49 protein-coding genes (2 of these 49 running past the window's edge) are annotated in these 56,304 nt (G+C 65.3%); 29 read left to right on the plus strand and 20 right to left on the minus strand.

The window, feature by feature from the left end; translation table 11 throughout:
• Together CTATCC11996_RS06285 and CTATCC11996_RS06290 are read left to right on the plus strand one after the other, a co-directional pair.
• Positions 1-419, plus strand: partial view of an adenosylcobinamide-GDP ribazoletransferase gene (locus CTATCC11996_RS06285; RefSeq protein WP_003058800.1) — the 3' portion only. It extends 415 nt beyond the left edge of the window; the window shows 419 of its 834 coding nt (coding positions 416-834); its start codon lies off the left edge, out of view; it ends in the stop codon at positions 417-419.
• Entirely contained in the window at positions 416-979 is a 564-nt protein-coding gene (locus CTATCC11996_RS06290) for a histidine phosphatase family protein (protein ID WP_003074197.1), read from the plus strand. The genes CTATCC11996_RS06285 and CTATCC11996_RS06290 overlap by 4 nt, the downstream gene beginning before the upstream one ends.
• Here CTATCC11996_RS06290 and CTATCC11996_RS06295 read toward each other — a convergent pair.
• The gene (locus CTATCC11996_RS06295; RefSeq protein ID WP_003074199.1) at positions 972-1,442 is read right to left on the minus strand and encodes a hypothetical protein; all 471 of its coding nucleotides are present in this window, start codon (positions 1,440-1,442) and stop codon (positions 972-974) included. The two genes, CTATCC11996_RS06290 and CTATCC11996_RS06295, sit on opposite strands and share 8 nt — an antisense overlap.
• Positions 1,443-1,512: 70 nt before the next feature.
• On the opposite strand from CTATCC11996_RS06295, the gene gspG reads away from it, so the two are divergent.
• The 10 genes from gspG (at position 1,513) to CTATCC11996_RS06345 (ending at position 11,087) form a co-directional block, all read left to right on the plus strand.
• Entirely contained in the window at positions 1,513-1,941 is a 429-nt protein-coding gene (gene gspG / locus CTATCC11996_RS06300) for a type II secretion system major pseudopilin GspG (protein ID WP_003058806.1), read from the plus strand.
• 170 nt (positions 1,942-2,111) lie between these two features.
• Positions 2,112-2,552, plus strand: a complete 441-nt coding sequence (locus tag CTATCC11996_RS06305) for a prepilin-type N-terminal cleavage/methylation domain-containing protein (RefSeq protein ID WP_003058808.1) — start codon at positions 2,112-2,114, stop codon at positions 2,550-2,552.
• Positions 2,549-2,914, plus strand: coding sequence for a type II secretion system minor pseudopilin GspI (gspI, locus tag CTATCC11996_RS06310; protein ID WP_003058812.1), 366 nt, complete (start codon positions 2,549-2,551; stop codon positions 2,912-2,914). The genes CTATCC11996_RS06305 and gspI overlap by 4 nt, the downstream gene beginning before the upstream one ends.
• A 3-nt stretch (positions 2,915-2,917) precedes the next feature.
• A complete protein-coding gene (locus CTATCC11996_RS06315; RefSeq protein ID WP_003058814.1) occupies positions 2,918-3,610 on the plus strand; it encodes a PulJ/GspJ family protein in 693 nt (230 codons plus the stop codon).
• Positions 3,607-4,677 carry a type II secretion system minor pseudopilin GspK gene (gene gspK, locus CTATCC11996_RS06320; RefSeq protein WP_003058816.1) on the plus strand — a complete coding sequence of 357 codons (1,071 nt, stop codon included), beginning with the start codon at positions 3,607-3,609 and terminating at the stop codon, positions 4,675-4,677. The genes CTATCC11996_RS06315 and gspK overlap by 4 nt, the downstream gene beginning before the upstream one ends.
• Before the next feature lie 45 nt (positions 4,678-4,722).
• On the plus strand, positions 4,723-5,949 hold the full coding sequence (gspL, locus tag CTATCC11996_RS06325) for a type II secretion system protein GspL (protein ID WP_003074205.1): 1,227 nt from the start codon (positions 4,723-4,725) through the stop codon (positions 5,947-5,949).
• Positions 5,946-6,488, plus strand: a complete 543-nt coding sequence (gene gspM, locus CTATCC11996_RS06330; RefSeq protein ID WP_003074207.1) for a type II secretion system protein GspM — start codon at positions 5,946-5,948, stop codon at positions 6,486-6,488. Before gspL ends, gspM begins: the two co-directional genes overlap by 4 nt.
• An 8-nt stretch (positions 6,489-6,496) precedes the next feature.
• Positions 6,497-7,327, plus strand: coding sequence for a type II secretion system protein N (gspN, locus tag CTATCC11996_RS06335; RefSeq protein ID WP_003058819.1), 831 nt, complete (start codon positions 6,497-6,499; stop codon positions 7,325-7,327).
• Between the two features lie 3 nt (positions 7,328-7,330).
• Complete coding sequence (gspD, locus tag CTATCC11996_RS06340; RefSeq protein WP_034348288.1) at positions 7,331-9,712, plus strand: type II secretion system secretin GspD; 2,382 nt, start codon at positions 7,331-7,333, stop codon at positions 9,710-9,712.
• A gap of 13 nt (positions 9,713-9,725) precedes the next feature.
• The gene (locus CTATCC11996_RS06345) at positions 9,726-11,087 is read left to right on the plus strand and encodes a GspE/PulE family protein (protein WP_003058821.1); all 1,362 of its coding nucleotides are present in this window, start codon (positions 9,726-9,728) and stop codon (positions 11,085-11,087) included.
• A gap of 12 nt (positions 11,088-11,099) precedes the next feature.
• Here CTATCC11996_RS06345 and CTATCC11996_RS06350 read toward each other — a convergent pair whose 3' ends face one another.
• Complete coding sequence (locus tag CTATCC11996_RS06350) at positions 11,100-12,278, minus strand: helix-turn-helix transcriptional regulator (RefSeq protein ID WP_003074212.1); 1,179 nt, start codon at positions 12,276-12,278, stop codon at positions 11,100-11,102.
• A 172-nt stretch (positions 12,279-12,450) separates the two neighbouring features.
• Between CTATCC11996_RS06350 and CTATCC11996_RS06355 the strand changes: the two genes are divergently transcribed.
• The 5 genes from CTATCC11996_RS06355 (at position 12,451) to CTATCC11996_RS06375 (ending at position 17,408) form a co-directional block, all read left to right on the plus strand.
• Entirely contained in the window at positions 12,451-14,409 is a 1,959-nt protein-coding gene (locus CTATCC11996_RS06355; RefSeq protein ID WP_003074214.1) for a hypothetical protein, read from the plus strand.
• Between the two features lie 96 nt (positions 14,410-14,505).
• The gene (locus CTATCC11996_RS06360; protein ID WP_003074216.1) at positions 14,506-14,790 is read left to right on the plus strand and encodes a hypothetical protein; all 285 of its coding nucleotides are present in this window, start codon (positions 14,506-14,508) and stop codon (positions 14,788-14,790) included.
• Between the two features lie 45 nt (positions 14,791-14,835).
• On the plus strand, positions 14,836-15,843 hold the full coding sequence (locus tag CTATCC11996_RS06365) for an LLM class flavin-dependent oxidoreductase (RefSeq protein ID WP_003074218.1): 1,008 nt from the start codon (positions 14,836-14,838) through the stop codon (positions 15,841-15,843).
• A gap of 125 nt (positions 15,844-15,968) precedes the next feature.
• On the plus strand, positions 15,969-16,658 hold the full coding sequence (locus tag CTATCC11996_RS06370; protein ID WP_003058826.1) for a helix-turn-helix transcriptional regulator: 690 nt from the start codon (positions 15,969-15,971) through the stop codon (positions 16,656-16,658).
• 93 nt (positions 16,659-16,751) lie between these two features.
• On the plus strand, positions 16,752-17,408 hold the full coding sequence (locus CTATCC11996_RS06375) for a glutathione S-transferase family protein (protein ID WP_003058827.1): 657 nt from the start codon (positions 16,752-16,754) through the stop codon (positions 17,406-17,408).
• 72 nt (positions 17,409-17,480) lie between these two features.
• Here CTATCC11996_RS06375 and CTATCC11996_RS06380 read toward each other — a convergent pair whose 3' ends face one another.
• Positions 17,481-18,230, minus strand: coding sequence for an SDR family NAD(P)-dependent oxidoreductase (locus CTATCC11996_RS06380; RefSeq protein WP_003074221.1), 750 nt, complete (start codon positions 18,228-18,230; stop codon positions 17,481-17,483).
• Positions 18,231-18,405: 175 nt separating this feature from the next.
• Here CTATCC11996_RS06380 and gspF point away from each other — a divergent pair, with 175 nt between their 5' ends.
• The 4 genes from gspF to CTATCC11996_RS06400 all read left to right on the plus strand — a co-directional run bounded on the left by gspF (position 18,406) and on the right by CTATCC11996_RS06400 (position 22,481).
• Positions 18,406-19,629 carry a type II secretion system inner membrane protein GspF gene (gene gspF, locus CTATCC11996_RS06385; RefSeq protein WP_003058830.1) on the plus strand — a complete coding sequence of 408 codons (1,224 nt, stop codon included), beginning with the start codon at positions 18,406-18,408 and terminating at the stop codon, positions 19,627-19,629.
• A gap of 131 nt (positions 19,630-19,760) precedes the next feature.
• Complete coding sequence (locus CTATCC11996_RS06390) at positions 19,761-20,963, plus strand: ammonium transporter (protein WP_003058831.1); 1,203 nt, start codon at positions 19,761-19,763, stop codon at positions 20,961-20,963.
• A gap of 61 nt (positions 20,964-21,024) precedes the next feature.
• The gene (locus tag CTATCC11996_RS06395) at positions 21,025-21,942 is read left to right on the plus strand and encodes a 5'-nucleotidase (RefSeq protein ID WP_003074223.1); all 918 of its coding nucleotides are present in this window, start codon (positions 21,025-21,027) and stop codon (positions 21,940-21,942) included.
• Between the two features lie 71 nt (positions 21,943-22,013).
• Complete coding sequence (locus tag CTATCC11996_RS06400) at positions 22,014-22,481, plus strand: EF-hand domain-containing protein (protein WP_003074225.1); 468 nt, start codon at positions 22,014-22,016, stop codon at positions 22,479-22,481.
• A 66-nt stretch (positions 22,482-22,547) separates the two neighbouring features.
• Here CTATCC11996_RS06400 and CTATCC11996_RS06405 read toward each other — a convergent pair whose 3' ends face one another.
• The 3 genes from CTATCC11996_RS06405 to CTATCC11996_RS06415 all read right to left on the minus strand — a co-directional run bounded on the left by CTATCC11996_RS06405 (position 22,548) and on the right by CTATCC11996_RS06415 (position 25,977).
• On the minus strand, positions 22,548-22,985 hold the full coding sequence (locus CTATCC11996_RS06405) for a hypothetical protein (RefSeq protein ID WP_003058834.1): 438 nt from the start codon (positions 22,983-22,985) through the stop codon (positions 22,548-22,550).
• A 206-nt stretch (positions 22,986-23,191) separates the two neighbouring features.
• Positions 23,192-23,683, minus strand: a complete 492-nt coding sequence (locus tag CTATCC11996_RS06410; protein ID WP_003074229.1) for a cyanophycin metabolism-associated DUF1854 family protein — start codon at positions 23,681-23,683, stop codon at positions 23,192-23,194.
• Positions 23,680-25,977 carry a cyanophycin metabolism-associated ABC transporter gene (locus tag CTATCC11996_RS06415; protein ID WP_034348289.1) on the minus strand — a complete coding sequence of 766 codons (2,298 nt, stop codon included), beginning with the start codon at positions 25,975-25,977 and terminating at the stop codon, positions 23,680-23,682. The genes CTATCC11996_RS06410 and CTATCC11996_RS06415 overlap by 4 nt, the downstream gene beginning before the upstream one ends.
• A 224-nt stretch (positions 25,978-26,201) precedes the next feature.
• Here CTATCC11996_RS06415 and CTATCC11996_RS06420 point away from each other — a divergent pair, with 224 nt between their 5' ends.
• The 4 genes from CTATCC11996_RS06420 (at position 26,202) to CTATCC11996_RS06435 (ending at position 34,118) form a co-directional block, all read left to right on the plus strand.
• Positions 26,202-28,382: a cyanophycin synthetase gene (locus CTATCC11996_RS06420; RefSeq protein WP_003074234.1), complete on the plus strand. Its 2,181-nt coding sequence runs from the start codon at positions 26,202-26,204 to the stop codon at positions 28,380-28,382.
• A gap of 95 nt (positions 28,383-28,477) precedes the next feature.
• Positions 28,478-31,048, plus strand: a complete 2,571-nt coding sequence (gene cphA, locus CTATCC11996_RS06425; RefSeq protein ID WP_003074236.1) for a cyanophycin synthetase — start codon at positions 28,478-28,480, stop codon at positions 31,046-31,048.
• A gap of 295 nt (positions 31,049-31,343) precedes the next feature.
• Positions 31,344-31,718: a DUF2946 family protein gene (locus tag CTATCC11996_RS06430; protein ID WP_034348315.1), complete on the plus strand. Its 375-nt coding sequence runs from the start codon at positions 31,344-31,346 to the stop codon at positions 31,716-31,718.
• An 84-nt stretch (positions 31,719-31,802) separates the two neighbouring features.
• A complete protein-coding gene (locus CTATCC11996_RS06435; protein ID WP_003074239.1) occupies positions 31,803-34,118 on the plus strand; it encodes a TonB-dependent receptor in 2,316 nt (771 codons plus the stop codon).
• 12 nt (positions 34,119-34,130) lie between these two features.
• On the opposite strand, the gene CTATCC11996_RS06440 is transcribed toward CTATCC11996_RS06435, so the two are convergent.
• On the minus strand, positions 34,131-35,330 hold the full coding sequence (locus tag CTATCC11996_RS06440; RefSeq protein ID WP_003074241.1) for an MFS transporter: 1,200 nt from the start codon (positions 35,328-35,330) through the stop codon (positions 34,131-34,133).
• A gap of 273 nt (positions 35,331-35,603) precedes the next feature.
• Between CTATCC11996_RS06440 and CTATCC11996_RS06445 the strand changes: the two genes are divergently transcribed.
• Positions 35,604-36,104, plus strand: coding sequence for a CreA family protein (locus CTATCC11996_RS06445; protein WP_003058846.1), 501 nt, complete (start codon positions 35,604-35,606; stop codon positions 36,102-36,104).
• 69 nt (positions 36,105-36,173) lie between these two features.
• On the opposite strand, the gene CTATCC11996_RS06450 is transcribed toward CTATCC11996_RS06445, so the two are convergent.
• Both CTATCC11996_RS06450 and CTATCC11996_RS06455 read right to left on the minus strand, forming a co-directional pair.
• Entirely contained in the window at positions 36,174-36,395 is a 222-nt protein-coding gene (locus CTATCC11996_RS06450) for a hypothetical protein (RefSeq protein ID WP_003058848.1), read from the minus strand.
• A 139-nt stretch (positions 36,396-36,534) separates the two neighbouring features.
• Positions 36,535-37,479: a LysR family transcriptional regulator gene (locus CTATCC11996_RS06455; protein ID WP_003074243.1), complete on the minus strand. Its 945-nt coding sequence runs from the start codon at positions 37,477-37,479 to the stop codon at positions 36,535-36,537.
• Between the two features lie 265 nt (positions 37,480-37,744).
• Here CTATCC11996_RS06455 and CTATCC11996_RS06460 point away from each other — a divergent pair, with 265 nt between their 5' ends.
• From CTATCC11996_RS06460 to CTATCC11996_RS06470, 3 genes are all read left to right on the plus strand, one after another.
• Complete coding sequence (locus tag CTATCC11996_RS06460; protein ID WP_034348290.1) at positions 37,745-38,833, plus strand: YeiH family protein; 1,089 nt, start codon at positions 37,745-37,747, stop codon at positions 38,831-38,833.
• A gap of 181 nt (positions 38,834-39,014) precedes the next feature.
• Positions 39,015-39,506, plus strand: coding sequence for a MarR family winged helix-turn-helix transcriptional regulator (locus tag CTATCC11996_RS06465; RefSeq protein WP_003074246.1), 492 nt, complete (start codon positions 39,015-39,017; stop codon positions 39,504-39,506).
• Positions 39,503-41,497, plus strand: a complete 1,995-nt coding sequence (locus tag CTATCC11996_RS06470; RefSeq protein ID WP_003074248.1) for an FUSC family protein — start codon at positions 39,503-39,505, stop codon at positions 41,495-41,497. The genes CTATCC11996_RS06465 and CTATCC11996_RS06470 overlap by 4 nt, the downstream gene beginning before the upstream one ends.
• Positions 41,498-41,502: 5 nt before the next feature.
• On the opposite strand, the gene CTATCC11996_RS06475 is transcribed toward CTATCC11996_RS06470, so the two are convergent.
• The 11 genes from CTATCC11996_RS06475 to nirB form a co-directional block, all read right to left on the minus strand.
• A complete protein-coding gene (locus CTATCC11996_RS06475; RefSeq protein ID WP_003074250.1) occupies positions 41,503-42,258 on the minus strand; it encodes an ABC transporter ATP-binding protein in 756 nt (251 codons plus the stop codon).
• The gene (locus CTATCC11996_RS06480) at positions 42,258-43,298 is read right to left on the minus strand and encodes a FecCD family ABC transporter permease (RefSeq protein WP_042437498.1); all 1,041 of its coding nucleotides are present in this window, start codon (positions 43,296-43,298) and stop codon (positions 42,258-42,260) included. Before CTATCC11996_RS06480 ends, CTATCC11996_RS06475 begins: the two co-directional genes overlap by 1 nt.
• A gap of 78 nt (positions 43,299-43,376) precedes the next feature.
• A complete protein-coding gene (locus CTATCC11996_RS06485) occupies positions 43,377-44,429 on the minus strand; it encodes an iron ABC transporter substrate-binding protein (protein WP_003074253.1) in 1,053 nt (350 codons plus the stop codon).
• The gene (locus CTATCC11996_RS06490; protein ID WP_034348291.1) at positions 44,423-44,971 is read right to left on the minus strand and encodes a DUF2478 domain-containing protein; all 549 of its coding nucleotides are present in this window, start codon (positions 44,969-44,971) and stop codon (positions 44,423-44,425) included. Before CTATCC11996_RS06490 ends, CTATCC11996_RS06485 begins: the two co-directional genes overlap by 7 nt.
• A 13-nt stretch (positions 44,972-44,984) precedes the next feature.
• Entirely contained in the window at positions 44,985-45,881 is an 897-nt protein-coding gene (locus CTATCC11996_RS06495) for a substrate-binding domain-containing protein (RefSeq protein ID WP_034348318.1), read from the minus strand.
• Positions 45,882-45,886: 5 nt separating this feature from the next.
• A complete protein-coding gene (locus tag CTATCC11996_RS06500; RefSeq protein ID WP_370511087.1) occupies positions 45,887-47,941 on the minus strand; it encodes a TonB-dependent receptor plug domain-containing protein in 2,055 nt (684 codons plus the stop codon).
• A 165-nt stretch (positions 47,942-48,106) separates the two neighbouring features.
• Positions 48,107-49,549 carry an NAD-dependent succinate-semialdehyde dehydrogenase gene (locus tag CTATCC11996_RS06505; protein ID WP_003074262.1) on the minus strand — a complete coding sequence of 481 codons (1,443 nt, stop codon included), beginning with the start codon at positions 49,547-49,549 and terminating at the stop codon, positions 48,107-48,109.
• Between the two features lie 146 nt (positions 49,550-49,695).
• A complete protein-coding gene (cobA, locus tag CTATCC11996_RS06510; RefSeq protein ID WP_003074264.1) occupies positions 49,696-50,520 on the minus strand; it encodes a uroporphyrinogen-III C-methyltransferase in 825 nt (274 codons plus the stop codon).
• 36 nt (positions 50,521-50,556) lie between these two features.
• Positions 50,557-53,418: a nitrate reductase gene (locus CTATCC11996_RS06515; protein ID WP_003074267.1), complete on the minus strand. Its 2,862-nt coding sequence runs from the start codon at positions 53,416-53,418 to the stop codon at positions 50,557-50,559.
• A gap of 204 nt (positions 53,419-53,622) precedes the next feature.
• A complete protein-coding gene (gene nirD / locus CTATCC11996_RS06520; RefSeq protein WP_003074269.1) occupies positions 53,623-54,021 on the minus strand; it encodes a nitrite reductase small subunit NirD in 399 nt (132 codons plus the stop codon).
• A gap of 177 nt (positions 54,022-54,198) precedes the next feature.
• On the minus strand, positions 54,199-56,304 hold the 3' portion of the coding sequence (nirB, locus tag CTATCC11996_RS06525; RefSeq protein WP_034348292.1) for a nitrite reductase large subunit NirB. 369 nt of this gene lie beyond the right edge of the window; only the last 2,106 of its 2,475 coding nucleotides appear in the window; the start codon falls outside the window, past its right edge; it ends in the stop codon at positions 54,199-54,201.

Below are 56,304 nucleotides of genomic sequence, written 5' to 3' on the forward strand. Positions count from 1 at the left end.
TGCTGCTGTCCGTCATGCAGCCGTTCTGGGGACCGGCGCCGGTGCTCATCCTCGTGTGCTGCATTCATGTGCTGTCACGCTTTGCGCCGCTGGTGCTGATGCACAGCCTGCCCCACGTCGGCCTGGCCGCGAGCAGCAAGACCCTGCATATCGCGGGCCGGCAACTGGGCTGGCAAGGCCTGCTGACCGGCGGCCTCTGGTGCCTGCCGGCACTGGGCCTGCTGGGCTGGCTCGGCGTCTGGAGCTTTGTGCCCAGCCTGCTGGCGGCCATGCTGGTTACCACCTGGCTGCTGCGGCGCTGGCTGCGTAAGCGTCTGGGCGGCATGACGGGCGACTGTCTGGGCGCCTGCCAGCAGCTCAATGAACTGGCGCTGCTGCTGGCCAGCTGCATCTATCTGCGCCAGCTACTCCAGGCATGAAAACACTATGGCTGGTGCGCCACGCACGCCCCTTGATCGATACCGAGCGCTGCTACGGCCGCCTCGATATCGCCGCCGATGCAGAGGCCACCCGGCAAGCCGCTCAGGCCTTGCGGCAATCTTTGCAACCCCTGCATGGCAGGCTGCAGATCCGGCATTCGCCACTGCAAAGATGCAGGCAGCTGGCGTTGGTTCTGCAGGTACTGGAGCCCGATTTCGTCTCCACTCCCGATGGCAGATTGCTCGAGATGGATTTCGGCCATTGGGAAGGCATGCGCTGGAATGACATCGGCGACACCGCCATCGGCGCCTGGGCGCACGATCTGGCGCTGCACGCGCCTGGCGACGGCGAATCCCTGGCACAGATGCTGCAGCGCGTGAACGAGGTGCTGCAGGATGCGCTCAACAGCGACAGCGCACATATGGTGTGGATCTGCCACGCAGGCGTGGCGCGCTGCGCGCAGTGGCTGCTGCAGCATGGCCACCGGCTGCCGCAAAGCCATGAGTGGACCTTGCCGGCGCCCGCCTATGGGCAGTGGCTGCGGCTCGAACTCAGTTGAATGTCGCCATGGGCGGCCTGGGCAATTGCAGCACCGTGCTGGCCGGCCCGTTGGCAGGGCCCAGTCGCGCTTCGCGCGCCGCCAGAGATTGCAGAATCACGCCCTCCTCCACGGCCTCGCCCACACGCACGGCCTTGCTGCCCTTGCCTTCCACGGCAATCACGGCGGCACCGCCTCCTGATTCGTGCCCTGCCAGTACCCCGAGCAGCGCATAGCGGCTGGCCACCGGTGCGGCCACGGCAGCGACAGGCGCTGCGACCGCCCCCAAAGCCTTGGCCATGGCCTGGGCATTGGCCTGTACCGGCTGAGCAGGCACGACCGAGGGTAACTGCTCACTGGCACTGCCGACGAACCGCAGTATCCAGAACACCACCACCGCAGCGGCAATCGCCCACAGCAGCAGGGTCGTGAGTTTGACCGGCATGGAAAGGCCCTGACCGGTATTGAAAGATTGCAGTCGCATTCGACGATTATGATGGCGCAATACTGCATTTTTCCTACAGTTTCCAATGAGCACCAACTGCCGTCATCCGATGTCTGCTATTCGCCACGCCGCATCACGCGGCTTTACCCTGATCGAATTGATGGTGGTGCTGGTCATCATTGGCGTGCTGGCAGCGCTTATCGTGCCCAATGTGCTGGACCGCGCCGACGATGCGCGCGTGACCGCAGCCAAGACCGATATCGCCAATATCAACCAGGCGCTCAAGCTCTACCGCCTCGACAACCAGCGCTATCCAACGGCCGAGCAGGGCCTGCAGGCGCTGGTAGCCAAACCAACCACCGGCCCCGCTCCTCAGAACTGGAAGCCCTACCTGGAAAAGCTGCCCAATGACCCCTGGGGCAATCCTTATCAATACCTGAACCCCGGCGTGAAGGGCCCCATCGACATCATGTCCCTGGGCGCTGACGGCAAGGCCGGCGGCGAAGGCAAGGATGCAGATATTGGCTCCTGGCAATGAGCGTTAAAGCCCCCACGAGAGCATCGACCCCACGCTCCCTCACTGCGTGTGGTCGCTGCCCCCAAGGGGCCCTGACCGGCTAAAGCCGAGTTTCGCCTTGGGGCTGCCCGGCAGCGAAACGTCCTCCGTCTAACCCGCTTCACATCAGCAATTCGGCCGCTCACTCCTTCATGGCTCAACTCAAACACGCCGGATTTACCTTGCTGGAGTTGCTGGTGGTGATTTCCATCATGGCGCTGGCAACGGCCGGCGTGAGCCTGGCCATAAGAGACAGCGGCGAGCAGCAACTCGAACGCGAAGCCCAGCGTCTGGCCACCTTGCTCGAATCGGCCCGCGCCCAGGCCCGCACCAATGGCGCCCTGGTTATCTGGCGCCCGATGCCGCAGGGCTTCCGGTTTGAAGGCCTGCCGCCCAACGTCAAAATGCCCACGCAATGGCTGCAGACCCCAGTGCTGGTGCAGCCCAATACGCCACTGGTGCTGGGGCCTGAGCCGCTGATTCCAAGGCAGAGCATTACCTTGTCGCTGCCTGGCAGCAGTTCGGCGCCGCTGCGGCTGGCCACCGACGGGCTGCGCCCGTTCAGCATTCAAAGCCAGCAGGTGGTGCCATGAAACCCGCCCTGCAGCAGCGCGGCTTCACGCTGATCGAGGTGCTGGTCGCGGTCGGAATCGTCGGCGTCACCCTGCTGGCAGGACTTCAGGCCAGCAGCGCCCTGACGCGCAATGCCCAGCGCCAGTCCGACGTCATTCTGGCCCAGCTCTGCGCACAGAACGAGCTGGTGCGACTGCGCCTGTTCAATCAGATGCCTGCCGTCGGCGACACCACCATCCAGTGCCAGCAGGCCGGCAGACAGATGCAGGTACAGCTCAGCGTGCGCCCCACGCCCAACCCCAGCTTCAGACGCGTGGATGCCCAGGTGTTTTCCGAAGCGGCTGCGGTGCTGCGCGTCTCCACCATCGTCGGCCGCTACTGAATCATGAGCAGCATGCGCAACAGAAACAAAGGCTTCACGCTGATCGAGTTGCTGGTCGCTCTGGCCGCCATGGCCTTGCTGGCCATCATGAGCTGGCGCGGCATCGACGGCATGCTGCGCGCGCAGGAGGTGACGCGCGAGCAGGGCGAGCAGCACGCCGTCATGCAGACCGTTCTGGCTCAGTGGAATGCCGACCTCAACGCGCTGATGCCGCTGCAGGGCCGGCAGGTGCTGGACTGGGACGGTCAGGTGCTGCGCCTGACGCGCAAGACCAGTGCCGCCGTCGACAGCGGAGCGCTCATCGTGGCCTGGAGCCGTCGCAATGTGGACGGCCGCTCCCAATGGGTGCGTTGGCAATCGCTGCCCGCGCGCACGGTCAGCGAATGGAACGATGCCTGGAACCAGGCGGCCCAATGGGGCCGCAATCCCTCCAGCGACCAGATGCGCCGCGAAACCGTGCTGATACCTCTGGACCTCTGGCGTGTCTACTACTACCGCAGCAACGCCTGGACCAACCCGCAGTCCAGCGATCAGGGCGACGATGACGGCAGCAGCGTCGGCAGCGATGGCAATCCCGTGCTGCCCAACGTGCCCGACGGCATACGCATCGAACTGACACTGCCCCCTGGCCGTGCGCTCAACGGCGTGATGACGGTGGACTGGGTCAACCCGCTGCGCTCAAACTCCAGATCATGAAATCCCCCCTGAGTCGCTTCGCGCCTTCCCCCCAGGGGGACAACCCCATCGCTGCGGGGCGGCCCTGGCTCGGGGTTTCCGGCTTGGGGCGCACCAGTTTCAGAGGCACGCGCCAGCGCGGTGCGGCGCTGCTGGCGGCCATGCTGACGGTGGTGCTGGTTGCCACCCTGGCCTCGGCCGCGCTCTGGCAGCAATGGCGCGATGTGGAAATCGAGACCGCCGAACGCAATCGCGTGCAGGCCAACTGGCTGCTGCTGGGCGCGCTGGACTGGTCGCGCGTGGTGCTGCAGGAGGACTCGCGCGCCAACCGCAGCAACCCCGTCGATCATCTGGGCGAGCCCTGGGCGGTGCCACTGAAGGAGGCTCGCCTGTCCACATTCCTGGCCGCCAAGAACAATGTCAGCCAGGTCGATGACGGCCTTGCCGACATGCAGGACGCTTTTCTCTCGGGCGAGATCGTGGATCTGCAGTCGCGCCTGAATCTGCGCAATCTGCTCAGCGGAGCCGATTCGAGCGTGAAGGAGGAAAACCTCAAGCCTTTTCTGCGCCTGTTCGAGCGCCTGGGCCTGCCCGGCAGCTCCGTCATGCAGATCGCCACGGCCATGCAGCAAGCCATGCGCGGCAAGAGCCAGACTGCGGCGCTGATGCCTCGCACCGTCGGGCAACTGGGCTGGCTGGGCGTCGATCCTCGCCTCATCGCGCGCATCGAACCCTATGTCTCGCTGCTGCCCGAGCGCACCACGGTCAATCTCAACACGGCCAGCGCCGAGGTCATCTGGGCCAGTACCGAGGATCTGGACTGGGCCCGCGCCAACCAGCTGGTCCAGTTGCGCGATGCCTCGCCCTTCAAGTCCCTGAATGCAGCGGCTGCGGCCATAGGTCTGAGCGGCGTCTTCAACAGTGCCGCTCACTCCGTGACCACCAGCTATTTCGAAGCCCGCGGTCGCCTGCGCCTCGGGGACAACGTCTTGAGCCAGCGTTCACTGATTCAGCGCAAGAACATGAGCGTGACTACCCTGTGGCAGGAGCATGCCGACTGGGGTATGCCCGCAGTTGCCAGACCCTGACACCCTGATGTCACATTGCCCCCATAGAATGCTGCATCTTCCCTCATGAGCACATTGCTAATACAGCTGTCGGCGAAGCCCGCTAACTCCGCCACGGAATATCTCTACGTCCTCAGCGACGATGGCCAAAGCATTCAGCGCAGCGGCCAGGCTGCGGCGTCCCTGCTGCCGGCCACGGGCCGCACGGCCCAGGTCACCGCCGTCATCCCTGCCGCTCAGCTGTCCTGGCATGCCGTCACCCTGCCTTTGGGACTAAATTTGCAAAGCCGGCGCCAACAGCGTCTGCGCGCCGTGCTTGAGGGTTTGCTGGAAGAAAAGCTGCTCGATGAGCCAGCCGCCATGCACCTGGCACTGGACGCTGGCTCGGCGGCAGGTCAGATCTGCTGGGTCGCCGCCTGCGACAAGGGCTGGCTGCGATCCCATCTGCAGGCCCTGGAACAGCATGGTCATGCCGCCAGCCGCCTGGTGCCCGAACAATGGCCCAGCAGCAAGGCCCAACTGCTTCTGTCGGGCGACAGCACCCAGCCCCAGCTGAGTGCCACCGGGCTGGATGCTCAGGCCTGCCTCATCGTCCTGCCCCAGCATTCCGATGCCGGTCTGCTGCAGTCACTGCTGGCTCGCCTGCCTGAGGATCTGCCGGTGCTGGCCGAACCCCACCTGGCACGCAGCGCGGAGACACTGCAGCGCCCGGTCAGCATCTTCACCGCCGCCCAGCGACTGCTGCAAAGCCATGGCTACGCAGGCGACCTGGCCCAGTTCGATCTGGACCTGGGCGGCAGCACCCGCGCCAAGCGCCGCCTGCTCGATGCCTGGCATGGTTTTGCCAAGGCTCCGCAATGGCGTGCTGCGCGCTGGGCGGCAGGCATTGCCGTCGTCGCCCAGCTGGCCGGACTCAACGCCTGGGCCTTCAGGGAAAACCGTGCCATCGAACTGCGCCAGCAGCAGGCCAAGCAGGTACTTCAGACCACCTTCCCGCACGTGCCCGTCATCATCGATGCTCCGGTACAGATGCAACGCGAACTGGATCTGCTGCGCAGCAACTCCGGCGCCCTGTCCGCCAGCGACCTTGAAGCCCTGCTGGCCGCCAGTGCCGGCATTCAGGGCGTGCAGAATGCCAAGAGCCTGCAATACCAGGACAAGCAGCTGCGCATCTCGGGCCTGGACCTGAGCCCCGAAGCACTGGGCGACGCACAGCAAAGCCTGCAGGCCAATGGCTATATGCTGCAACGCGAAGGAACAGAACTGGTGCTGAGTGCAAAGGCGAGGCCATGAAACAGAAAAACGCCTTGAAAACCGCACTGGCTCCGCTGCGCCTGCGCTGGAGCACCCTGGCCCAGCGCGAACAGAATCTGTTGCTGATCGCCGCCAGCGTCGTCCTGCTGGCCCTGCTCTGGTGGGTGGCGCTGGCACCGGCCCTGCACAGCCTGCGTACGGCCCCCGCACGCCATGCGGCAGCGGAGCGCCAGCTGCAGACCATGCTGCAGATGCAGGCCCAGGCCGAGCTGCTGCGCCAGCAGCCGCAGGGCAATAGCGCCGATGCGAGCACTCAGCTGGAGCAGTCGCTCAAGACCGAACTCGGCAGCAGCGCACAGTTGCAGTGGCTGGGCAACCGTGCCCAGGTCAGCCTGAGCAATGCCGCCGCTCCCGCCCTGGCCCGCTGGCTGGCACAGGTGCGCGACAACAGCCATGCCTCGGTGGCCGAGATGAAGCTCAACCGCAATCCCGGAGAAAGCGTCGACGGCGCTGCCGTTACACGCTGGAGCGGCAATCTGCTGCTCGATTTGCCCGGCAACGCAGGTGCACAGAATTAGCCGCGACCATGAGCCTGAGCACTTCACGCCCCACCAGCAAAGCCTCGCGCAGACCGCGTGAGCCAGGCGAGCCGCGTTCGCCGCGCAGCTGGGCTGTTGGCGGAGCCTTGCTCGGCGGCCTGCTGGCGCTGCTCATCCATGCCCCGGCGGCCTGGCTGGCCACAGGCGTGCAATCGATCACAGCCGACCAGGTACAGCTGCAGGAGCCGCGCGGCACGCTCTGGCGCGGCTCGGCCAGACTGGTGCTGACCGGCGGCAAGGACAGCCAGGACCAGAGCAGCTTGCCCACGCGCCTGAACTGGACACTGCGACCCAGCCTGAGCGGCGCCAGCATCAGCCTGCAAAGCGATTGCTGCACCAGCACCCCGATGCTGGCGCAGCTGCAGCCGGGCTGGAACGCCATGACGGTGCGCTTCAAGGACAGCATGCTGCAACTGCCCGCCGACATGCTGGCCGGACTGGGCACGCCCTGGAACACCGTGGCCCTGCAAGGTCAGTTGCGCCTGTCCACGGTCGGGCTGACACTGCAGTATCGCGCCGGCCGGGCCACCAGCCAGGGGCTGACACGGCTGGAAGCATTGGCCGTATCGTCCAGACTGTCGTCGCTCAGGCCCCTGGGCAGCTACCGCCTCGATATACAGGGCGGAGACAATGCCCAGCTGAATCTGATCACACTGGGCGGCGACCTGCAGCTCAGCGGCCAGGGCCAATGGGTGGGCTCGCGCCTGCACTTCAGGGGCGAAGCCTCTGCCAGCCCCGAGCGCGAAGCCGCTCTGTCGAATTTGCTTAATATCTTGGGGCGCCGCCAGGGTGCGCGCTCCATCATCACCTTTGGTTGACCCATGACTCAGCATTCACGCACCGCCTGGCAAAACACACTGCATTCGATAGCTGTTGCCTCGCTTGCCGTCTGCATTTCAGCACCTATTCATGCTCAAACCCAGAGCGGACAAGCGAATGCCACTCCTAGTTTGCGACCAGGCGAGCCCGTCACGCTGAACTTCACCAATGCCGATATCGAGGCCGTGTCGCGCGCCATGGCCGCCATCACCAATCGCAACGTAGTGGTGGATCCGCGCGTCAAGGGCCAGATCACGCTACTGACCGACAAGGCCGTCTCGCCTGCCACGGCCTATCAGCAATACCTGGCGGCACTGCGCATGCAGGGCTTCACGGTGACGGAGTCGGCGGGTCTGTTCAAGGTGATTCCCGAAGCCGATGCCAAGCTGCAGTCCAGCGAGGTCTCCGTCGGCCAGGGAGGGCGCGGCAGTCAGGCCGGCGGCGGACAGATCGTCACGCAGATCTTCAAGCTCAACTACGAGAACGCCAACAATCTGGTGCCCGTGCTGCGGCCGCTGATCAGCCCCAACAACACCATCAACGTCAACCCCGGCAACAACTCGCTGATCATCACCGACTACGCCGACAATCTGCAGCGCATCTCGCGCATCATCGCCAGCACCGATGTCTCCAACGCCACCGACGTGGAAGTCATCGCGCTGCGCCATGCCGTTGCCGCCGATATGGTGGCCCTGGTCAATCGCCTGATGGAAGGCGGCTCTGCCACCGCAGGCGGCGTGGTCCAGGCCGGAGCCGGTGCGGCAGCAGGCCAGGCAGACACCAGCTTCCGCACCTCGATACTGGCCGAGCCGCGCAGCAACTCGGTGCTGATCCGTGCGGCCAACCCGGCCAAGCTGTCGCAGATCCGCTCGCTGATCGCGCGTCTGGACCAGCCGGCCATGACTGGCAACGGTGACGACGGCAACATCCATGTGGTGTATCTCAAGAACGCCGACGCAGTGTCTCTGGCCGCCACGCTGCGTGCCGCCATCAACGCCCAGACCAGCGCCAGCACCGCCCTGGGTGGCCAGCCGGGCATGACGGCGGCCGCCGGCTCGACCACCAATGCAGCAAGCTCCCAGCCCGTGATCTCGCGCGGCACGGACGGCAGTGCCACCGTAGGTCTGGGCGGCGGCAACAGCGGCCCCAGCTCCCGCTTCGGCACTGCCCAGCAGCCCTCCACGGGCGGCATGATCCAGGCCGACCCCACGACCAACTCGCTGATCATCACGGCTCCTGGCCCGCTGTACCGCCAGTTGCGCACCGTCATCGACAAGCTCGACGGCCGCCGTGCCCAGGTGCTGATTGAAGCCCTGATTGTCGAAGTCTCCGCCGACAAGGCGGCCCAGCTGGGCGTGCAGTGGAGTTCGGTGATCCGCAACAACGGCCGCGTGCTGGGCGTGCTCGGCAACGGCACCTCCATCAGCGGCATCTCGAACATCTTCGGCCTGTCGGGGGCCGTTGGCAATCTGGTCAACGGCACACCCCTGACCGACAGCCAGGCCTCGGCGATCGGCGGCATGAAGGGCATGAACCTGGGCTTCACCCAGAACGTCAACGGCAACACCAGCCTGGGTGCCCTGGTCAACCTGATGCAGGGCGACGGCGACACCAACATTCTCTCCACACCCAATCTGATGACGCTGGACAACGAGGAAGCCAGCATCATGGTGGGCGAGAACGTGCCCTTCCCCACAGGCTCCTATACCAACACCGCCGGCACCTCGGGCTCCGTCAATCCCTTCACCACCTATGAGCGCAAGGACGTGGGTACGCTGCTCAAGATTCGTCCGCAGATCAACGAAAACGGCACCATCAAGATGGCCGTCTATCAGGAGAACTCGGCAGTCAAGCAGGGCACAGCCAACGCCCAGTCCGGCGCCACCACCACCAAGCGCTCCATCGAGTCGAATGTGCTGGTCGAGGACGGTGCCATCGTGGTGCTGGGCGGCTTGATTGCCGACGAATACAGCCAGAGCCAGGAACGCGTGCCGCTGCTGGGCGATATTCCACTGCTGGGCAATCTGTTTCGCAACACCAGCCGCGAGCGCAAGAAGACCAATCTCATGGTGTTTCTGCGCCCCACCGTGCTGCGTGACGCCAGCTCCACCAGCCAGCTCTCGCAGGACCGCTATGAGTCCATTCGCGGCATGCAGCAAACCGTGCAGCCCGACCCCAATCTGCTGATGCGCAATGTCAATGCCGCGCCCTTGCTGCCCGCATCCAGCGGCGCTGCACCGGCAAGCGTGCCCAATGTGGCTATCGTTCCTGGAGCCAAGCCCGAGATCGTGGACTTCACGCGCCCAGGCCAGCCCACGGTGGACGGCCAGCCCGTGACCGTGACGCCTGTGACGCCCGCCACCCTGCCCCCGGGCACCCTGTAAGCGAAAGCCACGCATGCGCTACCCCCTGCCCTATGGCTTTGCCCGCAGCAGCCAGTTGCTGATCGAGGATGACGGCCAGGAGCCCGTGCTCTGGCATGGTCCGCATCCCGACTGGTCGGCCATCTCCGAAGTGCAGCGCAAGCATGCGGTGCAGCGTTGGCAGCTGCTGGACAGCGGCGCGCTGGCCCATCGCATCAGCGCGGCCTATGCGCAAAGCGACTCCAGCGCGGCCATGGTGGTCAGCGAGGTAGAGTCCGATGCCGATCTGACGCGCATGATGCAGGAGCTGCCAGCCGTGGAGGACTTGCTGGAGACCGCGGACGACGCCCCCATCATCCGCATGCTCAACGCCCTGCTCACGCAGGCGGCACGCGACGGTGCTTCGGATATCCATATCGAGCCCTACGAGCGCCATTCCAGCGTGCGCTTTCGCGTGGACGGCGATTTGCGTGAGGTAGTGCAGCCCAACCGGGCCCTGCACGCCGCCCTGATCAGTCGCCTGAAGATCATGGCCGACCTGGACATTGCCGAGAAACGCCTGCCCCAGGACGGGCGCATCAGCCTGCGCCTGGGCACGCGAGCCATTGACGTGCGCGTCTCCACCCTGCCCAGTGCCCACGGCGAGCGCGCCGTGCTGCGTCTGCTGGACAAGAGCGAGAGCAAGCTCAGCCTGGAAGCCGTTGGCATGGGCGGCGAGACGCTCAGGCGCTTCACCCATCTCACGGCGCAGCCCCACGGCATCGTGCTGGTCACCGGCCCCACGGGCTCGGGCAAAACCACCACGCTCTACGCCGCGCTGCAGCGCATGGATGCCAGCCACAGCAACATCATGACGGTGGAAGACCCCATCGAATATGAGCTGGCCGGCGTGGGTCAGACCCAGGTCAACGCCAAGATCGAGCTGACCTTTGCCAAGGCCTTGCGCGCCCTGCTGCGCCAGGACCCGGACGTGATCATGATCGGCGAAATCCGCGACTTCGAAACCGCGCAGATCGCCATCCAGGCTTCGCTCACCGGCCACCTGGTGCTGGCCACGCTGCACACCAATGACGCGCCCAGCGCCGTCACCCGCCTGATCGACATGGGGGTCGAACCCTTTTTGCTGTCGTCCTCACTGCTGGGAGTGCTGGCACAGCGCTTGGTGCGCAAGGTCGACCAGAGCGAGCCCAGCGGCTACCGGGGCCGCACCGGCATCTTCGAGCTGCTGGCGGTGGACGACGCCATTCGCGCCCAGATCCATCGCGGCGCCAGCGAGGCAGAGATTCGCGAGACCGCCATGGCGGCAGGTATGCAGCTGATGCGCGAGGATGGCGAACGCCTGGTGCGCGAAGGCATCACCACTCAGGCCGAGGTCATGCGCGTCACGCGCGACTGAGAGGCCACGGGCTCACTCGCGCCAGCGCAGCATGGCCGGGCCCGTGAGCAGCACGCGCACGAAATCGGCCTGCCGCCCCACCCCCACCTTGACCGCCGCCGATTTGAACTGCGAACGCGCGGTATGGATGGACAGGCCTTGTCTCTCGGCGAACTCCTGCAGGGTCCAGCCATTGATCAGCGCCTGGGCCAGCTGAGCCTCTGCCAGCGTGAGCCGGTACAGATTGCGCAGCAACTCCTGCAACGAGGGAATGCTCAGCGCCGGATCGCTGATCAGCAGCATGGCGGCACTGCGCTCGCCATAGGGACTGCTATGTAGGGGCAAGGGCGACACCATGACCTGTAGCTGCTGTCCAGCCAGCCCTGTGAAGCGGCTGGCCCGGCCGTGGTGCTGCCCCTTGCCCAGCCCTGTGGCAACACAGTCCCGCATGGCTTTCTGCAGCCAGCGCTGGTCTGCGGCATTGGTGGCCTGCAGGCTCTCGTCAGCTGCGCGATATATCAGCTGGCTTTGCTCCATCAGGCGCAAGGCCCGGCTGCTGGCATGCATCACGGCAGCACGTTCGTCCAGAAGAACCACGCCCACCGGCAGATCCTCCAGCACGGACAGCGATGCGTTGAGCAATGCCTGGGTGCGGTACAGGCGTCGGTGCATCGCAAACGCGGTCTGCAGATGCGGCATGAGCTGCTGCACCAGGCCCAGCTCTTCGGCGCTGTAGGCACCCACCGCATGCGGCCTGACAACCGTGATGTTGAACGAGCGGTCATGCTGGTTGTCGACCACGGCCGCGCAGGAATAGAACAGATCCTGGGGCTGCAGCCAGTCGCCATACCATTCGGTACCCGGCAGGCTCTGGTCGGGAAACAGGGTGGAGGAATTCACCACCGTGCCCGGTCTATGCAGGCTCTGGTCCTGCAGCCAGACATTGCACTGACAGTAGTGCGCGGCAAAGCTTTCGAGTTCGGCGGTGGCAAAGCCCTGGCTGGCGCCGAAAGTGCCGAAGCCCCCGTCCAGATCCACCGTCCGCTGCGCGAAGTCGTTGGCCCAGATCACGCTGGCCGGCGAACGCAGTGCCGAACCGAACAGGGCCAGAAAGCCCTGCCAGCGCACCGGCTCCAGCGCCGACTCGTAGATGGCCGCTATCAATGCAGGAACCCGTTCCTGCAACACCAAAGGCAGATGCGCTACCGCCATAGAGCCCCCTTCCAAGGCTCGCCACAGCAAGCGCCTGATGGCCCTTCGCCGGGGATTTATTTCATTTACTCACACTTTGAAATCGCTGCAAACCCTTCGCCCATTTTGGTGATGTTTTCGCGACAACAAGTACTTACAAACAAGGCAGCCACTCTCTCAACCAAAGGCCGCCATGTCACAAGCCCCCGCCACCACACCATTCATCCGCCGCTCAGTGTCCCTGGGCACCCTGATCCTGATTGCCTCCATTGCCGGCTGCGGCGGCGGCGGCGGCAGCGACAGCACGTCTCCCGCTCCGTCGCCCGCCCCGGCTCCGGCCACAAAATCGATCTCCACCACCGTGATCGACGGCGCCTTGCAGAACGTCAAAGTCTGCCTGGACAGAAATGACAACGGCAGCTGTGACAGTGAAGAGCCCAGTGCCGTCACCAATGCCTCCGGCCAGGCCAGCCTGGAAGTGCCCGAGGCCGATGCGGGCAAATACCCGATTCTGGCCCTGGTCACCAAGGACTCCGTCGATGCCGACACCGGCGCCGTTCCCGTGGCCTTCATGCTCCGAGCGCCCGCCGATCAGCCTGGCGTCGTCAGCCCGCTGAGCACCCTGGTGCAGGCGCACAGCCGGGCCACGGGCAGCAGCACCAGCGATGCGGCAGCAGCCATCCAGAGCCAGCTGGGCCTGGGCGCTTCGGCGCTGGCGGATTTCACCCAGGACGGCAGCAACGCCGGCAAGCTGGCCGCCACCATGGCGCGCCTGATCGTGGTGACCACCCAGACCCAGCTCACCAACACGGCGGGCGCAACAGGCGTCGACGGCGCACCGCTGACTTCGGTGCAGCTCAATGCCGCCGTCAACAGCGTGCTGCTGCAGCAGTTGCAAACCCTGGCCACGGCCGTGCTGGACAACCCCGCCCTCAGCGACACCAGCACCTCCATGAAGGACAAGCAATCCGCCATGGAGACCGCCGCCCAGCAGGTGGCCAGCGCCTCGGGCGTCACGGCCGGCAATGTGGGCCTGATCGCAGCCATGCAGTCGCAATCCAGCAGCCCCGAGGCCGGCGGCCCCGCGCCGAGCACTCAGCTGCGCTGGCTCAGCTTTAGCGACACCAGCAACTACTACATCCGGGCTTTCGAAGCCACGGCCGAGCAGAACACGCCCGATGCCAACGGCAAACGCTATTTCACGGAATTCCGCGAGCGCGTGGCTGGCGGCCTGGAGCAGCCCTGGACCCGGCCGCAGGTCTATTGGACCGGCAGTGAATGGTTTGCCTGTCCCACCGATTTCGTGCAGCAGGTCACCAGCCTTGCCAGCGGCGAGACCGAATCCCTGTACTGCAAGAGCCTGGCCAGCAGAGCCAAGCAAAGCGTGCGCAATATCACCGGCCTGAAGATGCGCGATATCGTCACCGAGATCCGCTCCGCACCGTGGCAGGACGCGGCCGACGGCAGCTTTGCCAGCTGGGGCCCCAGGCCCGATCAGGTTCCCGCCGAAACGACCTTCCCCAGCGGCTCCACGCTCAGCTATCGCACCGTCACCGATCTGGGCGGCAGCGACTACTACCTGAGCAACAACGCCAACCGCGCCACCATTGCCCGTGCCGACGCCCCGAACAACCCTGACACCAGCACCTGGCGTAGCGCGACGCTTGCGGAATTCATCGCGTGGAACGCCGGCGACTTCGCGCCCAATGTCTCGGCCGCCGAAGTGCACGGCAACAACTCGCGCGTGCTGGTCGGCCGCCGCGACTATCTCAAGCCCGATGGCAGTGCTGCCTACAAGCGCTATATGGTGGGTTTCGAGAACGGCGGCGAGCAGCGCGCACGCTTTTATGAATGTGAGGGCGATATGAGCACCTTGCCCAACAACCGGACCCTGTTCATCAACGGAGTGTCCACCTGCAAGACGATCCTGGTCAGCAACTACAGCATCGCCACCCAGGCAGATGCCAAGGTGCTGCGCTTCACGCAGGAGCCCACCCAGCTCAATGTCAGCAACTTCCAGAACTACCGCCTGTTCGTCGAACGGGGCGGCATCACCTATGTCGGCTATCGGGACAAGCAGATGGTCAGCAATCAGCAGCGGCTCAATGGCACTGCAGCCGATGCGCTGCTTGCCGCCCTCGGCCTGAACTGACTCCCCGCCTCGCTGCACAGCCCACCTCACGGTGGGCTTTTTTCATGCATGGCCTCAGTCAGCAGCGGTCATTGAGCCTTTGCCAGAATCGTTGCCATGCTTGAAAACCTTCGCACTTCCGTCCAGCCCTATGGCGGCGATCTGTTTCTGCTGCTGATCGCCCTGGCCATTGTCAGCCTCGCCGTGCTGTTCAACCTCAAGGCCCGCCTGCCCGTGGACCAGTTGCGCCGCGTGATCCGCATGGCGGCGCTGGTGGCCTTGCTGGGCTCGGTATTTGCCATGCAGGCCGGCAGCACCTACTACGCCATGGCCGCCGTGCTGCTGGCCTGGGGTGTGCTGGTCGGCATTGTTTTTGGACGTGAGATCGGCCGTAAACGCTGACCCCCAAAACGCTGCAAGCTATCAAAACCATATAGATCAATCGCCATGAAATCCCTGAACAACGTCAAGCTGTCCATGCTGGACCTGGTCGCCGTGCGCGAAGGCGCAACGGTGGCCGATGCTCTGCAGATTGCCGTGCGCACCGCGCAGCAGGCCGAGAAGCTGGGCTTCACCCGCTACTGGCTGGCCGAGCACCACAATATGCCGGGCATTGCGAGTTCGGCCACAGCCGTGCTGATCGGCCACATCGCAGGTGCCACGCAGAAGATTCGTGTAGGCTCGGGCGGCATCATGCTGCCCAACCATGCACCGCTGGTGGTGGCCGAGGCCTTCGGCACGCTGGCCGAGCTCTACCCGGGCCGCATCGACCTGGGTCTGGGTCGCGCGCCGGGCACCGACGGTGCGACCATGCGCGCCCTGCGCCGTGACCGCGTCGAGACCGAGGAGGACTTCCCTCGTGACGTACAGGAGCTGCAGCGCCTGCTGGGCGATCACCAGGATGGCGCCCGCATCATCGCCATGCCGGGCGCGGGCACGCATGTCCCGATCTGGCTGCTGGGCTCCAGCCTGTTCTCGGCCCAGCTGGCTGCACACATGGGCCTGCCCTATGCCTTTGCCTCGCACTTTGCGCCGCGCATGCTGCACCAGGCCCTGGCCCTGTACCGCCAGATGTTCAAGCCCAGTGCCACACTGGCCAAGCCTTACGCGATTGTCGGCGTGCCGGTGATTGCAGCCCCCAGCGATGAAGAGGCCCGGTTTCTGGCCAGCAGCACCTATCAGCGCGTGCTCGGCATCCTGACCGGCAACCGCACCCGTCTCATGCCCCCGATACCGGACTTCTGGGAGCAGCTGGACGGGCGCGCCCAGGCGGCGATTGCCGATTTTCTGGCCGTGGGCGTCATCGGCGGCCCGGATACCGTGCGCCAGGGCCTGCAAAAGCTGGCCGACGAGACCCAGGCCGATGAATTCATGATCGTCAGCGATGTCTATGACGCCGAGCTGCGCCTGCGCAGTCTGGAGATCACGGCTGGCGCCATGAACACCGCCGCCTGAGCGATCATGGCAGCGCCCTCCTCTCTCGCTGTGCGGCAGGAGGAAGCTCAGGGATAGCGACAGACCGGCGTCCTGGCATGAGAGCATGCCAAACTCCTGCGTCGTTCACCTCTCGAATTTCGCCCATGAGCCGTTCCGCCCGTCTGCTGCAATTGCTGGATACGCTGCGCCGCGCCCGTCAGCCGCAGACCGGGCCCGAGCTGGCCCAGGCGCTGGGCGTCAGCCTGCGCACGCTGTACCGCGACATCGCAACCTTGCGCACTCAGGGTGCCGACATTCTGGGCGACCCCGGCATAGGCTTCGAGATGCGGCCCGGCTTTTTGCTGCCGCCCCTGATGTTCAACGCCGACGAGCTGGAGGCGCTGCTGCTGGGCGCACGCTGGGCCAGCCTGCAGGCCGATCCGCAACTGGCCCAGGCTGCCACCGCCGCCATGGACCGCATCCGTTCGGCACTGCCACTGGAGCTGCGCATCGCCGTCGACACCAGCGGCCTGCTGGTTCCCAATATGCAGAACGACCCGCCGGCCGAGCCGTGGCAGGCGGCGCTGCGCCGCGCCATCCGTGCCGAACACAAGGTCGTGCTGCACTACCGTGACCAACATGGCGTGCCGAGCCAGCGCCGGATCTGGCCGTTTGCCATGGCCTACTTCGAGCGCAGCCGCGTGGTATCGGCATGGTGCGAATTGCGCCAGGCCTTTCGTCACTTTCGCGCCGACCGCGTGGATTCGCTGGAGGATCTGGGCGAACGCTATCCGCAAAGGCGCCAGGCACTGATACAGCGCTGGCTGGACGAAACCGGCTATACGCTGGATTGAACGGCGCTGCTGACAGAAACTGTCAGCCCCCGCTCCTACATTGGCTGCATGGCGTTTTTGCCATGTCACAACAGCCCGTCAAGGAGAGCCGCAATGTCCACATCTCACCAGCCCAAGCTGCGCTTTTTCAGCAACCCCAGATCACGCGCCCGCATGGTGCGCTGGATGCTGGAGGAATGCGGTGCCGACTATGAAACCGTTGAGCTGGAATTCGGACCTGAGATGAAGTCGCCCGAGTACCTGTCCATCAACCCCATGGGCAAGGTACCGGCGCTGCAGCATGGCGATGCCGTGATCACCGAGACCGGAGCCATCCTCGCCTATCTGGCCGAGCTTTTCCCCGAGAAACGACTGGCCCCGGTGATGGGCAGCCCGGAACGGGCCAGCTACTTTCGCTGGCTGTTCTTTGTCGCCGGGCCGGTGGAGGCCGTCACAACCGCCCGCAACGAAGGCTGGCTGCAATCGCAAACGCATCAGCAGGCCATGAGCGCAGGCTTTGGCCGCTTTGACGATGTGCTGAACACCTTGCTGCATGCGGTGGCCGGAAAACGCTATGTCTGCGGCGACCACTTCACGGCCGCCGATCTGTATCTGGCCAGCTACATCGGATGGAGCATGATGGACGGCAGCTTGCCCAAGCGGCCCGAATTCGAGGCCTATGCCACGCCGCTGCTGCAGCGTGCAGCCTCGGTGCGCGCCGACGAGATCGACGGCGATATGCAAGCCGCCGCCATGGCGCCGGTCGTTTAAAGGTTTTGGCCTGCAGCGATCGCCAGTCAGGCGCAGGGTCATCAAAACCTATAGCAAGCCGCTGCAGAGCACTCAGCGTGCCAGGTAGCCGCCGTCGACCGGGTAATAAGCGCCCGTCACAAACGACGCGCGGTCGCTGGCCAGCCAGGCCACCAGCTCGGCGATCTCCTCGGGCTGGCCCAGGCGTCCCATGGGGTGGGCCGCCACCAGCGCCGCATGCGTAGCCGGGTCCTGCTCCAGACCGCTGATCATAGGAGTGTGGATAAAGCCCGGCCCCACGGCATTGACGCGCACGCCCCTGGCCGAATATTCGAGCGCGGCGGCCTTGGTCAGGCCCAGCACGCCATGCTTGGCGGCCGTATAAGCTGCAGAGTTGGCAAAGCCCACGGCGCCGAGTATGGACGCCATGTTGATGATGGAGCCGCCACCGCCCTGCAGCATGGCGGCGATCTGGTATTTGCAGGCATAGAAGACGCCCGAGAGATTGACGCGCAGCACCTGCTCCCAGGCATCGAGTGGATAGTCGGCCGTGGGTGCACTGGCTCCGCCGATGCCGGCGTTGTTGCAGGCCACATCCAGGCGGCCGAAGTGGCGCATGGTCAAGGCCACCAGTGCTTCGTGATCCGCCGCGCTGCCGGCGTCGGCGCGCAGATACAGTGCCTCGGCGCCCAGCTCGCGCACCAGGGCTGCGCTCTCATGGCCCTGCTCCTCGTTGAGGTCGGCCAGCACCACGCGCGCGCCTTCCCTGGCCCATGTCAGCGCCACACAGCGGCCTATGCCGGACGCAGCTCCCGTCACCAATGCAACCTTGTCCTTGAGCATCGAAACCTCGCATTCTTGAATCGGCAGGCCATTGTGCCGACCCAGCCTGCGCCCGTCATGACCTGCCTCAAGTCTGCTGCGCGCTCTCCAATGCCGATGTGCTGACATCATTAGTCGCTACCATCCTGAGAACGTGTTTACGTTCTAACCCCTCACCTCTCAGATCGATTCGCGCATGCCCGCCTTTACCTTTGAAGCCCTGGATGCCCAGGGCCAGACCCGCAAGGGCACCCTGGAAGCCGACAACGCCCGTGCCGCGCGCAGCCAGCTGCGCAGCCAGGCCCTGGTGCCGCTGCAGGTCGAGCCCGTCGCCGCAGGCAAGGGCCAGGACCGCACCGGCGCTTCCGGATGGTTCACGCGCCCGGTCTTCAACTCCACCAGTCTGGCGGTATGGACGCGCCAGCTCTCGGGGCTGGTCAGCTCGGGCCTGCCCATAGAGCGCGCGCTGGCCGCGCTGGCCGAGGAAGCCGAGGACGAACGCCAGCATCAACTGGTTGCAGCGCTGAGGGCCGAAGTCAATGCCGGCTCCAGCTTTGCCAGGGCACTGGAGCAGCACCCACGCGAGTTTTCCGACATCTTCTGCGCCGTGATCGGTGCCGGCGAATCCAGCGGCAGCCTGGGCCCGGTGCTGGAAAACCTGGCCGACGACCTGGAGGCGCGCCAGGCCTTGCAGTCCAAGCTCATCGGCGCCTCGCTGTATCCGGCCATCGTGACTCTGGTGGCCATCGTCATCGTGGTCTTTCTGGTCAGCTATGTGGTGCCGCAGGTGGCCGGCGTGTTTGCCGGCACCAAGCGTGCGCTGCCGTTTCTCACCGTGGTCATGCTCGGCATCAGCGACTTTGTGCGCCACTACGGCTGGTTCATGCTGGCCGTGGTGCTGCTGGCTGCCGTGGGCCTTCGGCTGGCGCTCAGGAACGAGGCCTTTCGCGAGCGCTTCGATGCCCAGTGGCTGCGTCTGCCGCTCATAGGCCGGCTCTCGCGCAGCTATAACGCGGCGCGCTTTGCCGGCACGCTGGCCATGCTGGCCGGAGCGGGCGTACCCATTCTCAAGGCCCTGCAGGCCGCCGCCGAGACGCTGAACAACCGCGCCCTGCGCGCCGATGCCATGGATGCGCTGGTGCTGGTGCGCGAAGGTGCGCCACTGGCCTCGGCCCTGGCTCAGAAGAAGCGCTTTCCGGGCCTGGTTGCCATGTTCGCGCGGCTGGGCGAGCAGACGGGCCAGCTGCCGCTGATGCTGCAGCGTGCCGCCACCCAGCTGTCCACCGAGGTCCAGCGCCGTGCCATGCACCTGGCCACGATTCTGGAGCCCCTGCTGATCGTCGTCATGGGGCTGGTGGTCATGCTCATCGTGCTGGCCGTGCTCATGCCCATCATCCAGCTCAACCAGTTCGTCAAATAGGCCGGCCGCGCCCGCAACGGTGCGGAAGCGCCCACTCCAGCTTGGCGCAATTCTTGCTTTCTTTTAGTGCATTGCGGATTTTTTCCGCAATTTCGCACCAATAAATAGCAAATTTCAGCTGGAGCGTTTTCATGCAAGCACTAAAACAGGGCGCGGATGCCCTGTTCATTCTGATGGGCGCCGTCATGGTCCTGGCCATGCACGCCGGTTTCGCCTTCCTGGAACTGGGCACCGTGCGCCGCAAGAACCAGGTCAATGCCCTGGTCAAGATCCTGGTCGACTTCTCGGTCTCCACCGTGGTCTATTTCGCTCTCGGCTATGGCGTGGCCTACGGTACGCACTTTTTCGTGGGCGCCGAGCAGCTGGCGGCACTCAACGGCTACGGCCTGGTCAAGTTCTTCTTTCTGCTGACCTTTGCCGCTGCCATTCCCGCCATCATCTCGGGCGGCATTGCCGAGCGCGCCAAGTTCTGGCCCCAGCTGATCGCAACCGCCATGATCGTGGGCCTGATCTACCCCTTCTTCGAGGGCATTGCCTGGAACCAGCATTTCGGCGTGCAGGCCTGGATCAAGGCGCTGACCGGCGCCGAATTCCATGACTTTGCCGGCAGCGTGGTCGTTCACGCCGTGGGCGGCTGGATCGCCCTGGGAGCCGTGCTGCTGCTGGGCCCGCGCCGCAACCGTTACCGCCAGGGCGGAGCGATTGCCGCCACTCCGCCCTCCAGCATCCCCTTTCTGGCCCTGGGCGCCTGGATTCTGATCGTGGGCTGGTTCGGCTTCAATGTGATGAGTGCCCAGAGTCTGGACAAGATCTCGGGTCTGGTCGCCGTGAACTCGCTGATGGCCATGGTGGGCGGCACGCTGGCAGCCCTGGCAGTGGGCAAAAACGACCCGGGTTTTGTGCACAACGGCCCGCTGGCCGGCCTGGTCGCGGTCTGCGCGGGCTCGGATCTGATGCACCCCCTGGGGGCGCTGGTCGTGGGGGCTGCCGCCGGCGCCATCTTTGTATTCATGTTCACGCTGACCCAGAACAAATGGAAGATCGACGACGTGCTGGGCGTGTGGCCGCTGCACGGTCTGTGCGGCGCCTGGGGCGGCATTGCGGCCGGCATCTTCGGCACGCAGGCACTGGGCGGGCTTGGCGGCGTGCATCCGCTGGCCCAGCTCATAGGCACGCTGATGGGCGTGGCCTGGGCCGCGCTGGGCGGCCTGCTGGTCTACGGCCTGCTCAAGAAGACCATGGGGCTGCGTCTGAGCCAGGAGCAGGAATTCGACGGCGCCGACCTGTCCATCCACCACATCAGTGCCACGCCAGAGCGCGAAGCCAACTGGTGAGGGAGCTTCGGCCTGCGTATCATCGGACCTTGTCTGCACATCCGCTCAAAGCCGTACCGCCATGGCCATGACCCTGAACGACAAGCTCGTCGTCGCCATCTCCTCGCGAGCCCTGTTCGATTTCGAGGAGGAAAATCGCCTCTTCGAGGACAGCGACCCGGCGAGCTATCTGCGCCTGCAGCGCGAGCGGCTGGACGTGCCTGCCGCACCCGGCGTGGCCTTCTCGCTGGTCAAGAAGCTGCTGGCCTTCAACACCGAGGGACAGCAGCATGTGGAGGTGGTGCTGCTCTCGCGCAACGACCCCGTCAGCGGCATGCGCGTCTTCCGCTCGGCCAAGGCCCACGGCCTGCACTCCATACAGCGCGGCGTATTCACCCAGGGGCGCGACCCCTTCGGCTATCTGCGTCCGCTGGGAGCCCAGCTGTTTCTGTCGGCGAATGCCGATGACGTGACGCAGGCACTGCAGCTGGGCTACCCGGCCGCCCATGTGTTCACCGACTCCATGCGTGCCAGCAGCAGCCATCCGCGCGAGGTGCGCATCGCTTTCGACGGAGATGCCGTGCTGTTCTCCGACGAGGCCGAACGCATCTTCCAGGCCCAGGGCCTGGAGGCATTCCAGCAGCATGAGCTCGAAAAAGCCGCCCAGCCGCTGCCCGAAGGCCCGTTCAAGCCCCTGCTGGCCGCCCTGCACCGGCTGCAGCAGGCCGATGTGGCCGGCATGCGCGTGCGCACGGCCTTGGTCACGGCGCGCAGCGCCCCGGCCCATGAGCGCGCGCTCAATACGCTGATGGACTGGAAGATCGATGTCGATGAGGCCATGTTCCTCGGCGGACTGGCCAAGGGCGGTTTTCTGCGCGAGTTCGAGCCCGACTTCTTCTTCGACGACCAGACCGGCCATGTGCGCAATGCGGCCGGACATGTTCCCTCGGGCCATGTGCGCAGCGGCATTGCCCATGACAAGGCAGCGCTGCCTACGTAAAGCTTGGCAAAGTCCGGCAAGCGAATGCAAAACTTTGAAAGTGCGGCGGGCCGGAGCTTGAGAATGCCGTCATGGCCCTCATCTATATCGCTATGTCAAAAGCCAAGAACCACCCCATCGTCGCGCGCAGCAGCTCGGTCATGAAGACCGCCATGGGCGTGCTGCTGACCAGCGCCGTGCTGCTGCTGCCCACGGTGCGCGCCGAGGAAACCGCCGGCGACAAGATGGGGGAAAGACAGGGAACCCAGCTCTCCAAGGGCGAGATCAAGGCCCAGCAGCAATTCAAGATGCTGGACTTCAATCAGGATGGCAAGCTCAGTCGCAAGGAAGTGGCCATCATCCCCAAGCTGGCCGCCGCCTTTGACGAAACCGACACCAACAAGGACGGCTTCGTCACCTATGAGGAAGTGCGCGCCTTTGCCGTCAAATACCGGGCAGCGCGTGAAAAGGCCAAGGCCGCCGAAGCCGTGGCGGCTGCGCCGGCCAAGGACGACACTCACAAATCAGAAGCAGATAGCGCTGACCCTGAAAGCAAATAAGGTATAAAGATAGCTGAATCGCTTTAATATCAAGCGTAATAAGCTATCAAAATCAAAGCAATCGCCTTACTTGGCGTTGCCGCTGCGCTTGACCCTGGGCTCGGAATAAGTCAGCGGCTCATTGCGCGCCGTCTGCTTGTTCTGCAGCAGATCCTCCGACTTGCTGGTTTCCTGCGCCTGCTCCACCGCCTGGGCGCTGGCGCGCCACATGGACTGGATGAACTCGATCAGTTGCTTGGAGATGGGTTCCTTGGGCGGCTCCTCGACCTCTTCCTTTTGCTTGACCTCCTCGGCCAGCGTCCAGTCGCGGTTCTCGGTATCGGGAGCCGAGGGCTTCTCGGGTTCGCGCACCGTGCGGCCCTCGCCGATCTTGTCAACCGACTCTGGGGCATTCACCGCATTCACGGGACGCACCGGTGCGGCGCCAGAGGCGCCTGTGGAATACAAATCAGCCCCCTGGGTACGCCAGGGCGTCTGTGTCCGGTCTAGAGGTGGAATTTGCATGGCTTGGCCCTCGGCAGTAAAAAGGTGCAGGCGGAAAATCAGCTATCTCGCCCTGTTATCGGCCACGCTTGAGAAAACTGTAGGATTATTTTCAATCCTGTTTTGATAGCTATTAGCCTATATATATCAAGCGTCACCCTGCAATTTGATACAAAAAAAGGGCCTCGCAATTATGCGAGGCCCTTGAGATCGTTGCGCTGCGCGGCTTACAGAAAGCGCTCCAGCAGCTTGCGCGAATGCCGGTCCAGCTTGCTGCTGTCGGGAATCCGGTATTGCACGCCATCCTGGCCCGTGATCTGCAGTCGGGTGCGCCCGGCCAGCTTGCGGATGTCTTCCTCGGCCTTGAGCACCATCTGCGTAGCACCGCGATCCGTCTGCAGATCCCAGGTACTGGGAGTGGAAAAACTGGAGACTTTGAGGATGCGCTCGATGGTCGGCACAAACTCCCGCACCGCCAGGTCCTGCTCGATCAGCTGGCGATGCTCGGGCTGCAGGTCTGCCATGCGAGCCACCCACAACGCTTCCTTGCCATCGGCGGCGATCAGCGATAGCCCTTCGGCAGGCGCCGCGATGGGAAATGCACGCACGGGAACGACCGCTTCGTAGACCAGGCCGTTGCCCAGCGTCAGCACCAGACGGCCATGGGCGTTGCGCACCAGCTGCATGCCGTTCAGATTGGATTGGGGAGCTTCGATCATTGGGGTTCCTTGGTCTGCAACTTCAGGCCGGCCGCTTGCGCATCCTCTTCGGCACGGCGCGCCTGCGCGTCGTACAGACGGAAGTAATGGCCCTTGAGGTCCATCAGCTCATCGTGCGGGCCCACTTCGACGATCTCGCCACGATCCATGACCACCAGACGGTCGGCCTTGCGCAAGGTGGACAGACGGTGGGCAATGGCGATCGTGGTGCGACCCTGGACCAGATTGTCCAGCGCCTTCTGGATTTCCTTTTCGGTCTCGGTATCCACGGCCGAGGTGGCTTCGTCGAGGATCAGGATGCGCGGATCGATCAGCAGCGCACGCGCGATGGAGATGCGCTGGCGCTCGCCACCCGACAGGCCCTGGCCGCGCTCGCCGACCAGGGAGTCATAGCCGTGAGGCAGGCGCAGGATGAACTCGTGGGCATGGGCGGCACGTGCAGCAGCCACGATTTCCTCGCGCGTGGCGTCGGGCTTGCCGTAGGCGATGTTCTCGGCGATCGTGCCGAAGAACAAAAAGGGCTCTTGCAGCACCAGGCCGATATTGCTGCGGTAGTCGGACACGGACATGCGGCGCACATCCACGCCGTCGAGCTGGATGGAGCCCTCGGAGACGTCGTAGAAACGGCAGATCAGATTGACCAGGGTGCTCTTGCCCGAGCCGCTGTGACCGACCAGGCCGATCATCTCGCCAGGCTTGATCTGCAGGTTCAGATGCTTGATGACGGCACGGCTGCCGTAGCGAAAGCCCACATCCTCCATGGTGATGGCGCCCTTGGCCTTGCCGGGCAGCTTCACGGGGTTGCTGGGCTCGGGCACATTGCTCACATGGTCGAGGATGTCGAAGATGCGCTTGGCACCGGCAGCAGCCTTCTGCGTGACCGAGACAATGCGGCTCATCGAATCCAGGCGGGTATAGAAACGGCCGATATAGGCGATGAATGCGGTCAGCACACCGACCGTGATGGAGCCGCCGGCCACCAGATAGATGCCGAAGCCCCAGACCACCAGAATGCCGACCTCGGTCAGCAGCGTCACCGTGGGAGTGAACAGCGACCAGGTCTTGTTGACCTTGTCGTTGGCCTGCAGATTGATCAGGTTGGCGTCGGCAAAGCGGTCTGCTTCACGCTTTTCCTGGGCGAAGGCCTTGACCACGCGGATACCTGGAATGGTGTCGGCCAGCACATTGGTCACCTCGGACCAGACGCGGTCTATCTTCTCGAAGCCGGTGCGCAGGCGGTCGCGCACGGTATGGATCATCCAGGCGATGAAAGGCAGCGGCACCAGCGTGACCAGCGCCAGCCAGGGGTTGATGGAGAACAAGATGGCCGATGTCATCACGATCATCAGCACATCGGTCGCAAAATCAAGTGCGTTGAGCGACAGAAACAGATTGATGCGATCGGTTTCGGCACCGATACGCGCCATCAGATCTCCCGTGCGCTTGCTGCCGTAGTAATCCACCGACAGGTTCAGCAAATGGTTGTAGGTGGTGGTGCGCAGATTGGAGCCTATGCGCTCGGACACCTTGGCCAGCACGAAAGTACGTCCCCAGCCCAATGCCCAGGCCAGCAGCGCCGACAGCAGCAGCATGCCCAGATAGAAGAAGACGAGATCCCGGTCGATTTTTTCACCGTTCTGGAACGGGATCAGGATCTTGTCCATCAGCGGGATGGTCAGATAAGGTGCCACCAACTGGGCCGCCGTGGTGGCCAGGGTCAGCAAGAAGCCCAGCAGCAGCTGGCCCTGATAGGGCTTGGCAAAACGCCACAGGCGCAGCAGCACCCAGGTGGAGGTCTGGGGCGCCTGCTGGCGTGCGCAGGCAGGGCATTCTTCGGTATCGGGCGGCAGCACCGAGTGGCAGACCGGGCAATGCGCCACATCCTCTTCGCTGACCGCGCTGTAGACCTCCTGACGGGCAATACGCTCGCGCTGGCGGTCGAACTGCTGCATCAGCTGCAGCATGGCAGTCTGGTGCTTCAGGGTGATGAGCCAGTGCGCCAGACGCTCGCGAGGGTCATGCAGCTCCAGATTGCCCACACCGCCATGATCCTGCAGACGCAGGCTTTGATCTACCGCCAGGGCCCATTCACGCCACTGCTGGGTCTTGGGATCGCAGGCCAGCAGACGCTCCTGCGTCAGGGCCAGCAGGCCGCTGCCGAACTGCAAATCCGCACTCAGGTCAACCGGGACGACGGCTAATACGTTTTCATGTTCAGCGAGTCTTGCTCGCAGCTCGCCCCCCAGGGGGCCGGCGAAGACTGCCGAGGCGTCCACAGTATGGTGATGTTGCATGTTGAGTTATTTTTCTCCGCCGATGGCGGCTCCAAGAGTCATGCGGGCAACCGTATCGCATGGTGAATATGGCTGCGCCTGACGTCCGATACACCCTGGTTAACGCGCGAACCTGCATTTAGGCTGACAAGCTTCACAATGCAGATTCTGGGCGCACAATGCCAACCTATCAGGGGCAGGAGTTTAAGAAAACCTGCTCTCCTCATTCCTATCCGCTGATCAACATGGCGAAATTCAACGACATCCAACTCTTGCGCACAACTTTCCTGCGTGGCCCCAGTGTCTGGACCTACCGCCCGGTACTGGAGGTCTGGCTGGATCTGGGAGAGCTGGAGGACTATCCGTCCAACAAGATTCCCGGCCTCAACGAGCGCCTGACCAGCTGGCTGCCCGACCTGATCGAGCACACCTGTGGCGTCGGCGAGCGCGGTGGCTTCATCCAGCGCCTGGAAGGCGGCACCTGGATGGGCCATGTGATGGAGCATGTCATCATCGAGCTGCTGAACCTGGCCGGCATGCCCGCCGAGTTCGGTCAGACCCGCGAAATTTCCAGGCGCGGCGTGTACCGCATGGTGTTCCGCTGCCCCGAAGAGGCCGTGGCCCGCGTGGCGCTGGAATACGGGCACAAGCTGCTGATGGCCGCCATCAATGACGAGCCGTTCGACCTCAAGCCCGCCGTGCATGCCATCAAGACGGCCATCAACGACCGCTACCTGGGCCCCTCGACCGGCTGCATCGTCGATGCCGCCAGCGAGCGCCGCATCCCCCACATCCGCCTGAACGACGGCAATCTGGTGCAGCTCGGTTATGGCGCAGCGCAGCGCCGCATCTGGACGGCAGAGTCCGACCAGACCAGCGCCATCGCCGAAGGCATTGCCCAGGACAAGGACTTCACCAAGCGCCTGCTGGCCGCCTGCGGCGTGCCCGTGCCCGAAGGCCAGATCGTGGCATCGCCCGAAGAGGCCTGGGAAGTGGCACAGGACATCGGCTTTCCCGTGACCGTCAAGCCCTCGGACGGCAACCATGCCCGTGGCGTGACCCTGGAGCTGTCCAAGGAAGCGGACATCAAGGCCGCGTTTGCACTGGCGCAGCCCGAAGGCTCGGACGTGATCGTCGAAAAATTCATCGACGGCGTGGAGCACCGCCTGCTGGTTGTAGGCGGCAAGGTGGTGGCGGCGACCAAGGGCGAGACGGTTTCCGTCTATGGCAACGGCAATGCCACGCTGCGCGAGCTGGTGGAAGTGCTGAACCAGGACCCGCGCCGCGGTCCCGAGCAGGAATACCCACTGGACTGGATCAATCTGGAAGCCGGCGCCGTCAAGCTGGAACTCAATCGCCAGCATGTGACGCCCGACAGCGTGATTCCCCAGGGCCAGAGCGTGCTGCTGCAGCGCAACGGCAATATGGCCATCGACTGCCTGGACGACGTGCACCCCGACGTGGCTTACTACGCCGTGCTGGCCGCCAAGATCGTCGGCCTGGACATTGCCGGCATGGACATGATCCTCAAGGATGTCTCCAAGCCCATGCAGGGCCAGGGCGCGATTCTGGAAGTCAACGCCGGCCCCGGCCTGCTGATGCATCTCAAGCCCACCAGCGGCGCGCCGCGCCCCGTGGGTATGGCCATTGCCGACCATCTCTTCCCCCGCGAAGACGGTGCCGGCGCCGGTCGCATCCCCGTGGTCGGCATTGTGGGCACACGCAACAACGCCTTCATCTCGCGCCTGGTCGGCTGGCTGCTGCAGCTGTCGGGCAAGCTGACCGGCGTGGCCAGCGGCGAAGGCATGTTCCTCGCCAATCGCCAGACACAAAAAACCAATACCGCCAACTGGGCCGGCGCCCATCGCCTGCTGACCAACCGTCTGGCCGAAGCCGCCGTCATCCAGACCACGGCCCGCTCCATTCTGGAAGAAGGCCTGGCCTATGACCGCTGCCTGGTCGGCGTGGTCACCGACATGGACGGCTACGAGCAACTGGCCGATCACGATGTGCTGGAGCCCGGCCAGATGCGCCGTGTGATGCGCACCCAGATCGACGTGGTGCTGGACGAAGGTGCGGGCGTGCTCAACGCCGACCTGCCCGAAGTGGCCGATCTGGCCGAGCTGTGCGACGGCGAAGTCATTCTCTACGCCACCGGCGCCGACAATGAATTTGTCGCCGCCCACCGCGCCAACACCGAAGCCCGTCACGAAGGCGGCCGCGCCGTCTTCATCAAGGGCAGCAACGTGGTGCTGGCCACCGGCACCCAGGAACGCGTGCTGGGCACGCTGCAAGCGCTGTCCCTGGCCGGCGGCAAGCGCCCCGACACCAGCGCGCTGCTGGCTGCGATCGCCACCGCCTGGGCCCTGGACATCACGCCCGAGCTGATCGGCGCCGGCATCAAGACCTTTGAATACCAGGCCTGATTGCCTCATAAACGCTTCAACAGATATAGCTGCTGACGCTTATCAGATAAGCGTCAAACCAAGAAATAGCTTGAAATCCAGCTGAAAGAAACACTATGCAGATCACTCGCACCCGAGCCTTGCGCGGCCCCAACCTCTGGACCCGCAGCACCGCCATCGAAGCCATCGTGCACTGCGAAGACAGCGAGCTGCTGTACACGGCCATGCCCGGCTTTGAAGAAAAGCTGCGTGCGCGTTTCCCCACCATCGGTACGCTGCAGCCGCATGGCGCAGACCAGCGCCTGTCGCTGGCCCATGTGCTGGAAGTTGCCGCCCTGTCGCTGCAGGCCCAGGCGGGCTGCCCCGTCACCTTCAGCCGCACCCATGAGACCGTGGAGCAAGGCACCTTCCAGGTGGTGGTCGAGTACACCGAGGAATCCGTGGGCAAGCTGGCCATGGAGCGCGCCGAAGCCCTGATTCAGGCCGCACTGAACGACACGCCCTTCGACGCCGACGCAACGATTGCCGAGCTGCGCGAGCTGGACGAGGACGACCGTATCGGCCCCTCGACCGGCGCCATCGTCGATGCCGCCGTAGCGCGCGGCATTCCCTTCCGTCGCCTGACCACCGGCTCTCTGGTACAGCTGGGCTGGGGCTCTCGCGCCCGCCGTTTTCAGGCCGCCGAACTGGACTCCACCAGCGCCGTGGCCGAATCCATTGCGCAGGACAAGGACCTGACCAAGCGCCTGCTGCATGCAGCCGGCGTGCCCGTGCCCATGGGCCGCCCCGTCACCGACGTGGAAGACGCCTGGGCCGTGGCCCAGGAAGTGGGACTGCCCGTGGTGGTCAAACCCCAGGACGGCAACCAGGGCAAGGGCGTGGTGGTGAACATCACCACCCGCGAAGGTCTGGAAGCCGCTTACAAGACCGCCAGCGAGTTTGGCGACGAGATCCTCGTCGAGCGCTTTTTGCCCGGCCATGACTTCCGCATGCTGGTCGTCGGCGGCCAGCTGGTCGCTGCCGCCCGCCGCGAGCCTCCCCAGGTGCTGGGCGACGGCCAGCACACCATCCGCGAGCTGGTGAACATCGTCAACCAGGACCCGCGCCGCGGCTCCGGCCACGGCACGGCATTGACCAAGGTGCGTCTGGACGATATCGCCATCGCCCGCATTGCCAGCGAAGGCCTGACGCCTGACAGCGTGCCCGCCCAGGGACAGCGCGTGGTGCTGCGCAACAACGCCAATCTGTCCACCGGCGGCAGTGCCACCGATGTGACCGATGATGTGCATCCCGAAATCGCCGCCCGCGCCATCGAGGCCGCACAGACCATCGGCCTGCATATCTGCGGCGTGGACGTGGTCTGCGAAACCATGCTCAAGCCCCTGGAAGAGCAAAGTGGCGGCATTGTCGAAGTCAACGCCGCTCCCGGCCTGCGCATGCACCTGGCGCCCTCCTTCGGCCGCCCCCGCAATGTGGGCGTTCCCATGGTGGACGAGCTGTTCGCGCCCGGCGACGACGGCCGCATCCCCCTGGTCGCCGTCACCGGCACCAATGGCAAGACCACGACCACGCGAGTGATCGCCCATCTGTTCACCTCGCATGGCTGGCGCACCGCCATGACCAATACCGACGGCGTGTACGTCAACGGTCGCCAGATCGACAGCGGCGACTGCTCCGGCCCCAAGAGTGCGCGCAACGCCCTGGCCCACCCCGAGACCGATGCGGCCGTGCTGGAATGCGCACGCGGCGGCATCTTGCGCGAAGGCCTGGGCTTTGACCGCTGTCAGGTCGCCGTGGTCACCAACGTGGGCGAAGGCGACCACCTGGGTCTGAACTTCATCACCACCAAGGAAGATGTCGGCGTTCTCAAGCGCGTCATCGTGCAGAACGTGGCGCCCACCGGCTATGCCGTGCTCAACGCCGCCGACCCGCTGGTCGCGGCCATGGCCCATGTCTGCCCCGGCAAGGTCATCTTCTTCGCCGCCGACCGCCACCACCCCGTCATGGCCACGCACCGTGCCCAGGGCAGCCGCGTGGTCTATGTCGATGGCGACGCCATCGTGGCCGCGGAAGGATCCTGGCGCGAGAGCATCGCGCTGCGCGACATTCCGCTGACCCGTAACGGCACCATCACCTTCCAGGTGGAAAACGTCATGGCATCCATCGGTGCCGCCTGGGCCGCAGGCCTGCCCTGGCAGACCATCCGCCGCGGTCTGGCCGGCTTCCTCAACGACAGCGACAACGCCCCTGCCCGCTTCAATGTGATGGATTACAAGGGCGCCACCATCATTGCCGACTACGGCCACAACCCGGACGCCATTCGCGCGCTGTCCCAGGCCGTGGAAGCCATGCCTGCCAAGCGCCGCAGCGTGGTGATCTCGGGCGCCGGTGACCGCCGCGACCAGGACATCACCGAACAGACCCAGATTCTGGGCAAGGTGTTCGACGAAGTGGTGCTCTATCAGGACGCCTGCCAGCGTGGCCGCGTGGATGGCGAAGTGCTGGCCCTGCTGAAAAAGGGCCTGGAAGGCGCGCCGCGCACCAGCTACAGCACCGAGATCCATGGCGAGTTTCTCGCCATCGACCACGCACTGGAGCGCCTGCAGCCCGGCGACCTGTGCCTGGTGCTGGTGGACCAGGTGGAAGAAGCTCTGGAGCACCTGCGCAAACACGTTGCAGGGCAGTAACCCCATAACAGCCCCCCTGAGGCGCTGACGCGCCTTCCCCCTCACGAGGGGGACGACAGGCTCGCTGGGGCAGCCCTCGCTGGGGCAGCCCTCGCTGCGAGGCGGCGGGGCCGCCCAAGCGCTTGCTGTCTCTCACATAGGGCGTGACAGTTTTTCGGACCCGGCCTTGTGCCGGGTTTTGTCTTTGAAGTCACAGCACTTTGCACCTGCAGCAGGGCTTGAGCGGCGGTTTTCACGCATGGTCTGAGACGGCAGACGACGTATGATGCGCACGCATATCAGCACCGCCCGACTCATGACCTTGCAACCGCTTCGCCGCATTGCCACCTGCCTGCTGGGCCGGTGCGTGATGGCATGGCTGGCACTGTCCATGGGGGTCGCGGCTGCCGCGCCGCTGATTCAGTCTCAGGGGTTTGAGCTGATCTGCACCAGCACCGGCGCGGTCAAGCTGATCGTCAAGGGCGAAGACGGCGGCAGCGTTCTGGGCGCGGGTCACCTCGACTGCCCCATGTGCCTGCCCCATGCCGCCCCCCCTCCGCCCGCGCTGCAGCTGCCGCCCCCTACCGAGTCACCGCTGTGGCATGCGCTGCAGCCCGTGGAGCGGGCGCGCATCGCCGCCATCACCGCCGCACCTCTGCCTGCGCGCGGGCCGCCTCCCGCTTACCTCTGAAGCATTTCGGGCTCTAGCGCAGTTCTGATCTGCGCTGGCCGCTATCAGATTCATAGGGACAACCACGTCCCAAGGTAAGCATTCATGAAACAGATTTTTCTGCCACTGGTGGTCAGTGGTATCGCATGGCCGTGCCTGGCCCAGACTTCAACCGACTCCACGGACCTGCCTGAGCGCTCCAAGACCCTGGGCGTGGTCACCGTCAACGGCGGCCAGCCCAGCTCGCTGCCCACGCAGATTCCAACCACCATCGAAGGCATCACGCGCGAGGAGATCGAGACCCGCATCAATGCCACCGACAGCGAGGACGCGCTCAAATATCTGCCCAGCCTGCTGGTGCGCAAGCGCTATATAGGCGACTACAACCACGCCATCCTCTCCACGCGGGCTTCGGGCACGGGCAATAGCGCGCGCTCGGCGGTCTATGCCGACGGCATTCTGCTGTCCAACTATCTGGGCAATGGCATTGCCAACGGCAGCAACTATGCGCCGCGCTGGGGCCTGGTGACGCCCGAGGAGATCGAGCGTGTCGATGTCATGTACGGCCCGTTCTCGGCCGCCTACCCGGGCAACTCCGCCGGTGCCGTGGTGGACTATGTGACGCGCATGCCCGACAAGCTCGAAGCCCATGTGGCGGCCGGCTATGCCCGCCAGAGCGCCGACGTGCTGGGCAGCAGCGGCCATTACCGCAGCTGGAATACCAGCGCATCCATCGGCAGCAGAAGCGGGGACTGGTCGTACTGGATCAACCTGAGCCGCAGCGACAGCCAGGGCCAGCCCATGACCTTCCCCACCGTGCTGCAGTCCGCCGGCGTGGCAGGCGGTGCCGGCACGCCCGTGACCGGTGCGATTGCCGGACTCAACACCACCAATCAGCCCTGGTACATCCTGGGCGCGGGCACGCAGTACCGCACCAGGCAGGATCACGCCAAGATCAAGCTGGCCTACGACATCACGCCCACGCTGCGCGCCAGCTACACGCTGGGCTGGTGGCAGAACAGCGCCAGAGGCAGCTCCGAGACCTATCTGCGCGGGCCGGACGGCCAGCCGGTCTACAGCGGCAACATCAATATCGACGGCAAGACCTACAAGCTGGCCGACACCGCATTTGGCCTGAGCCAGGACCAGCAGACCCACACCATGCATGGCGTCTCGCTCAAAAGCCATACGCAGGGCGAGTTTGACTGGGAGCTCAGCGCCAGCCTGTATGACTACGGCAAGGATCAGCAGCGCGTGCCCACCGTAGCCCAGCCGGCTGCCAATCTGGGCGGCAAGGGCACGCTGCAGGATCAGGACGGCACGGGCTGGAACACGCTGGCCGCCAAGGGCACATGGCGACAGAACGACATACCGGGCCTGCAGGGCACACATATCGTTGACTTCGGCTTGGGCCGCGATGCCTACAAGCTCAACATCAGCAAATACAACGTGGTTGGCGACTGGCAGTCCGGCCCGGCCAACGAGCAGTCGATCGTCAGCCAGGTCGGCGGCAGGGCCGAGACCCGCTATGCCTGGGCACAGGACAGCTGGCAGCTGGCCAAGGACTGGAAGGCCGTGCTGGGCCTGCGCTGGGAGGACTGGACGGCCAGCCAGGGCCATACCGCCACGACCAGCAGCCAGCTGAGTTACGCCCAGCGCAGCGAATCGCATTTCTCGCCCAAGGCCGCGCTGGCTTATCAGTTGGCCCGCAGCACCACGCTCAAGGCCTCGCTGGGCCGCTCCGTGCGCTTTCCCACGGTGGGCGAGCTTTATAGCGCGACCTCTGGCGGGGCGCTGTCCTTCATCAACGACCCGAATCTGAAACCCGAAAAGTCCTGGACGGGCGAGCTGACGGCCGAGCAGGATCTGGGCAATGGCCTGCTACGCGCCACCTGGTTCCATGAACGCACGCGCGATGCGCTCTACAGCCAGTTGATTCCCGGCACCACCATCTCTGCGGTGCAGAACGTGGATCAGGTCCGTACCTCGGGGCTGGAGCTGGCTTACTCGGCGCAGTCGGTGTGGATTCGCGGGCTGGACCTGGGCGGCAGCCTGACCTGGGCCAACTCGCGCATCACGGCCAATGCCGCCAACCCGGCCAGCGTCGGCAAATGGCAGCCCCGCGTGCCACGCTGGCGTGCCACGGCCTGGGCCACCTACAAGCCCGATGAACGCTGGGCCCTGACGGTGGCGGCGCGCTACAGCGGGCGCCAGTACTCGAATCTGGACAACAGCGATGTCCATGCCGACACCTATATGGGTGCCAGCCAGTATTTCAGCGTCGATCTGCGGGCCCGTTATCAGATCGACAGACAGCTGTCGGCCGCCTTTGGCATAGACAACGCCAACAATGCCAGGTACTGGAACTTCCATCCCTATCCGCAGAGAACCTTTAGCGCCTCCCTGCGCTGGGATCTTTAGACGCCGGCGGCTCTAGGCCAGCCTGGCCACCAGACCATGGGTCTTGCGCATCCTGAAAGTGCCCAGACACGCCAGCAGCGCCAGGGCCAGGCCCAGCACGCAGGCACCTTGCCAGCCGTCGATGCGCCAGGCGAGAGTTCCCAGGGCCGAGCCCGCCGCCGCGCCCGTGAAATAGCCCGTCATATAGACGGCATTCATGCGGCCGCGCGCTGCGGGCAGCAACTGGGCCACCGTGGCCTGGTTGGTGATGTTCAGGCATTGCAGTCCCAGATCGATCACCACCATGCCCAGCACAAACCAGCCCAGATGCGCTCCGCCCACCCACAGCAGGGGCCAGGACAGCAGCAGGGCCAGTGCCCCGATGGCACAGCTCACGCGGCCAAGACCCTTGTCCACCAGCCGCCCCGCCTGAGTGGCCACCAGGGCTCCCGCCGCGCCGGCCAGACCGATCAGGCCGATCTGCCCGTCATCCAGGCCCAGAGGGCCGCTGGACAACTGCAGCGCCATGGTCGAGAACAGCACGCTGACCGAGGCGAACGCCAGCGCGCTGACCAGGGTGCGCTGGCGCAGACCCGGCTGGCTGCGCAGCAGATGCCACATGCTTCTGAGCACCTGTGGATAACTGACAGGACTGGGATTGCGCGATGCCGGCAGCGCCTTCCACAGCCACAGCGCCACCACGGCCATCACCAGCGCAGCGCCCTGGTAGACGGCTTGCCAGCCCCATGCCTCCGAGACCATGCCGGCCACGCTGCGCGCCAGCAGGATGCCCAGCAGCAGACCGCTCATCACCCAGCCCACGGCCCGCCCGCTTTGCCCCGGCTGGGCCAGGGCCGCAGCCATGGGCACCAGCACCTGGGCCGCAACCGAGAACAGACCTGCCATCAGCGTGCCCAGCAGAAACAGATCGAACTGGCCCGCCAGGCCGCACAGCGCCTGCCCCAGGGCTGCCAGCAGCATCAGGCTCACGGCCAGGCCACGGCGCTGCAGCTTGTCGCCTAGCGGCGCCAGCAGCAAAAGGCCTGCCGCATAGGCCACCTGGGCCAGCGTCACGCTGATTGCGGCCGCTGATTCGCTGACCGAGAAATGAGAGGCAATCGAGTGCAGCAGCGGCTGGTTGAAATAATTGCCGCCCGCACACAGTCCACAGGCCAGTGCCATCAACAACAGGGAGGAAGCGCTCAGACCGGGCGCGGAAACGTTCACCGACATAGATAACAGCCACATCCGGCGGATGCGGCACTTGCATGGAGCCACCGCCCGAGGGCCGTCGCAGATCAAAGAGGGAGTTAGGAAGTCCGGCATGCGCTGTGTCATGCCTGTGGCAGCGTCTCAACTGCCGGCGCCCGCCAGCAGGCCGGGGCAAACCGTGATGCAATACAGAAAGCTCTGCAGCAGCCGGTATTGTCCTAAGGCCGGCTGCCAATCCCTTGCCCGGGGCACAATGCCCTGTCAAAAGACAAGGGTTAACCCGTAACTCACTGTATGCGCACCACCATGAAATTGCTCTCCGCCGCTCTGGCCGTTGCGGCCGCCACCGTAGGAACTATGGCCTTTGTCGGCATGAGCCATGCCGAGCAGATCGGTGCCGTGGACACCGTCTTCAAGTGGATTGGCCCGGATCACAAGATCGTGGTCGATGCCTATGACGACCCCAAGGTGCCGGGCGTGACCTGCTATGTCTCGCGTGCCAAGACCGGCGGCATCAAGGGCGGCCTGGGCCTGGCCGAGGATCGCTCGGAAGCGTCTATCGCCTGCCAGGCCACGGGCAATATCCAGTTCCCCGCGCCGCTCAGGCAACAGGAAGAAGTGTTTACCGAGCGCACCTCGCTGCTTTTCAAGCGCCTGCGTGTGGTGCGCATGGTGGATGCCAAGCGCAACGCCCTGATCTATATGACCTACTCGGACCGGGTGATCGAGGGCTCGCCCCAGAACAGCGTCACCGCCGTGGCCGTGCCGCAGGCAACGACGATTCCGCTGAAGTGAAACCAGAGCAGGCTGCGATTGTGCAGCCTGCGTTGGAGGCAGCTTTAGCCCAAAGCCAAGCCTCGCGACCTACTGACTGAAAGTCAGACCGCCGGCGTCCAGCGCCGGCGGACGCAGCAAATCCTCGTTCACGCCCATGGCCTGGCTGGCACGCTCCACGGCCTGCCAGAGTCCGGCAGGCATCTGCAAAATGGCCTCGGGGGACTGCGCATCGTCGATCCAGTGGCTGATCTGCAGATGCTGTTCATGAGTGAGCAGGTCCAGGTGCAGCATTTCATCGATGGTTTTCATGGTGTTCCTCCCTGCTTGTGGAAGCCGGCGCTGTGCAACCCGCGCCCGACTTGTCTATCCAATATAGGGGCAAAAACCGCCGCCGCAAGCAAAATTATTGTCAAGAAAACCATAGCTGCCTGCGACTGTCATTCACGCACTACAGCATGTTTGGCGCTTGGGCTGCGGACGGCTCGAGCGGCGACTGCTCGCCGGCCTTGCAGGCATCGACAAAGGCCTGCAGCGCGGGCGAGCGGCGCTTTCCGGCGCGCTGCACCAGAGAGAAGTTGCGCCACATGCGCGGCAGGGTGGTGGGCAGAATCTCCAGCGCCCGGGCCTGCAGCTGTGACTGCACCAGCACGCGCGACAGACAGCTGATGCCCAGCCCCTGCTCGACACAACGTGCAATCGCCTCGGAGCTGCCCAGCGTGGCAGCCGCAGGCAGCTGGTGCAGATGCGGCAGCAGCGCATGCTCGACCATCTCGCGCGTGCCCGATCCCGCCTCGCGCAGCAGCCATGCCGCCTTGCGCAGCGCTGACACGCCCAGCGGCTTGTTGCGCGCCAGCTCAGCCAGCGGGTCCTGCGGCGATGCCACGATGACCAGTTCATCGCGCAGCCAGGGCTCGACCTCCAGCCCCTGCCAGTGGCTGCTGCCCTCGATCAGGCCCATGTCGACCTCCATGGCCAGCACGGCTTCGCCCACTTCCTGGGTGTTGGCGATCTGCAGGTCCACGCGCACCAGCGGATGCGAGCGTGCCAGCCGCGCCAGCACTTCGGGCAGCGCATAGGTGCCGATGGTGGTACTGGCCGCCACGCGCAGGCGCACCGGCATATTGGCCGCACGCGCGGAAAACGTCTGCTCTATGCCTCTTGCCTGCTCCAGCACGCTCAGGGCCTGGGGCAGCAACGCGCGGCCGGCATCGTTGAGCACCAGACGCTTGCCCACGCGCTCGAACAGCTGCACGCCCAGACCTTGCTCCAGCTGCTGCAGCGCGGCACTCGTGGCGGACTGCGAAAGCGCTACGGCCTCTGCGGCAGCCACCGTGGTCCCGCTCTGGGCCACGGCGCAGAAGATCTCGAACTGACGCAAGGTAAGGTGCAGCATGACGATGATTCGTATATTCGTATCGATGACAACAGGCTCGCCAGCAGCCCCTGCCTGCCCACAGAAAACGGGCAGCCCGGCCTCGCCAGCACCGGCTCATCCAGTCAATGATTGACTCGAATCGCAGGAGCCAGAAAGCCCAATCTACCTGTTTTATAGGTTGATCTTACAAAAACTATTAGTTATACAAATATAACCAAGAAATCTAAAGTGACCTCCATGCCGGCAATCAGACCTGTTGTCTTGCCTGCTGCGAAAGGTCACGATGAACACTACAACACTGAAAAACTCCGCACCCTCGCAAGGCTGGATGCACAAAACCGGCGGGGTGATTGCCGGCCTGCTGCTGGCAGGCGCCATCGCTGCCGTGGCCACCTGGGCCGCGCAGTTTCCGGCCATCAAGAACAACGGCCTGAGCGCGCTGACGCTGGCCATCATCATCGGTCTGCTGGTTGGCAACACCGTCTACCCGGCCATTGCCAGCCAGTGCGCCAGCGGCATCGCCTTCACCAAGGCCCGCCTGCTGCGTACCGGCATCGTGCTCTACGGTCTGCGCCTGACCTTCCAGGACATCGGCCAGGTCGGCATGGCCGGCGTGGTGATCGATGCGCTGGTGCTGTCCAGCACCTTTTTGCTGGCGCAGTGGATAGGCCAGAAGCTGCTGGGCATGGACAAGCGCACCACCATGCTGGTGGGGGCCGGCGCCTCCATCTGCGGCGCCGCCGCCGTGCTGGCCACCGAACCCGTGGTCAAGGGCCGCGCAGAGGACGTGGCCGTGGCAGTGGCCACCGTGGTGGTGTTCGGCACCATCGGCACCTTTCTCTACCCGGCGCTGTTCCACTGGAATGCCGAGTACGGCTGGATAGACACCAGCATGCAGCAGTACGGCGTTTTCGTTGGCTCCACCGTGCATGAGGTGGCCCAGGTCGTGGCCGCCGGCGAAGCCATCGGCAGCCAGGCCGCCGATACGGCCGTGATCGCCAAGATGGTGCGCGTGATGATGCTGGCGCCCTTCCTGCTGGTGCTGTCCATGTGGCTGACACGCAGCGAACGGGCCCTGGGTGTGAACAACGGCCAGCCCGCCAACCGGATCACCATTCCCTGGTTTGCCGTGGGCTTCGTGGCCATGGCCGGCGTCAACTCCCTGGGCGTGCTGCCCAAGGAAGTGGTCAGCGTCGGCATTCAGCTCGACAACGCGCTGCTGGCCCTGGCCATGGCCGCCCTGGGCCTGACCACCCATATCCGCGCCGTGCGCGCTGCCGGCACCAGGCCGCTGATTCTGGCCCTGGCTCTGTTTGCCTGGCTGCTGGTCGCCGGCCTGGTACTGAATCTCTGGATTCCAACACTTTTTTGATAGCAGCTAGCGCCTTACTGGATTAGAACTAGAACATCTACAGGTCTGAAACCCTTTGAAAGAGAGCGCTTTGCGCTCTCTTTTTTTATGCCGCTTACAAACAAGGGAATACCCTATACATCAATACAGAATCAATTAGTTTGAATTGCAAATTAATTGCAAAGACATCAAAATTTAATCCATGTCTTTTGCCGATGCACCATCCCGCGACCGCCTGGGCTTTCTCATGGTCACCCTGACCCGCCAATGGCGGCGCTTTGTCGAAGAACAGCTGGCCGCCAGCGGCCTGACCGACGCCACCTGGACGCCGCTGCTGCACCTGCGCGCCTGGGGTGACGGCGTGACGCAAAAGGAACTGGCCGAGCGCGTGGGGCTCGATGGCTCCAGTCTGGTACGCCTGCTGGACATTCTCGAGGGCAAGGGCTGGGTGGAACGCCGCGCCGATGCGGCAGATCGCCGCAGCAAGCGCATCTTCCTCACTGCCGCAGGCAATGGTGCCGTGGACAGCATCCGCGCCACCATGCTCGAGGCCGAGCTCAGTCTGCTGCAGGACCTGGAGGACTCCGAGGTCGAAGCCATGCTGGACGGCGTCAACAAGATTCGCGCCCGCATCGAGCAGATGCATGAGCAGCGCTCAGCCCAAGTCCATCCCGGCACCGAGGAGCGCGCATGAGCGTGGCTGCCTACGACCGCCTGCTGGAGAGCGCCACGCGATGGGGCTTTGACAGCGCCCGCCTGCGCCAGCATCTGCGCACGGCTTTTGCAGCCTGTATTGCCGTGTTCGCCGCCTGGGCCCTGGGGCTGGAACATCCGCAATGGGCGGGCATGACGGTCTGGGCCGCTTCCCAGCCACTGCGCGGCCAGTTGCTGGAGAAAAGCTTTTTCCGTACCACGGGCACGCTGGTCGGCACGGCCGCTGGCGTGGTGCTGGTGCTGGTGGCCAATGGCGATCTGCTCTGGCTGATCACGGGGCTGGCGGTGTGGATAGGCATCTGCGCGGGCCTGGGCAATCTGCAGCGCAGCTTTGCCTCCTACGGCACCATGCTGGCCGGCTATTCGGCCTCGATGGTTGCCCTGCTGGACAACGGCAACCCCGTCCATGTCTACGCGCTGGGCTGGGATCGCCTGTTCACCGCACTGACCGGCGTGGCCGCCGCCCTTGTCGTGGGCTGGCTGTTCACGCCTGTGGGCGCCGAAATCCCCGGTGACGGCCGGGTGCGCCGACTCTGCGCCCGTCTGCTGCGCGACATCGCCGACGCTGCCCAGGCCACAGCCAGCGGGCACAGCGCCCTCAGCCCCAGGGACCTGGCCGAGCGACTGGCCGTGATGGCCGCCATCGAGGAAGGGCTGGACCCACATGCCGCGGGCTCGCAGCGTTCGCGCCGCGCCGTCCGGGCGCTGCGCCGCCTGATCAATACCCAGATCTCGGCTCTGCTCTGGCTGCGCGACAGCACGGGCAAGACCATCACCCCGGCATTCACGCCTGCGCAGGCCCAGGCCATGACGGCCGCGCTGGAGCAGGCCGCCATGCTGCTCGAAACCCAGCCCGCACCGCTGGCCGCCATCGACGCCATCGCCACGGCCCGCAGCGCCGCCGCCGGCTGGGGCCATGCCGAGGAAATCCTGGGCAATATCGGCCTGGCCCTGCAGGCCCACTTTGTAGCTGCCAGCGACATGACTCTGCCGGCCCACCATCGCGCACGCCAGTTGCCCGTGGTCCTGCACAGCGACTGGGTGGGCGCGCGCCGTGCCATGCTGCGGGCCTTCAGCTCCATCTTTCTGGTCGGCCTGATCTGGGTGGTCACCGGCTGGCATGGCGGCGCCTATATGTTGCTGGGCCTGTCGGTGATGATCACCGTGTTTTCCTCGTTCGAGAATCCGGCCTTCACCATGCGCTTTGTGATTCTGGGCCAGGCCATGGGCGCGGGCGTGGCGCTTGTCTGCCAGTGGTTTGCCTGGCCGTTTGCCAACAGCCAGTTGCAGATGGTGCTGATGATGCTGCCCTTCATCTTCCTTGGCGCCCTGCTGCTCAGCCACCGCCGCACCACGCTGTACGGCTTTGACTGCAATATGGTGATCCTGCTGGCTCTGTCGCCGCATTTCCCGTACCAGCTCGATGTGGGCCACTCGCTGTCCATGGCGTTTGCCATCGTCACCGGCCCGCTGGCCGGCTGGGCAGCCTATCGCTTCATCCTGCCCGTCACCGCACAAGGCCGGCTCAACGGTCTGCGCGCCATGATGGTTCATGAGCTGCAGGACATGGCCTCCGCCCCGGCACATGCCAGAGACGTGCGCGTGTGGCGCGCCCGCCTCTACCACCGCCTGCTGCGCCTGGTGCGCGCCTCCGAAAAAGTCAGCGCCCCTGCCGTGCAGGACGCGGCCGACTGCGGTCTGGCTGCGCTGCGGGTGGGCAAGGCCGTTCTGATCCTGCACCAGCTGCAAGCGGATGTACTCCTGTCCGAAAGCACCTTGCGCGGTGTGCGCAGCGCACTGCAGAGACTGCAGCAATTGCCCAGCGCTCCAGACAGGGCCACGCCGCTGCTGCAAGGCCTGGCCCGGCGCATACAGCAGCGCCAGCCCGAGCAGGCGCTGCAACTGCGGCTGGCCGCCCAGGACATCCGCGAGCATCCAGCCTTCTTTGCCTCCAGCGCCGCTTTGCGCTGAGCGCTTCAGCAGCCGCCCGATAGATGGGCGGCAATCGCCGCCTCGCTGACGCCATAGAGCTCAGCCAGCGCTGCGGGCGCGGCCACTGCGCGCGGCTCGCCCACGCCCAGCAGCCGCCCATGGCCCAGCAGAGCGATCCGGTTGGCCACACGCAAACCGTGCTCGGGCTGGTGGGTGGACAACAGCATGGCCATGCCCTGGGCGCTCAGCGCCTCGATCTGCTCCAGCACGCGGATCTGGTTGCCGAAGTCCAGGCTGGCCGTGGGCTCGTCCATGACCAGCAGCGCCGGTTCCTGCGCCAGTGCGCGTGCAATCAGCACCAGTTGCCGCTCGCCGCCGCTGAGCTCCGTGTAGCGGCGTGCGGCCAGATGGGCGATCTGCAGCCGCTCCATGCAGGCCAGTGCCATGGCACGGTCCGCGCCGCAGGGCCTGGCCAGCAGGGGCAGGCGCGCGGCGCGGCCCATGAGGACCATGTCCAGCGCCTCGAAGGCAAACACCCCGGCCTGGGCCTGGGGCACATAGCCGACGCGGCGCGCGAACTCCGCACGCGACCAGCTCTGCACCGGTTGGCCCTGCACCAGCACCCGGCCCGCCAGCGGCGCCAACAGGCCCAGAACCGTGCGAAACAGCGTGGTCTTGCCACAGCCGTTGGGGCCCAGCAGACACAGCACCTCGCCGGCGGCAATCGACAGATCCACCGCTTCGCTGACCATGCGGCGACCGTGGCCGGTGCTCAGGCCCTGCAAGTCCAGCACCGTCATCAGGCATCTCCCTCACGGCGGCCCGTGCGAGCCAGCAGATACAGAAAAAACGGTGCACCGACCAGGGCCGTCAGAATGCCCAGCGGCAGCTCGATACGCGCCATGGTGCGGGCCAACGTATCGGCAGCCACCACAAAGCCCGCGCCCAGCAGCGCCGAAGCCGGCAGCAGGCGCACGAAATCAGGGCCGACCAGCAGGCGCGCCACATGCGGCACCACCAGCCCGACCCAGCCGATGATGCCGGCCAGCGACACCGCCGCCGCCGTGCCCAGCGTGGCGCAAACCACCAGCACCAGGCGCAGCCACGCGACCGGCACGCCCAGAGCCCGTGCCTCCTCATCGGGCAGGGCCAGCAGATTGATGCGCCAGCGCAGCAGCAGCAAGGGCAGCAGGGACGCCAGCATCACGGGTGCCGTGGCGACCACCTCCTGCAGCGTCACGGCCGACAGGCCGCCCATGAGCCAGAAGGTGATGGACGGCAGCTGGGTGTTCGGGTCGGCCAGGGTCTTGATCAGGGCAATGCCGGCCCCCAGCAGGGCACCCAGCGCCATTCCTGCCAACACCAGCACCAGCACCGGTTCGTGCCTGCGCACACAGGTGCTGATGAGCACCACGACAGCCACGGCGACCAGTCCGCCGCCAAAGGCCAGCCATTGAACAGCAAACATCGACAGGCCCAGATAGATGGCGACGACGGCGCCCAGGCCGGCACCGGCCGAAACGCCCAGAATGTCAGGCGAGACCAGCGGGTTGCGAAACATGCCCTGGTAGGCCGCACCGGCTGCAGCGAGCATCGCGCCGACCGCCATGCCGGCTGCGATGCGCGGCAGCCTGATGTTCCAGAGCACGGTTTCAGCCGCTGGCGCCAGCGGCGACGCAGCCCCCGTGGCCCGTGCCCAAAGCGCTTCGGCCAGCTGTGCCGGTGCCAGTGCAAACTGCCCCGAGCCCAGCGCCCACAGCAGCACCAGAGCCAGCAAGACCAGGGCCGGCCACCAACCCAGGTTCCTGCGCACCCGGCCGCGCCGGCGGCACTGACTCATGTCCGCCCTCGAAGCATCACTTTCGCTGCGCTCATCGCCAGGTCTGGAATCAAAGGACTTCATGCAGTTCCGACGCCTTCAACGCGCGGCGTCCAGCAGCGCTCGCAACTGCATCGGCGACAGCTGGAGGCCATAGAACAGCGCATAAAACTCGCGCACCGCCTGCTCCAGGGCTTTGACATCTTGCTGGGCGAAGCGGCCCGGATGCAGCTTCTCAAGCAGCCAGCGCACGCCGATCAGCCGGTTCACGCTGGGCGGGCCGTCCAGCCAGCCGAAAGGCAGCACCGGCGCACAGTGCACTCTGCCACTGCGCACGGCGCTGACGCCGCGCCACAAGGGGTCCTGGCGCACGCGCTCGGCAAAGCCCGCCTCCTGGGTCAGTATGACTTCGGGGTCCCAGGCCAGTATCTGCTCCATCGAGACGCGCGTGAGTCCGCCCCTGCCGGCCTGGGCCGCCACATTGCGACCGCCCGCATACTCGATCACCTCGACATTGATGGAGCCGGCCAGCCCGGTTTCCAGACCGTTGGCGCCGCGCCCCAGATAGACACGCGGCCGGGCCTGCTCACCAAGGCCGGCAGTCACGGCGCGCACCAGAGCCGCGACCTCGTCGGCATGGCGGGCCAGGGTCTCTGCGCGCCCTGCTGCCCCCAGCAAAGCGCCCACCTCGCGCAGCTGGCGCGCATGTTCGGGCAGGCTGCCTTGCACCAGCACGCAGGCCAGGCCCGTCTGGCGCGCCAGGCGCTCGGCGGCAGAGACATGGGTGGCGTCGGAGGTCCCGGAGTCCAGCACCAGATCGGGTTGCAGCGCCAGCAGCTTTTCGAGCGGCAGGGTGCTGCCACGGCCCGACAGGCGCCCGAGATAGGGCAAAGTCTGCAGTGGCGCTCCCAGATGGGCGCGCGCCGCATCGCCAAGCTGCATGGGCCAGCCCAGCAACTGCTGCGGTGCCAGCGCGGCCAGCAGCACGCCTGCCGGCGGCCCCGACGCGAACACGCGGCCAGGCCGTGCAGGCAGCGCCCCAAAGCGGGCGGCAATGACCGAGCCGCCATCCTGCGCCCAGACCCCACCCTGATACAGGTTCGAGGCCAGCGTCGCAGCACCGGCCTGCAGCCATTGGCGCCGCGTCAGCATGACCGGTCTCCCTGGTCTTCGCGCTGCAGCTGCTGGCAGCACCAGTGCAGCAGTGCCTGTTCGTCAACCGGCAGACGCACGAAGGCGCCGCCGGTAAAGCTCTGCCAGCCGGCCTCGTGGCGGGCCGCCACGGCCGTGACCACGGGAATGCCAGCCTCGACAAAAGCGGCGATCTCCTGGACAAAACCGCCACCGGCGGCTTCGAGCTGGCCGAAGCAGTTGACGACGGCCAGCTCCACGCCATCGGCCAGTGCCTGGCGCAGCACCACACTGGCCTGGGCCAGTGCCTGCGGGTTCAAGCTGCAGGCCTTTGAGCTGACACCCAGGTCCTCGGTCATCTCGAACTGCAGGCCGCTGCGCAGATCCAGCAGACGCATGCACTTGTTGCCGTTGGCATAGCGGCTCTGGCGATGCACCAGCCCACCCACCTGCCGGCCCGACTGTTGCAGCCGCCGTGCCACGCCCTCCAGCAAGTCCTCGATATCGTGCCGCTCATCGGGGTATATCAATGCCGCCAGCGGCGGCGTCATAGCAGTGCTCATACTGCTCCTTCGCTCAAGTCTGTCCATCGACACCGGCACTCATGCCGGCGGGCACGCTATCGCGCGCAAACACCCAAGGGCCGCCCGCGCCGCTGGCCGCTTCCAGCGCATGCTGGCCGGCCGCAGACAGCAGGTACTCGGCCAGCAGGCCCGCCGCCTGGCGCTGCTGCACCGTGGCCGGATGGCGCGGGCCGGGCGTGAGCAGCACATAGGGTCTGCGCATCAGCGGATCGCCATGCAGCAACCGCTCTATGCCAGGCGCGCTCATCTTGCCGAAGGCCAGGGGAATATGGCCGACCACGGCATAGGCCTGCTCGCGCGCCGCCAGCTCCAGCACTGCCTGTGGTCGCGGGCCGGTGTCGGCGCGCAGCCAGCGCGCATCGGGGCGTATGCCGCCACGCCGCCACAGACGCTGCACCACGGTATAGCTGCCGGGATCGCGCAGCGCGATAAAGGGCGAGCCGGTTTCGGCAATGCGCCGCAGCGCCTGCGTGCCGTCAGCGACCGAACGCACGCCGGCGGGGTCATGAGCGGGGCCGGCAATGACATGCTCGTTCCAGCCCCAGACACGCACGGCGGAAGCCATGCCGCTGGCCTCCAGCGCCATGGCTTCGTCGCTGGCGTGGATCAGCAGCATCTGCGCCTGGCCGCGCGCGAAGGCGGGCACCACGCCCTCCTTGGGTGCAGCCGCCACGGTGGTGACCGGCATGGTCAGGGCGTGGCTGGCCTGCTCGGCCACGCGCGGCCACACGCCGCACAGCACCAGCCCGCCCACGGCCGCCACCTGTACACCGGCGGCCGAAGCCGGCTTTGGCTCGGCCGCCAGTGCCGGACCGCCGACAAGGCCTAGTAGAGCCAGGCTTTGCAGCCACTCGCGGCGCGCCAGCGGTGTCTGTAGCAGATTGCTCATGCTCATCAGAATCGGTAACCGAGGTTCACATACCAGCTGCGCCCCGGCATGGGCAAGCCGTCTGCCAGCTGATACCACTTGTCGCCCAGATTGGCCACGCCGAAGTCCAGCGTGGTGTCCGGACGCGGCAGATAGCGCGCCCGCAGATTGGCCACGCCGTAGCCGGCCATCTGATAGACCTGGGCCTGGCCGCTGGCCGACAGCGGCACCTTGCGGCCCTGTTCTGCCTCCAGCTCGGCGCGCAGCTGCCACTGGGCCTGCGGATTCCATTGCAGGGCCGCCGTCAGGCGCTGGCGCGGCGTGTCCGTCAGCGTGATGCTGCGGTCGCTGAGATTGGTACGGCTCAGATAGGTGTAGCCCGCATGCACAGCCCACTGGGCCGACAGTTGCTGCGCCAGCGACAGCTCAAGACCGACATTGCGCGTGCGCCCTACGTTCTGCGCCTGGTTGCAGGTCTTGCCGCCACAGGCCGTGGAGTCCACGACCATGGTCTGGATCTGGTCGCGCACCCTGCTGTAGAACACGGCCGCCTGCCCCTTGCCGCCCTGCCAGGGCTTGCCGCTCAGGCCCAGCTCCAGATGGTTGGCCACCTCGGGCTTGAGGTCGGGGTTGGCCAGGGCCGTTCCCATGCGCGCCGAATAGCGGTCCTTGATGGTCGCAAAGCGGCTCTTGTGCGAGGCAATCAGATAGACCTCGTCGCCCTGGGCCGTGAGCGCATAGCTCAGTCGTGCCAGGCCGTTGGTGGCACTGGTGGAGCCCGTGGGCCACTGGTAGACCTGTTTGGCATCGCGCTGATCATGGCTCAGGCCCAGCGTCAGGCGCCAGCGCTCGGCCAGGGCGATGTGATCCTCGAGCACCAGCGAGGTGGTCACATCGCGGTAGTGCTTCTGCGGGTCCTTGCCCGAGGCCGCGTCGGTGTGCTCATCCTCCTTGTAGTGGAAGGCCGCATGCAGCTCATGACCGGAGAAGGCGTAGTTGACCCACTCCACGCTGGCACCCTTGCTCACATCCTTGTAGCTGCTGGTCGGATCGTGGGCCGTGTAGCTGGCGTCCTTGTACATGTCGAGACCGTTTTTGTAGGTGTCGTGGTAGAGGCGCGTCTTGAGCACATTGCTGCCGTTCAGACGGGTGGTGCTCAGGAAATACAGGCTGTCCTTGTCCCAGTAGGGCCAGCGCCAGTAGCGCACGGCGTTCTTCTGCGTGGACTGGCCGGTGTAGACGGGATTGCCCTTCTCGCCTTCCTGGCGCACATAGCCGATGGCGTATTCGTCCGTGGCATTGGGCGTGAGTCCGAGCTTGAAGGACAGGCGCTTGTCGGTTCGGTCCGCGTTCTCGCGATTGCTGCCGGTATCGGTGGGCTGCTTTTTGTAATCCCTGAAGCCCCGGGGCAGAGGAAAGCTGTCGGCCTCCAGGTAGGAGGCGCCCAGCTGGTAGTACCAGTTGCCCTGGTTGCCCCCCAGGTTGAAGCTCGCCCTGTGCTCGCCACCGCTGCCCACACCCAGGCGCACGTCGCCCTCGAAGGGCTTGACCGGTTTGCGCGTGACCAGATTGACGGCGCCGCCCAGCGTATTGGGGCCGTACAGCAGCGAGGCACCGGCCTTGGCCACGTTGATCTCGGCCAGGTCGAAGGTGGTGAAACGGCCCAGATCCACATAGCCGTCGTAGGGCACATACAGAGGCACGCCGTCCACAAAGATGGGCGCCTGGCGCGAATCGAAGCCGCGCAGATTGATCATTTCCTCGTTGCGGCTGTTGCGCGAGAGGCTCACGCCAGGAAGATTGCGCACGGCATCGGCCACGGTGCTGGCGTTGCTGCGCTCCATTTCGGCACTGGATACACGCTGCATGTCGCCGGCCCCGAGCTCCTCGGCCTCGCGCCGCGCGCTGACTTCCACCGTACCCAGCGTGAAGGTCTGGCTCGCGGCTTCGGCTGCGCCCGCAGCTGACACCTGCGCCCAGGCCGTGCCCATGGGCACGATGGCCAGCGCGCCCCACAACCAGCTGCGGCGAAGAACAAAACTCGGAGGATGGAGAGAGGAAACCGTGGAGTGCAATGACATGGCGCGGGCTGGAATTTGTTGTCGAATGTAAAAAACCGTCGATTCTAGCCATCGCTATTCATTTTTGGAATAACGATCGACAAACAGTCCCCATAAGCCGCACGGCATACACATCCCATGAAAAAGGCCACCCGAGGGTGGCCTTGCATCAGATGCCTTGCAAATTCAAACGCAGCTGATTGCCACGGCCTTGGCTACCAGATAGGCCTCCAGCGCTTCCGGGCCGCCTTCGGAGCCGTAGCCCGAATCCTTGATGCCGCCAAAGGGCAGCTCGGCAGATGGCAGTGCCGGCTGGTTGATCCACAGCATGCCAGCTTCCACATCCTGTGACAGCTGGTGCGTCGTCTTGAGCGAGCGCGTAAAGGCATAGGCCGCCAGACCATAGGAGAGGCGATTGGCCTCCTGAATGGCATCCTCGATCTTGTCGAAGCCGCGAATCGCCGCCACGGGGCCGAAGGGCTCCTGGTTGAAGATATCGGCCGTCAAAGGCACGTCGGCCAGCACCGTGGGCGCAAAGAAGTTGCCCGCAGAACCAAAGGATGCGCCGCCCGTCATCAGCTTGGCACCACTTTGCTCGGCGTTCTGGATCAGCTGGGTCAGCGCGGTCACGCGACGCGGATTGGCCAGCGGCCCCATCTGCGTGCCCTGCTCCAGGCCGTTACCGACCTTCAATGCCTCGGCATGGGCGACCATCGCGCGCGTGAACTCCTCGCGCACGCTGTTGTGCACCAGAAAGCGCGTGGGCGAGATGCAGACCTGGCCCGCGTTGCGGAACTTGGCCGCGCCTGCGGCCTTGACGGCCAGTTGCACGTCGGCATCCTCGGCCACGATCACGGGGGCATGGCCGCCGAGCTCCATGGTGGAGCGCTTCATGTGCAGGCCGGCCAGCGCTGCCAGTTGCTTGCCCACGGCCGTAGAGCCCGTAAAGGTCACCTTGCGGATCACCGGATGGGCAATCAGATATTCGGAAATCTGTGCGGGGTTGCCATAGACCAGGCCCACGACACCTGCAGGAATGCCGGCATCGACGAAACACTTGAGCAGCGCTGCGGGCGAGGCCGGAGTTTCTTCGGGGGCCTTGACCAGGAAGGAGCAGCCCGAAGCCAGGGCCGCGCCGATCTTGCGCACGATCTGGTTGACGGGGAAGTTCCAGGGCGTGAAGGCAGCCACGGGCCCCACGGGCTCCTTGATCACCAGTTGCTGCTGCTCGGGGCGACGCGAAGGCACGATGCGGCCATAGACACGCAGAGCCTCGTCGGCAAACCATTCGATGATGCCGGCGCCGGCAATGATTTCCACCTTGGCCTCGGCCAGCGGCTTGCCCTGCTCCTGCGTCAGCAGCGCGGCGATCTCGTCGGCACGCTCCTTGAGCAGGGCTGCTGCACGGCGCATGATGGCGCCGCGCTCATGGGCAGACACCTTGCGCCAGACCTGAAAGCCCTTGTCTGCCGCCGCCAGGGCGCGGTCCAGGTCGGCAATATCGGCATGGGCCACACGGCCAATCACCTCGCCGCTTGCCGGGTTGCGCACATCAATTTTCTTGCCGCTGGCAGCGTCCTGCCACTGACCGTCGATCAAAAGCTGGGTATCAGGATATGCAGTGCTCATCGCATGACTCATAGGTGTCGGCCGCCGCTATCCCCCTGCAGACTGACGAGGCCGGGTGTGACAAATGTTCAGGGGTTACCGGACAAATTCTAGTCATGCAGGCTCGGCACTCAGACAAAAGGGAGACAGCTGTCAGCAATCGGGCTTTACGCACCCACGGCGCGGCGCAGCTGCACCTGCTCCAGCAGGACGTCAAGGCCGGCTTCCGACGATGCGGCAAGACCGACGACGTCGCCCACCACGAACACGCAGGGACTGCCCAGTCCGCTGCATGCCAGCGCCTGCGTCATCTGCCCCAGATCGGTCAGTATCTGCTGCTGTGCGGGCAGGCTGGCGTTCTGGACCAGGGCCACGGGAGTCGTAGCCGGCAGTCCGCCGGCCAGCAGCTGCTGCTGGATGATGCCAGCAGTGGCAACGCCCATGTAGATCACCAGCGTCAGCCCCAGCATGCGGGCCGTGCCGGCCAGCAGTTGCCAGTCATGGCCGGCGCTGCCCGGCTTGGCGTGACCTGTGATGAACACCACGCCATGGGCATGGTCGCGATGGGTCAGCGGCACGCCCAGGCTGGTGGCGGCCGCCAGCCCTGCGGTGATGCCGTTGACCACTTCCACGGCGATTCCGGCTGTGCGCAGATGCTCGACCTCCTCGCCGCCACGGCCGAAGATGAAGGGATCGCCGCCCTTGAGGCGCACCACCAGCTCGCCCTGGCGCGCCGCCAGGATCATGAGCTTTTCGATGAATTCCTGTGAGGTGCTTTCGCGCCCGCCGCGCTTGCCCACATGGACGACGCGGGCGCTAGCGCTGGCAAGCTTCACGATGTCGGCAGACACCAGGTCGTCGGCCAGCAGCAGCGTGGCGGACTGGATCAGTCTCAGCGCCTTGAGCGTGAGCAGCTCCGGATCGCCGGGGCCGGCACCGACCAGATAGCAGCGGCCCACGGGCGGCAGGGAAGTGGCATGGCTGTTTGTCATGGCTGGCCTTTCATATGCATTGCCGGACATCGAAATCTAGGCAGCAACCGGAAGGGCTGCCGACTGCGGCGCAGGCGTCGCATGCACCAGTTGCTTGATCCTTGGAATGCAGGAGCCGCAGCGCGTGCCGCAACCCAGGGAAGACTTGAGCTGGGCGAGTCGCTCGTCGGCGGAGCCCTCGCACGCAGTCAGTGCCGAGCTGATGCTGGCCTCATCCACATTCATGCAGGCACATATCTGTGGCGACCGGGCCGGCATGGCGGCGGGCGGCTTGGCACCCGAGGACAGCAGCAGACGCCCATAGCTTTGCACCGATTGCTCGTCGCGCAGTACCGGCCCCAGCCAGCGGCCGGCGCTGGCATCGCCGCAAAGCAAAAAAGCATCGAGCCTGGGCTCCTCGGTCTGCCGGCCTATCGCCATGGCCCGGCTGCATTGGCGACGCGCATCGGCATAGCGCATGGCCTGCGGGCCATCGAGCTGCAGCAGGCTGTGCAGCCGCGCCAGCACTTCGGCATCGGGCTGCGCATAGGCCGCCGCGCGGAACTGCACGCCGGTGCGACCCTGATCCGCTTTTTCAAGCGGCACGGCGCGCCCGAACAGCACACAGCTGGCGAAGTCGAATTCGGCCATCAGTTCGGTCAAAGCCTGGCGAACCGACTGCACCTGCCGTTCATCCAGCCAGGCCATGCCCAGACAGGTCCAGGGCAGCTCGGCCTTGAGCAGCTTCACGGCCACATGCTTGAGTTCTGGCTGCTTGGAGCGCGGGCAGCGCTCGGGCGTGGTCAAGGCGTTGACACCCGCAAGCCGCTGCCCCTTGGAGCCCAGGCCGCTCAGGTACATGCTGCCCCAGTGCATGGGCAGATACAGCTGTGCGGGCTGCAAGCCCGGGTCAGCCTGAACGGGCAACACAATGGCGCCATAGCGGCTGGACAGGTGGACCAGATCGCCCTCCTGCAGCTGCAGGCGCTGCATGTCCTGGGGATTGACCTGCAGCTGCGGTTCGCTGACATGGGCGAACAGGCGTCCCAGCTGGCCAGTGCGCGTCATGCCATGCCATTGATCGCGCAGGCGACCGGTATTGAGACTGAACGGATGCCGCGCATCGCGCGGCACGGCCGGCGCCTGCCAGGCCTGGACGTCAAAGCGTGCGCGCCCGTCCGTCGTCGCAAACACCGCATCGCCATACAGACGCTGGCGGCCCTGGCTGGCGCCTTGTGGCATGGGCCATTGCTGGGGTCCCTTGACCTCCAGCATCGCCCAGCTCAGACCCGTGATATCCAGATCGCGCCCATGTGTGGATTCGCGATGCTCGTTCCAGATGGCTTCTGCACCCGCGTCGGCATTCGCGGTGTCATAGGGAAACAAGCTTGGCAGCGAGGGCCGCAGATGCTCTTCCAGACGCTGCGCCAGTTGCACGCCTATCTGCCAGTCATGGCGTGCCGCCCCCGGCGCGACCACAGCGGCGCGCACCCGCGAGATGCGTCGCTCGCTGTTCGTGACGGTGCCCAGCTTCTCGCCCCAGGTGGAGGCTGGCAGCAACCAGTCGGCATAGGCCGTGGTCTCGGTCGCGGCAAAAGCCTCCTGCACCACCACCAGCTCAGCACGCTCCAGCGCCCTGCGCACCATGGCCTGTTCGGGCATGCTCTGCGCGGGGTTGGTACAGGCAATCCACAAGGCCTTGATCTGGCCGTCGGCAGCGGCCTCGAACATCTCCAGCGCGGATTTGCCGGGCTGCGCGGGAATCGACTCCACCCCCCATAGCCGTGCCACTTCGGTCCGGTGCTCGGCGTTGGCCAGATCGCGATGCGCGCTGAGCAGATTCGACAGTCCGCCCACCTCGCGCCCGCCCATGGCATTGGGCTGGCCCGTCAGCGACAGAGGCCCGGCACCAGGCCTGCCGATCTGGCCCGTCGCCAGATGCAGGTTGATCAGCGCCGCATTATTGGCCGTGCCGCTGCGGCTCTGGTTGAGACCCTGGCAGTACAGGCTGAGCGTGGGGCGACGCACATCCGTCGGCTCCTGGGCACCGCCCAGCGCCATCCAGCGCGCCGCCTGGTACAGGTCCGCCACGGGCAGGCCGCAGATGGCAGCGACCTTCTCGGGCGTGGCTTCGCGCACCAGTTCCTTGAGCTGTGCAAAGCCGCTGGTGTGCTGCGCGATGAAGGCGCTGTCCGTCCAGCCCTCCCACAGCATGATGTGCAGCAGACCGTGAAACAGCATCACATCGCTGCCCGGCTGCAGCGGCAAATAGAGATCGGCCAGCTCTGCGGTCTCGGTACGGCGCGGATCGGCCACGATGATCCTGAGCTGCGGATTGCGCGCCCTGGCCTCTTCCACACGCCTGAACAGAATCGGATGCGCCCAGGCCATGTTGCTGCCCGTGATGAGCATGCAGCCGGCCAGATCTATGTCCTCATAGCAGGCCGGTGGTGCATCGGCGCCCAGCGTGGCCTTGTAGCCGGCCACGGCGCTGCTCATGCACAGGCGCGAATTGGTGTCGAGATTGTTGGTGCCCAGCAGGCCTTTGACCAGTTTGTTGAAGACGTAGTAGTCCTCGGTCAGCAGCTGGCCGCTGAGATAGAAACCCAGAGCATCGGGTCCATGAGCGGCGTGAATGCCGGCGATACACGCCGCCAGCTCGTCCAGGGCCTGATCCCAGCTCACGGCCTGCGGTGCGGATGTCCGCTCCAGCCTGCGCATGGGCTGCAGCAGGCGTGCCTGCTGGGCATAGGCGGGCGCGGCCGTCAGATGCAGGGTGCTGCCCTTGGTGCACAGACGTCCGAAGTTGGCAGGATGCTCGGGATCGCCGCGCACGCCAGTAATCTGCAGGCCATCGGACTCGATGATCACGCCGCAGCCGACACCGCAATAGGGGCAAGTGGATTTGGTTTCTTTCATGGCGTCACCGAAGAGAGGCTGCGGCGCCCATGTTCACTCCTGCGCGGGCCGCCGCAACGCGGACCGCCGAAGGCGAGTCCGCAGCCCACGCCGCAGCAGGGACAGGTGGATCGGGTCTCATGCATGGCAGACTTTCAGTGAAATCATGCTGTAACGCCTTCTGAGTAGGCGCATGCAGCTATTCATTTCATATCAACAGAGACACTAGGCCGTAGCGCAGCCGGATTTGCCCGCGCAGTGCGCAGGACCGGCATGCGGGCGGGTCTGCTCCAGTGCTCGGCTGGCCAGTTCGTCGGCACGCAGTTGCACCGCACCGTCCTGCACACGCACGCTGAAATAAGGCGTGCAGCCCTCGTCGGGCGCAGCCGCCTCGCCGGAGCTCAGCGCAATCGTCCAGTTGTGCAGCGGGCAGGCCACGCTGCGCCCGAACACAATGCCTTGCGACAGCGGACCGCCCTTGTGCGGGCAGCGGTCCAGCAGCGCAAACACCTCGTCGTCGGCATTGCGGAACACGGCCACATCCAGCCCTTGTGCACGCGCTACGCGGCGTGCTCCCAGCACGGGGATGTCGTCCATCGTGCAGATAGAAATCCATTCGCTCATTTACATCTCCTAAGCTTCCCCTGAGCCGCTTTGCGGCTTCCCCCTCTCTCACTTCGCGGGAGGGGGACGACGGCCTCACTACGGGACGGCGGGGCCGCCCAGGCCCTTGCTCGCCGTCCCTTGGCTATGCCGCGCCAGGTTCGTAAATTGCTGAAAAATTGAAAGAGGTTCTCGGTTTCAGGCAATAACTGACACATCAGCAGGCAGAGCCTGAAACTGGCGCGCGTCCACGGATGCCTTGTCGGTCTCGAACCAGGGATCGGGCTCGCCGTCCAGTGCAAACTGCAGCTGCTCCCACAGTGCCCTTCGGCCCTCGGCATCGTCGAGAATGCGTCGCTTGACATGGTCCAGACCCACGCGGTTGATGTAGTGCACCGTGCGCTCCAGATACCAGCCTTCCAGGCGGTACAGCTGCATGAAGGCGCCCGTGTACTCCATCACCTCTTCGGCGGTCTTGAGCTTGGTGAAGAAATGCGCTACCTCGGTCTTGATGCCGCCGTTGCCGCCCACATACATCTCCCAGCCCGAGTCCACGCCGATGATTCCCACATCCTTGATGCCGGACTCCGCGCAGTTGCGCGGGCAGCCGCTGACCGCGAACTTCACCTTGTGCGGTGCGTACATGCGCCACATGGCGCGCTCCAGGTCCTTGCCCATCTGGGTGCTGTCCTGCGTGCCCATGCGGCACCATTCGCTGCCCACACAGGTCTTGACCGTGCGCAATGCCTTGGCATAGGCATGGCCGCAGGGCATGCCGATATCGTTCCAGACGGCCTGCAGATCCTCCTTCTTCACGCCCAGCAGATCGATGCGCTGGCCGCCCGTGACCTTCACGGTGGGGATCTGGTACTTGTCCACCACATCGGCAATGCGGCGCAGCTCGGAGGCCGTGGTCTCGCCGCCCCACATGCGCGGAATCACGCTGTAGGTTCCGTCCTTCTGGATATTCGCGTGGCTGCGTTCGTTGATGAAGCGGCTTTGCGGGTCGTCCCTGGCTTCCTTGGGCCAGGTGCTGATCAGGTAGTAGTTGACGGCCGGGCGGCAGGAGGCACAGCCATTGGGCGTGCGCCACTCCATGAAGCGGAACACCGCATCCGTGCTCAGCAGCTTGTGCTCGCGGATCGCATCGCGCACGGCCTGGTGCCCGTGGTCGGTGCAGCCGCACATGGCCTTGGTCTTGGGAGCGGCCGAGTAGTCGCCGCCGGCCGTGAACATGATGATCTGCTCCACCAGCCCGGTGCAGGAGCCGCAGCTGGCACTGGCCTTGGTGTGCTTGCGCACATCGTCGAGTGTGAACAGGCCCTTGTCCTTGATGGCCTTGCAGATCGCGCCCTTGGTCACGCCGTTGCAGCCGCAGACCTCGTCGCCGTCGGCCATGGCCGCGGCCTTGCTCTGGCCCTGGTGGCCGGTATCGCCGAGATTGGATTCACCGAACATCAGCTTGTCGCGGATATCGGCAACGCTGCGGCCCTCGCGCAGCAGCTTGAAGTACCAGCTGCCGTCCACCGTGTCGCCGTACAGGCAGGCACCGACCAGCTTGTCGTCCTTGATGACCAGCTTCTTGTAGACCCCCGCATAGGGGTCGCTCATGAGGATTTCCTCGGTATCGCCACCGCCCTGGAAATCGCCTGCAGAGAACAGATCGATGCCCGTGACCTTGAGCTTGGTCGAGGTCAGCGAACCCAGATAGCGGCCGATGCCGAACTCCGCAAGATGGTTGGCCAGCACCTTGCCCTGCTCGAACAGGGGCGCCACCAGTCCGTAGGCAATGCCTCGGTGTGCCGCGCATTCGCCCACGGCATAGATGCGCGGATCGGTCACGGTCTGCAGCGTGTCGCTGACCACGATGCCGCGACTCACATGCAGATGCATGGACTCCGCCAGTTCGGTGCTGGGGCGAATGCCCACGGCCATCACCACCAGTTCGGCCGGGATCTCGCTGCCGTCCTTGAAACGCACGGCGCGCACGCGACCACTGCGCCCGCCGTCTTCGTCGCCCAGCAGCTCCTGCGTCTGTGCCTGCATGCGGAACTGCATGCCGCGCTCGGCCAGCGATTTCTGCAGCATCCGGCCCGCCTGATCGTCGAGCTGACGCTCCATCAGCCAGTCGCCGACATGCACCACGGTGACCTGCATGCCGCGCTTCATGAGGCCGTTGGCCGCTTCCAGTCCCAGCAGGCCACCACCTATCACCACTGCATGCTTGAGTGTCTTTGCCGCTTCGATCATGGCCTCGGTGTCGGCAATGTCGCGGTAGGCCAGCACGCCCTCCAGGTCCTTGCC

Origin of the sequence: Comamonas testosteroni ATCC 11996 (assembly GCF_000241525.1) — a bacterium.
Taxonomy (GTDB): Bacteria; Pseudomonadota; Gammaproteobacteria; order Burkholderiales; family Burkholderiaceae_C; genus Comamonas; species Comamonas testosteroni.

Excerpts from the sequence above, each read along its gene's own strand:
- CTATCC11996_RS06500 (WP_370511087.1), bottom strand. The coding sequence starts at position 47,941 with ATGTCATTGCACTCCACGGTTTCCTCTCTCCATCCTCCGAGTTTTGTT.
- CTATCC11996_RS06430 (WP_034348315.1), top strand. The coding sequence starts at position 31,344 with ATGACCTTGCAACCGCTTCGCCGCATTGCCACCTGCCTGCTGGGCCGG.
- CTATCC11996_RS06305 (WP_003058808.1), top strand. The coding sequence starts at position 2,112 with ATGGCTCAACTCAAACACGCCGGATTTACCTTGCTGGAGTTGCTGGTG.
- CTATCC11996_RS06415 (WP_034348289.1), bottom strand. The coding sequence starts at position 25,977 with ATGCAACATCACCATACTGTGGACGCCTCGGCAGTCTTCGCCGGCCCC.
- CTATCC11996_RS06515 (WP_003074267.1), bottom strand. The coding sequence starts at position 53,418 with ATGAAAGAAACCAAATCCACTTGCCCCTATTGCGGTGTCGGCTGCGGC.
- CTATCC11996_RS06480 (WP_042437498.1), bottom strand. The coding sequence starts at position 43,298 with ATGAGTCAGTGCCGCCGGCGCGGCCGGGTGCGCAGGAACCTGGGTTGG.
- CTATCC11996_RS06470 (WP_003074248.1), top strand. The coding sequence starts at position 39,503 with ATGAGCGTGGCTGCCTACGACCGCCTGCTGGAGAGCGCCACGCGATGG.
- CTATCC11996_RS06410 (WP_003074229.1), bottom strand. The coding sequence starts at position 23,683 with ATGATCGAAGCTCCCCAATCCAATCTGAACGGCATGCAGCTGGTGCGC.
- CTATCC11996_RS06460 (WP_034348290.1), top strand. The coding sequence starts at position 37,745 with ATGAACACTACAACACTGAAAAACTCCGCACCCTCGCAAGGCTGGATG.
- nirD (WP_003074269.1), bottom strand. The coding sequence starts at position 54,021 with ATGAGCGAATGGATTTCTATCTGCACGATGGACGACATCCCCGTGCTG.
- CTATCC11996_RS06435 (WP_003074239.1), top strand. The coding sequence starts at position 31,803 with ATGAAACAGATTTTTCTGCCACTGGTGGTCAGTGGTATCGCATGGCCG.
- gspL (WP_003074205.1), top strand. The coding sequence starts at position 4,723 with ATGAGCACATTGCTAATACAGCTGTCGGCGAAGCCCGCTAACTCCGCC.
- CTATCC11996_RS06450 (WP_003058848.1), bottom strand. The coding sequence starts at position 36,395 with ATGAAAACCATCGATGAAATGCTGCACCTGGACCTGCTCACTCATGAA.
- CTATCC11996_RS06380 (WP_003074221.1), bottom strand. The coding sequence starts at position 18,230 with ATGCTCAAGGACAAGGTTGCATTGGTGACGGGAGCTGCGTCCGGCATA.
- CTATCC11996_RS06485 (WP_003074253.1), bottom strand. The coding sequence starts at position 44,429 with ATGCTGACGCGGCGCCAATGGCTGCAGGCCGGTGCTGCGACGCTGGCC.
- cphA (WP_003074236.1), top strand. The coding sequence starts at position 28,478 with ATGCAGATCACTCGCACCCGAGCCTTGCGCGGCCCCAACCTCTGGACC.
- CTATCC11996_RS06315 (WP_003058814.1), top strand. The coding sequence starts at position 2,918 with ATGAGCAGCATGCGCAACAGAAACAAAGGCTTCACGCTGATCGAGTTG.
- CTATCC11996_RS06490 (WP_034348291.1), bottom strand. The coding sequence starts at position 44,971 with ATGAGCACTGCTATGACGCCGCCGCTGGCGGCATTGATATACCCCGAT.
- CTATCC11996_RS06405 (WP_003058834.1), bottom strand. The coding sequence starts at position 22,985 with ATGCAAATTCCACCTCTAGACCGGACACAGACGCCCTGGCGTACCCAG.
- CTATCC11996_RS06345 (WP_003058821.1), top strand. The coding sequence starts at position 9,726 with ATGCGCTACCCCCTGCCCTATGGCTTTGCCCGCAGCAGCCAGTTGCTG.
- gspK (WP_003058816.1), top strand. The coding sequence starts at position 3,607 with ATGAAATCCCCCCTGAGTCGCTTCGCGCCTTCCCCCCAGGGGGACAAC.
- CTATCC11996_RS06355 (WP_003074214.1), top strand. The coding sequence starts at position 12,451 with ATGTCACAAGCCCCCGCCACCACACCATTCATCCGCCGCTCAGTGTCC.
- gspG (WP_003058806.1), top strand. The coding sequence starts at position 1,513 with ATGTCTGCTATTCGCCACGCCGCATCACGCGGCTTTACCCTGATCGAA.
- gspD (WP_034348288.1), top strand. The coding sequence starts at position 7,331 with ATGACTCAGCATTCACGCACCGCCTGGCAAAACACACTGCATTCGATA.
- CTATCC11996_RS06395 (WP_003074223.1), top strand. The coding sequence starts at position 21,025 with ATGGCCATGACCCTGAACGACAAGCTCGTCGTCGCCATCTCCTCGCGA.
- CTATCC11996_RS06440 (WP_003074241.1), bottom strand. The coding sequence starts at position 35,330 with ATGTCGGTGAACGTTTCCGCGCCCGGTCTGAGCGCTTCCTCCCTGTTG.
- CTATCC11996_RS06445 (WP_003058846.1), top strand. The coding sequence starts at position 35,604 with ATGCGCACCACCATGAAATTGCTCTCCGCCGCTCTGGCCGTTGCGGCC.
- CTATCC11996_RS06390 (WP_003058831.1), top strand. The coding sequence starts at position 19,761 with ATGCAAGCACTAAAACAGGGCGCGGATGCCCTGTTCATTCTGATGGGC.
- CTATCC11996_RS06360 (WP_003074216.1), top strand. The coding sequence starts at position 14,506 with ATGCTTGAAAACCTTCGCACTTCCGTCCAGCCCTATGGCGGCGATCTG.
- CTATCC11996_RS06420 (WP_003074234.1), top strand. The coding sequence starts at position 26,202 with ATGGCGAAATTCAACGACATCCAACTCTTGCGCACAACTTTCCTGCGT.
- CTATCC11996_RS06475 (WP_003074250.1), bottom strand. The coding sequence starts at position 42,258 with ATGACGGTGCTGGACTTGCAGGGCCTGAGCACCGGCCACGGTCGCCGC.
- CTATCC11996_RS06350 (WP_003074212.1), bottom strand. The coding sequence starts at position 12,278 with ATGGCGGTAGCGCATCTGCCTTTGGTGTTGCAGGAACGGGTTCCTGCA.
- gspI (WP_003058812.1), top strand. The coding sequence starts at position 2,549 with ATGAAACCCGCCCTGCAGCAGCGCGGCTTCACGCTGATCGAGGTGCTG.
- CTATCC11996_RS06370 (WP_003058826.1), top strand. The coding sequence starts at position 15,969 with ATGAGCCGTTCCGCCCGTCTGCTGCAATTGCTGGATACGCTGCGCCGC.
- CTATCC11996_RS06505 (WP_003074262.1), bottom strand. The coding sequence starts at position 49,549 with ATGAGCACTGCATATCCTGATACCCAGCTTTTGATCGACGGTCAGTGG.
- CTATCC11996_RS06295 (WP_003074199.1), bottom strand. The coding sequence starts at position 1,442 with ATGCGACTGCAATCTTTCAATACCGGTCAGGGCCTTTCCATGCCGGTC.
- CTATCC11996_RS06290 (WP_003074197.1), top strand. The coding sequence starts at position 416 with ATGAAAACACTATGGCTGGTGCGCCACGCACGCCCCTTGATCGATACC.
- CTATCC11996_RS06455 (WP_003074243.1), bottom strand. The coding sequence starts at position 37,479 with ATGCTGCACCTTACCTTGCGTCAGTTCGAGATCTTCTGCGCCGTGGCC.
- CTATCC11996_RS06375 (WP_003058827.1), top strand. The coding sequence starts at position 16,752 with ATGTCCACATCTCACCAGCCCAAGCTGCGCTTTTTCAGCAACCCCAGA.
- CTATCC11996_RS06365 (WP_003074218.1), top strand. The coding sequence starts at position 14,836 with ATGAAATCCCTGAACAACGTCAAGCTGTCCATGCTGGACCTGGTCGCC.
- cobA (WP_003074264.1), bottom strand. The coding sequence starts at position 50,520 with ATGACAAACAGCCATGCCACTTCCCTGCCGCCCGTGGGCCGCTGCTAT.
- gspF (WP_003058830.1), top strand. The coding sequence starts at position 18,406 with ATGCCCGCCTTTACCTTTGAAGCCCTGGATGCCCAGGGCCAGACCCGC.
- CTATCC11996_RS06495 (WP_034348318.1), bottom strand. The coding sequence starts at position 45,881 with ATGAGCAATCTGCTACAGACACCGCTGGCGCGCCGCGAGTGGCTGCAA.
- gspM (WP_003074207.1), top strand. The coding sequence starts at position 5,946 with ATGAAACAGAAAAACGCCTTGAAAACCGCACTGGCTCCGCTGCGCCTG.
- CTATCC11996_RS06465 (WP_003074246.1), top strand. The coding sequence starts at position 39,015 with ATGTCTTTTGCCGATGCACCATCCCGCGACCGCCTGGGCTTTCTCATG.
- gspN (WP_003058819.1), top strand. The coding sequence starts at position 6,497 with ATGAGCCTGAGCACTTCACGCCCCACCAGCAAAGCCTCGCGCAGACCG.
- CTATCC11996_RS06400 (WP_003074225.1), top strand. The coding sequence starts at position 22,014 with ATGGCCCTCATCTATATCGCTATGTCAAAAGCCAAGAACCACCCCATC.